The organism is Mycobacterium sp. NGS16 (assembly GCF_059813225.1).
In genome coordinates, this window is sequence record NZ_JCALEE010000002.1 from 796324 (window position 1) to 848390 (window position 52067).

A 52067-nucleotide genomic window follows, 5' to 3' on the forward strand; every position below is an offset into this window, starting at 1 on the left:
TCGCGCGGTGTAGAGCCGGCGGCTGATATCGGCCGAACTGAGCGCCCCGAGCTCGAAGGCGCCCCGGATCACCTGTTCGCAGGCGTCGAGCACCGCGGTGGCCAGCCCTCGTCCGCGGTGGTCCTCGGCGACGGCGACGGCTTCGACGTAGCCGCAGCGCAGGGACCGGCCGCGGTAGAGCAGGTGGCGGCGGATCACCGAACCATGGGCGATCAGGGCACCGCGGTGCCAGATCAGGGCGTGCATCCCGCCGAGCGCATGCTGCCAATCGGCCTCGGAGAACGCGTCCCCGTAGGCCTCGATGACCAGTTGGTGGGCGCCGCGACGGGTCTCGTCGTCCAGATCGGAGGTGTGGATCAGGCGGGCGGTGTGGACCTGGGCAGGCACCCGCAGACCTACCAGGTCGAGTGATCGGACGGGTGCTGACGCGGCCGCGACCAGTGCATCCGTACGGTCTGTCCGGGCCTGACCTGGCCCAGCGTGTCGAGATCGTCCTCGACGACCACGCCGACGACGGGATAGGCCCCGGTGACCGGGTGATCCGGGCCGAGGATGATCGGAAACCCGTTCGGCGGAACCTGGATGGCACCGCGGTCGGCGCCTTCGGCGGGCAGCAGCCGGTTCGGCCACCGGTATTCCAGCGGCATGCCGACCAGTCGCATCCCGACCCGGTCACTGTGGTTGGTGACCAGCCAGTTGGTGCGGACCATGATGTCGGGGTCGATGAACCAATCGTCGCGCGGTCCGGGCGTGACCCGCAGCTCGACGACGTCGTCGGGGATCGTGGCCACCGGCGCCTGGTCGATCTCGGGATAGTCGCCGGTCCGTTCGCCGATCTGCAGCACGTCGCCGTCGCGTAACGGCGCCGGGCCGATCGCGGCCATCACGTCGTAGCTGCGTGACCCCAGCACGGGTGTGACCTCGATACCCCCGCGCACCGCCAGATAGGTTCGCAGGCCTGACCGAGGCGTGCCCAGCGAGATCACCTGTCCATCGTGGACGCGCTGAATGCTGTTGGTGCCGAACGATACTCCGTTGACTTCTGGGTCGGTCTCGGCGCCGGTGACCGCGATGTCGACGTCGCCGCCGCAGACCCGCGCGGAGAATCCGCCGAACGCCACCTCGATGGTGGCCCGGTCGTCGGGATTGGCCACCAAACGGTTGGCCAGCTGATGCGACCGGCGGTCGGCGGCCCCGGACCGGGTGACGCCCAGATGCCCCAACCCGGCCCGACCAAGGTCCTCGACCAGGGCCAGCGGACCGGTGTGCAGTACCTCCAACGTGGTCATGTCAGCCTCCGTTACGCGGCCCGGAATTGCACGGTCAGGCCCGGGGTGAGCAGCGCCGGGTCGGGCCGTTCCAGATCCCACAACACGGCGTCGGTCCGGCCGATCAACTGCCAGCCGCCCGGCCACTGGCGCGGGTAAATACCGCTGAATTGCCCGGCGAGCGCCACCGAACCGGCCGGAACGGCATCCCGCAGTTCGGCCCGGCGCGGCACCTGCAGTCGCGGGTCGCCGCCGATCAGGTAGGCGAAACCGGGTGTGGAGCCACCGAATCCGACTCGCCAGGGTGTTGCGGTGTGCGCGTTGATCACCTGGGCGACGGTCAGGCCGGTGCGTTCGGCCACCTCGGCGAGGTCAGGGCCGTCGTAGACCACGTCGATCACCACGTCGACGGCAGCGTCGCGTGCCGTGGTCTCGATCTCGGCCGGTTCGACGGTCAGCTTGGCCAGCCGGCGCCGGACGCTGGGCTGGAAGTCGGGGGCGGCCAGCTTCACCAGCACGGTATGCGACGCCGGCACGATGTCGAGCACCCCCGGCAGTGCCGCCGCGGCCAGGGCCGAGGTCCATGCCAGCACCTCGGCGGTCCGGTCGAACTGCAACAGCAGCGCGCAGTCGCCGTAGTCGAGGATCGTGTCGGTTGCCCGGAAATCCAATGTCGCGCTCATGTCCCCGACCGTAGTCGCGCAAAGTGATCCAGGCCACAGTTCTGCGGGCTATGCCAGAGGGGCCTTACCAAACGTGCAGAGTTGGGCGGGGGTGGCAGCGGTCTTCGGCCGTCGCCGCTCAGCCGGTGATCTTGGCCAGCAGCGGCGGCAGTTGCTGGGCCACCACCGGGTAGCTCAGCGGGGAGGCGAAGGCGATCGCCCCGGCCTGCTCCGTGGTGGTGAAGACGCTGCGCGACTCACGCGCGGCGATGTCCGGATCGGCCAGCAGCGCCCGGCGTTCGTCGTCGCTCTCAGTGGTCCAGATCAGCACGTCGGCGCCGCCGAGCGTGGAACCGAGCCGGTCGTGCTCGATGAGCGCCGGCGAATCGGCGACGGTGAACCCCAGCTGGGACAGGAACTCGGTACGCCACCCGGTGGTGACAGCCACGCCACCGTTCTCCAGGCGGCCGGCCAGCAGCAGGACCTTCTTGCCCTTGAAGCCGGGGTGCGCGGCGGCGGCCTCGGCGAACTTCGCATCGACGCCGTCGATCAGCGACCGCATCTGGGCGCCCTGATGTACCGCGGTGCCGATGGCGGTGGCCTGGGCCTTCCACGGCTCGAAGAATGCGTCGCCGCCTGACTGCGGCACGGTCGGCGCGATCTGCGAGAGCTGCTGATAGGTGTCGGCGTCCACGCCGGCGTTGGTCGCGACGATCAGATCCGGCTTGAGGTCGGCGATCTGCTGGACGTCAATCCCGTTGTCCAAGTTCAACACCACGGGTTTGGCATCACCGAGGCGCTGCTGCGCCCACGGCCAGACCGCGAACGGCTGGTCGCCGAACCAGGCGGTGACCGCGATCGGGACCACGCCGAGCGCCAGCAGGTCATCCTGGCCGGTGTAGCCCGCACACAGCACCCGCTTGGGTGGTTCGGGCACGGTGGTTTCGCCGAAGAGGTGCGAGATGGTGACGGGCCCCGGTGCGCCGGCATCGTCGTCGTGCGGGGTCGAGGAACAAGCGGCCAGCCACGCGGCGGCGCCGGCCGTACCGCAGAGGCCGAAGAAGCCGCGCCGGCTCCATTGGTCGCGCATCGCGTGAGATTAACGCCGTTCAGGCAGGTTTGCCATATCCGCCGCCGCCCGGAGTCTCGATCACCAGGGTGTCGCCGGGCGCCACGTCGGTTGCATCGCAGCCGGCCAGTTCGGTCACGGAGCCGTCGGCGCGCTCCACCCGGTTGTGCCCGATGGCCCCCGGCGACCCGCCGGCCATGCCGTACGGGGCGACGGCCCGATGCCCGGACAGCACACTGACGGTCATCGGCTCGCGGAACTCGATGCGCCGCACGCCGCCGTCGCCGCCGCGCCAGCGGCCCGCCCCGCCGCTGCCGCGCCGGATCGCATACTCGCGCAACAGCACCGGGAACCGCATCTCGAGCACTTCGGGGTCGGTGAGCCGGGAGTTGGTCATATGGGTCTGCACGACGCAAGCGCCGTCGAACCCGTTACCGGCGCCGGACCCGGAACCGAGCGTCTCGTAATACTGGTGGCCGGCATTGCCGAACGTGACGTTGTTCATCGTTCCGGATCCCTCCGCCTGCACCCGCAGGGCGGCCAGCAGCGCCCCGGTGATCGCTTGGGAGGTTTCGACGTTGCCGGCCACCACTGCGGCCGGATATCGCGGGGCCAGCATCGTTGCCGCCGGGATCTTGATGTGCAGCGGTCGCAGGCACCCGTCGTTGATCGGGATGTCATCGAGCACGAGTGTGCGGAACACATAGAGCACCGCGGCGGTGGCCACCGACGACGGCGCGTTGAAGTTCGTCGCCAGTTGTGCCGACGTTCCGGCGAAGTCGATGGTGGCGCTGCGGGTGGCCTTGTCGACGGTCACCCGCACCGCGATCGTCGCCCCGGAATCCATCTCGTAGCGGTACTGGCCGTCGTCGAGGCAGTCGATGACCCGGCGCACCGCCTCCTCGGCATTGTCCTGGACGTGGCGCATGTAGGCCTGCACCACATCGAGTCCGAAATGGGCGATCATGGCGCGGATCTCATCGATGCCCTTCTGATTGGCGGCGATCTGGGCGCGCAGGTCGGCGAGGTTGGTGTCGGGGCTCCGGGAGGCGAAGCGTGCTCCGGTGAGCAGCGCTCGGGCCTGCTCTTCGCGGAACTGCCCGTCCTCGACCAGCAGAAAGTTGTCGAACAGGACTCCTTCCTCGTCGAGCGTCCGGCTGTCGGCCGGCATGGAACCCGGTGTAGTTCCGCCGATTTCGGCGTGGTGGCCGCGTGAGGCGACAAAGAACAGCACCCGCTGGCCGGCGTCGTCGAAAACCGGGGTGACGACGGTGATGTCCGGCAGGTGGGTCCCGCCGTGGTAGGGGTCGTTGATCGCGTAGACCTGACCGGGCCGCATCTGCCCGGTTCGCCGGGCGATCACCTCCTTGACGGTTGCGCCCATCGATCCCAGATGCACCGGGATGTGCGGAGCGTTGGCGACCAGGTTGCCGTCCGCATCGAACAGCGCGCAGGAGAAGTCCAGCCGCTCACGGATGTTCACCGATTGAGCAGTGGCCTCCAGCCGGGTGCCCATCTGTTCGGCGATCGCCATGAACAGATTGTTGAAGATCTCCAGCAGCACCGGATCGGCGGCGATGCCGGCAGCGGCCGGTGCGGCCGTGGTCAGCCGTTGCAGCACCAGTTGACCGTCGTCGGATAGCTGGGCCTGCCAGCCGTCGTCGACGACGGTAGTGGCGTTGTCCTCGGCGATGATGGCCGGACCGGTCAGGACCTCGGCCGGGGTGATCGCCTCGCGCCGGTGCAGCGGTGCGTCTCGCCAGCGGCCGCCGGTATAGAGCCGGACGACTTCCGGTGGCGCACAGTCGCTGTCGACGCCCGCTCGGGTGGTCAGCTCGGGTTGTTCGGTCAGGCCGGTGGCCTCCACCTCGACTGCCGCGGCGATAAGCGGGCGATCCATCAGGAAGGAGTACATGCCGCGGTGGGCGCTTTCGAACGCTGCCGTCATCTGCGCGACGGCGCCGAGTTCGACCGGGATCGAGGTGTCGGTGCCCTGGTAGCGCAGATGTGCCCGGCGGATCACCTGTATCCGGTTCGCCGGAACGTCCTGGTCGGCCAGTTCGGCGCGCGCCTGCCGTTCCAACTCGTCGGCGACGTCGTCCAGGACGGCGCCGTCCAGCGGGGTCTCTATCGCGCGCTCCCGGATCACGGTGGTGTCGGCCAACCCGATGCCCAGGGCGGACAACACACCGGCCATCGGCGGCACCAGCACGGTACGGATGCCGAGTTCGTCGGCCACCGCGCAGGCGTGTTGTCCACCGGCGCCGCCGAAGGTGGTGAGCGCATACCGGGTGATGTCGTGGCCCTTGGCCACCGAGATCTTCTTCACCGCGTTGGCCATGTTCGCCACCGCGATCCGCAGGAATCCTTCGGCGACTTGTTCGGGGCTGCGGCCATCGCCGCCGATCTCATCGGCCAGCGCGGCGAAGCCCCGCCGTACCGCCACGGTATCCAGCGGCTGGTCGCCGGCCGGCCCGAACACCGCCGGAAAATGCCCCGGCTGGATGCGTCCGAGCATCACGTTGGCGTCGGTGACGGTCAGCGGTCCGCCGCGCCGGTAGCAGGCCGGTCCCGGATCGGCGCCCGCCGAATCCGGTCCGACCCGGTACCGGCTGCCGTCGAAGTGCAGGATCGATCCGCCGCCGGCGGCGACGGTGTGGATGTGCAGCATCGGGGCCCGCAGCCGCACCCCGGCCACCTCGGTGGTCAACACCCGCTCGTATCCTTCGGCGGCGGTGTAATGCGAGACGTCGGTAGAGGTTCCGCCCATGTCGAATCCGATCACCGAGTCGAAACCGGCCAGCGCCGACATCCGCACCATGCCGACGATTCCGCCGGCCGGGCCGGACAGGATCGCATCCTTGCCGCGGAAGTGGTGGGCGGCGGCCAGGCCGCCGTTGGACTGCATGAACATCAGCCGCACCCCGCGCAGCTGGTCGGCCACCTGCGCGACGTAGCGGCGCAGCACCGGCGACAGGTAGGCGTCGACGACCGCGGTATCGCCGCGCGGAATCAGCTTCGGCAGCGGGCTGACATCGCTCGACAGCGAGATCTGGGTGAAGCCCAATTGCTCGGCGAGCGCGCCGATCGCACGTTCGTGCGCCGGGTTGCGGTAGCTGTGCAGGCATACCACGGCGAGCGCACGAATGCCGTCGGCATGAGCCGCGCGCAGGGCCGCGGCCAGGGTGTCCAGGTCCGGTGCGCGCAGGACGCTGCCGTCCGCGCAGATGCGTTCGTCGACTTCGACGGTGCGCTCATAGAGCTGCTCGGGCAGCACGATGTGCCGATCGAAGATGCGGGGCCGGTTCTGGTAGGCGATGGCAAGGGCGTTGCCGAAGCCGCGGGTGATGACCAGCAGGGTGCGTTCCCCGGCGCGCTCCAGCAAGGCATTGGTGGCCACCGTCGTGCCCATCCGCACCGCGTCGATGATTCCGGCCGGGATGGGCGTGTCGTCGGGAATCTGCAGCAGGGCACGGATTCCGGCCACTGCGGCGTCGCGGTAGTGGGCCGGGTTCTCCGAGAGAAGCTTGTGGGTGACCAGTTGCCCATCGGGCCGTCGGGCCACGATGTCGGTGAACGTGCCGCCCCGGTCGATCCAGAACTGCCACGTCGTCGACACGGTCTCTATTGTGCCCAACCACCGGGTGGCGGGGGCGCGGACGCCGACCTGGGCCGGCCGAGCAGGGCTATGGCGAACTCGGCATAGGCGCGGGCGGTGTGCTCCGGGGTAGCGGGTCCCTCGGCGTTGAACCACTGCGGCAGCGATGTGCACATGGTCGCGATGGCGCGGCCGGCTATCCGGCGGTCTTCGACGGTGCTACCGGCGATGCCCTCGATGTCGCCGTCGCGTGATGCGCGGTCGATGGCAGCGTCGAGTATGTGCTGCAACCGGTTTCGTGAGTCGGCAATGCGCTGCCGGTTCGCCGCGGTCAGGCTGCGCATCTCGCTGGCGCCGATGAAGGCCAGCTTCTGGCGATGCGTGTGGAACAGTGCCAGCGCCTCGACGATGCGGCGCAGTTCCTCGATGCCGGTTGACGCGCCGGTGCGGGCGGCTTCGACGCGCCAGTGCAGCTCGGTCATCGTCAGGTCCAGGATCGCGACCAGCAGTGCCTGCTTGTCCGGGTAGTGGTGGTAGATACCCGGAACGCTCATGCCCGCCCGTGCCGCCAGGTCTCGCATCGTGCTGCCGTGATAGCCGGTGTCGACGAACGCATCGATGGCCGCGCGCAGCACGCTGTCCAGCGTCAGCGGCGGGAATGTTCGCCAGTCGCCGGGCGAGAACCCGGCAGTATCAACGCCTCTGGCGGTGTCCGGTGGTGGGACGGTGCCCACCAGGAGCTGGGCCGGGGTCACCCCCAGCGCCTGGGCGCACGCCTGCAGGCGTGTCACCGAGATTCCGGTCTTGCCGTTCTCGAGCGCGCTCACCGTTGCCGCGCTCACCCCCAGGCGTTGCGCCAGCTCCCGCACGGTCAGACCCCGAGCACGCCGGGCTGCCCGGATCGCACCGCCGCACTCGACTGCCCCTGCCACCCCACCTCCACGTTCAGGAATTCTGAACTATTGTTGCCAGAAACCGGGCTTCCGGGGCAAGTTTTGACTGGAAAGGCGCCGTATGTCACAGTCCGTACTGTTTGGGCCGAGTGATCGGTCGGTCAGTTGACGGTGGTGACGGAGTGACATGGCAATCGAGCTGAACTACTCGCCGGATGTGACGACACTGGTCGAACGCACCCGGGCGTTCATCGACGACGTCGTGCTCCCGGTCGAGGACCGCTTCGGCGGGGATATCACGGCCGCGGGCGGCGACACGACGATCAGGGAACTGCAGGCCGCGGCGCGGGACGCGGGCGTCTTCGCGCCGCACGCTCCCGTCGAGTACGGCGGTCTGGGATTGAACATGTCCGACCGGGCGCCGGTGTTCGAGGCCGCCGGGTATTCACTGTTCGGTCCGGCCGCGGTGAACATCGCCGCGCCCGACGAGGGCAACGTCCACCTGCTGGCCGAGGTGGCCAGCCCCGAGCAGAAGGCGCAATACCTCGCCCCGCTGGCGGCCGGTGACGTGCGATCTGCGTTCGCGATGACCGAGCCGGGACCGGGTGCGGGCTCGGACCCGTCCGCGCTGACGACCAAGGCCGAACGCCGTTCGGGCGACTGGTACATCACCGGCCGCAAGTGGTACATCACCGGTGCCGACGGCGCCGGATTCTTCATCGTCATGGCCCGCACCTCCGGGGAAGCCGGCCAGCGCGGCGGCGCCACCATGTTCCTGGTCCCCGCCGACACCCCGGGCTTGACCGTCGGCCGACACATTCCGACCCTCGACCGGTCCATGGTGGGCGGGCACTGTGAAGTGCTCTTCGACGATGTTCGGGTTCCCGATGAAGCCGTGCTCGGCGAGGTGGATCGCGGCTTCGAATACGCCCAGGTACGCCTCGGGCCTGCACGCATGACCCACGTCATGCGCTGGCTCGGCGCCGCACGTCGCGGTCACGACACCGCACTGTCGCACGTCGTGGAGCGCCAGGCCTTCGGATCGGCGCTCGGCGACCTGGGCATGATCCAGAACATGGTGGCCGACAACGAAATCGACATCGCGGCCACTCGAGCGCTGCTGGTGCGCGCATGTTGGGAGCTGGACCAGGGCGGCAACGCCGGCGATGCTACGTCGATCGCCAAGACTTTCGCCGCCGAGGCGATCTTCCGGATCGTCGACCGCAGCGTGCAGATGTGCGGTGCGCTCGGCGTCACCGAGGACCTGCCCCCTGCGCGGCTTTCCCGCGAGGTACGGCCGTTCCGGGTTTACGACGGCCCCTCCGAGGTGCACCGCTGGGCCATCGCCAAGCGGCGGGTCGGGGCGGCCCGGCGGGCACGTAAGGACGCCGCGCAGTGACGAGCCAAGCGCTGGATCCGGTCGCCCTGCGTAAGTACCTCGCCGCCAACGATGTTCCGGTTCACGGTGAACTCACCGTCGAACTGATCGCCGGGGGCCGGTCTAACCTCACCTTCAAAGTCAGCGACGAGTCGTCGGCGTGGGTCGTTCGTCGCCCACCGCTCGGCGGCCTGACCCCGTCGGCCCATGACGTGGGCCGTGAATTCGCGGTCACCGAAAAGCTCTACGGCACCGGCGTTCCGATCGCCCGGCCCATCGCGTTCGACGCCGACGGCACGGTCTGCGGAGCACCCTTGACGGTCACGGAGTTCGTGACCGGACGGGTCTATCGCCACAAGGACGATCTGGACACCCTGTCTGACGCGGACCTGGTGGCCAATGCCGCGGCGCTGGTGCGGGTGCTCGTGGATCTACATGCCGTGGACTACCGTGCCGTCGGGCTCGAATCCTTCGGCAGGCCCGACGGATTCCTGGAACGCCAGGTGCGGCTGTGGGCCCGGCAATGGGACCTGGTCAAGACGCCCCGGAACGATGTCGCGCTGAGCGACGACGTCACGAAGCTGACCGCGGCCCTCACCGACGCCCTCCCGCAGACATCCCAGCCGTCGGTGGTCCACGGCGACTTTCGCATCGACAACACCATCTGCGATCCCGAGCAGGCGGAGGTGATCAGGGCAGTCGTGGACTGGGAGCTGTCCACCCTCGGCGACCCCCTCACCGATATCGCGCTGATGTGTGTCTACCGGTCATCGGCATTCGACCTGGTATTCGGCCACCCCGCCGCCTGGACCAGTTCACGCCTGCCGTCGGCCGACGTCCTCGCCGAGGAATACGCCCGGCGGTCCGGCCGCGATCTGGCCGATTGGAACTTCTACCTGGCGCTGGCGAACTTCAAGATCGGCGTGATCGCCGAAGGAATCGCCCACCGAGCCCGACACGGCGCGAAAGATGTGCAGAACGCCGCTGCCGCGGCACAGGCCGCGCCGGAATTCCTCGCCGCAGCACGAAAAGCGTTGAAGTGACCCCAAAAGTCCGAGAAAGGTGAGTCGGGTGAGCGTACTGGACAAGTTCCGCATGGACGGCAAGGTCGCCGTGGTGACCGGGGCGTCGTCGGGTCTCGGCGTGTATTTCGCCAAGGCATTTGCCGAGGCCGGCGCGGACGTCGTGCTGGCAGCGCGGCGAGTGGACAAGCTCGCGCAGGCGGCCGAACTGGTAGCCGCCACCGGACGCGCGGCCCTGCCGGTGGCGACCGATATCGCTGACCCGGATGCCGCGACCGCCATGGTGGAGGCAGCGATCGAGCGGTTCGGGCGGGTCGATGTGTTGATCAACAACGCCGGCATCGGAACGGCGCGCCCCGCCACCCGGGAGACCCCGGAGCAGTTCCGGGAGGTGATCGACATCAACCTCAATGGGGCCTACTGGGCTGCCCAGGCATGCGGGCGGGTGATGCAGCCCGGCTCGTCGATCGTCAACATCTCCAGCGTTCTGGGATTGACCACCGCGGGGCTGCCGCAAGCGGCGTACGCCGCGAGCAAGGCCGGACTCATCGGCCTGACCCGCGATCTCGCCCAGCAGTGGGGGAGCCGGAAAGGCATCCGGGTCAACGCGATCGCACCGGGCTTCTTCGAATCCGAGATGACCGAGCAGTACCGTCCGGGCTACCTGGACAGCGTCGCGCACCGAATTGTGCTGGGCCGGATGGGCGACCCCGAAGACCTCGCCGCGTCGGTACTGTGGCTTGCCTCGGATGCCGGTGGCTACGTCACGGGACAGACCATCGCGGTCGACGGGGGCTTCACGATCAACTGAGGCTGGGCCGCGACGGTCAGTCCGGATAGCCGCCCGCCCGCAGGTCGTCGAGCAAGCTGGGATGGCTCGGCTGCCAGTCGAACCGTGCACGGGTGAGCGCACTGGAGGAGGGCTGGTCGAGAGCGAAGATCGCGCCGAGCACGCCGTAGGACTCCGCCGCGACGGGTTGGACCGGGAGCTGAAGCTGGTCGCCGATCACTTCGGCGATCGCACGCATCGGATCGCCCTGGTCGGCCACCGCATGCAAGACCGAACCGGCGGGGGCGTCTTCCAGGGCGATCCGGAAAAGCCGTGCCGCGTCGAGGCGATGCACCGCTGGCCAGCGCTGGGTGCCATCGCCGACATAGCCCGAAATGCCGGTACGGCGTGCGGCCGCGATCAGCATGCTGGCAAAGCCGAACCGCCCGCCGGCCTCGTGCACCGACCGCGGCAGTCGCACGAGCGCCGAGCGCACACCGTGTTCGGCCAGCTTCAGGACGGCTTGGGCGGTGCGACCGCGTCCGCCCATCGGGCCCTCCGTGACTGGCGGGTCGTCCTCGGTGCTGGCCCGGCCCGGCACCGCGGGGGTGCCCGCCGCTAGCACCAGGGGCTTGCCGGTGCCGACCAGAGCATCACCCAGGGCCGCGACGGCGCCGGCCTCGGCCTCGATGCTGGCCTCGAGGTTGGTGAAGTCGTTGGAGAAAGCCAGATGAATGACGCCGTCGGCGGCGTCGGCGGCCTTCCGCAGGATCTCGAGGTCGGCCAGGCCGCCAAAGACCGCCTCGGCGCCCAGGCGCCTGAGGAGGGCGGCGGACGCGTCGGATCTGGCGAGTCCGACAGGCTGGTGGCCTGCGGCGACGAGTTCGGTGACGACGGCCGAGCCGATTCCTCCGCTGGCTCCGGTGACGAAAACCCGCATGGGCAGCTCCGATCGGTGATGGGATAGGTGTCCCATCACCCTACAGCGTGATGGGACCAAAGTCGCATCACTACTATGAGGGTCATGGCCCGCTGGCAACCGGACGCCCGCGAACGGTTGGTCGCCGCGGCACTGGACCTCTTCAACGAGCAGGGGTTTGACGACACCACCGTCGCGCAGATCTCTGAACGCGCCGGGCTGACCAAGAGCACATTCTTCCGGCATTTCCCCGATAAGCGCGACGTGCTGGTGGCCGGCCAGGAAGCGATCGGCCGGCTCCTCGCCGAGGGCATCGCGGCTGCGCCCGCGGACGCCGCGCCGCTGAGCGCCGTCTGCTCCGGGCTGCGGTCTGCCGGCTCGGCGTTCACACCGCAGAAGCGCGAGCGCGCTCCCAAGCTCAAGGCTGCTATCGCTACCAGCGCGGAACTTCAGGAACGTAATGCGCTCAAGCAGATCGGGCTGGCCGCCGCCATGGCCGAGGCCCTTCGGGAGCGCGGGGTCTCCGAGCAGACTGCGGTCGTGGCCGCCGAACTCGGAGCGCTGGCGCTCAAGACGGCGTACGCGCAGTGGGCCGAGCCGGGCGAAACGCGGGACCTCGGGGACCTCGCGTGCGAAGCGCTGCATGAGTTGCGCGCGGCGATAACAGCTCTCGGGTAGCTTGCGGTAGATGGGCCCTGATCCGCTCCGGCTGTCCGAGCTGGGTTCCGGTGCCGAGGCGGTCCTGCAGATCGTTGCGCATTTCGATGCACTGGTCGAGGCGGGCGCCGACGCCGACGTGGTGCTCCAGGCGGCCGAGTCAATCGCGGAATGCCCGGTGGGTGCGCGGTGGAAATCGGCAACCCAGCCCGAGGTCTGGCTGGAGCGTGCCGGCAGCACAGCGCACCCGCTCGAGGCGGTCCTGCTCGATCGGGTGCGGCACGCGCTGCGCCTGGCGGCGTCTAGGTCGGGATCGACCGTCCGGCTGGGTGATCCCGCACTGTTGGAATTGGTGTTGTCCGACAACGAATTACCCGCCGAGAGGGCACGCGCCATCCGACTGCTGGGCCTCGACGAGACCCGGGAGGTCCGCGTGCTGGCGGTGTCGGCCGGATCGCCGGCCGAGGCGCTACGCGTGGTGATGCGCGAACTGGGTGACCAACCGGTGCGCTCGGTCGCGATCGGTGCCGACACCGCGTTGCTGTGCTACAGCTCCGAGGATGCCCGGACCTTGTCGGATCGCCTGGATGCGGCGATCATTGCGGCTTTCCCGCCGCCGCTGCCCGCGCAGGTCGGGCGCGGACCATGGGTCGGGATCGGCGCCAAGACCACGGTGTTCGGGGCGCCGGCGTCATGGCGACAGGCGCAACGGGGCCTGCGCTTCGCGTCGTCCACCCACTACGGGCGGCGGGCGGTCGCCTACGAACGTCTGAGCGTCCTGGAGCTGCTGGCCGACTTGCCGTCCGAGCAGGTCCTGCGGCACCACGATGTGGCACGGATCAACGCGATCGCCTCGAAACCGTCCGGTGCGCACGACGTCGACACCACCGAGGCGTTCTGCGTGCTCGGCTCGCTGCGCCGCACCGCCGCCCAGCTGCACCTGCACCACAGCACGGTGGCAGCGCGCATCGCTCGCGTCGAGTCGGCGATGGGCTGGGATCTGGCCGACCCCATCGATCGGTTTACGGCCACCCTGGTGCTCATCGTGCGGCGCATCGCGCTCTCGTCGGCCGAGCTCGCCACCACGGAACCGACAGGCGTCGGGCAATATCGGTCATTCACCAGACGTATGGCGGATGACCGGGGTCGGTGGATGCAGTGATGATGATCACCACCTAACAGAAGGAGTTGTGAACCGTGGCCGTCATCGACCCCAGCCGGACCTGGGCCCCCCTGGAGAAGCGGTTGGCCGAAACCACCAACGCGCGCCACCGGGCCGCCCTGGAAGTGGTGATCGAACACATGAAGGGCGAGGCTGCGCCAGACCTCGACCAGGTGATGGGCACGCTGAGCGCCGAGCCGGACTACCACTTCTGGATGGGCGGTCAGGATGTCGGTCCGAAGACCACCGACGGCGTGCGCACTTACTACACGAACTTCATGGCGACCCGCACCAACGTGCTGGAGTTCGCCATCGACCGGCTGGTCGTCGACGACGACTGCGTGGTGACCGAGGGCGACATGAAGCAGCTGTACCCGGGCGCCCTGGCCACCGCCATTCTCGGGGTGGAGGTCGAGGATCCCGACGCCGACTACCTGGTGGTGTACCGGCAGGTGCTGCTGTGGCCGCTCGACGCCGACGGGAAGATCGTCGGTGAGGACTCCTACTTCGCCGGCGTGCGCAGCGTGACCCCGGTGGCCCGGGAGGATCTTCCCCAGCAATACATCGACCTCGTTCACGCGCCCGCGGCGAATGCCTAACGACATCGCGGGCATGCTGCTCGACAGACTCGGCGACCCCCACCTGGGGCTGCGCACCCGGGAGCGCGACTGGACCTGGGACGACGTGGTGCGCGAATCGGCTGCGCGCGCCGCACTGGCAGCGGCGCTGCGCCGGGACGGGCCGTTTCACATCGGCATCCTGCTGGACAACCTGCCAGATTTCGTCTTCTGGCTCGGCGCCGGCGCCTTGGCCGGCGGGGTCATCGTGGGCGTCAACCCCACCCGCGGCGACGCCGACATGGCGGCGGAGATCCGCCACGCGGACTGTCAGTTGATCGTCACCGACACCGCCGGATCCGAGCGGCTGCGCGGCCTGGACCACGGCCTGGACTGCGAGCGCATCCTCGTCGTCGACGAGCCCGGCTACGCCGCGTTGGTCGAGCAACACCGGGGGGAGCCGTCCGCCGCACCAGGGGTGGGGCCGGAGTCGCTGATGTTGCTGTTGTTCACCTCGGGCACGACCGGCGCTTCCAAGGCGGTCAAATGCAGCCAGGGCCGACTGGCCCGGATCGCCGAGATGGCCACCACCAAATTCGGCCACGTGCGCACCGATGTCGACTACTGCTGCATGCCGCTGTTCCACGGCAACGCCATCATGGCGCTGTGGGCGCCGGCGCTGGCCAACGGGGCCACGGTCTGCCTGACGCCGAAGTTCTCGGCGTCGCGGTTCCTGCCCGACGTGCGCTACTTCGGTGCGACGTTCTTCACCTATGTCGGCAAGGCACTGGGTTATCTGCTGGCCACCGAGGAGCGTCCCGACGACGCCGACAACACCCTGGTCCGTGGCTTCGGCACCGAGGCATCACCGCAGGATCAGGCGGAGTTCCTGCGCCGGTTCGGCGCCGTGCTGCATGAGGGCTACGGCTCCAGCGAGGGCGGCAACGCCGCGATGCCCGACCCGGCGGCACCGCCCGGAGCGTTGGGCCGTCCGGCGCACGCGGGCATCGCCGTCGTCGATCCGCAGACCCGCGCCGAGTGCGCCCGGGCCGTCCTGGACGAGCACGGCCGGGTGGCCAACGCCGACGACGCGGTCGGCGAGATCGTCGACAAGACCGGAGCCCGTGACTTCGAGGGCTACTACAAGAACGACGACGCGGACGCCGAAAAGATTCGCGACGGCTGGTACTGGACCGGCGATCTGGGCTACCGCGATGAGGCCGGTTTCTTGTACTTCGCCGGCCGGCGCGGCGACTGGATCCGAGTCGACGGGGAGAACACCTCGGCGCTGACCATCGAACGCGTGCTGCGACGGCATCCCCTGGTGATCAGCGCCGGCGTGTACGCGGTCCCCGACCCGCGATCCGGTGACCAGGTCATGGGAGCGGTCGAGGTCGCCGACCCCGGCAGCTTCGACGTGGCGGAGTTCGCCGCCTACCTGGCTGACCAGCCCGACCTGGGCAGCAAAGGCACCCCGCGGTTCCTGCGGATCTCGGCCGGCCTGCCCGTGACGGGGTCGAACAAAGTGCTCAAACGCGAACTGCAGCAACAATGTTGGCACACCGACGACCCGGTATACCGCTGGGTCGGCCGGGGTGCGCCGGTCTACGCCCGGATGACCGACGACGACAAGCGGTCCCTGGACACCGAATTCGTGTCCTATGGGCGGCAAAGTTATCTGCGAGGCGAGGGGTGAAGCGATGACTGACTGTGCGATCCGCGAGCTGGACTACGGTACGCCGAGGACCCGCTATGCCCGGGGATGGCACTGCCTGGGGTTAGCCGAGACCTTCCGGGACGGTGAACCGCACGGCATCAACGCTTTTGGTACCCGGCTGGTGGTGTTCGCCGACACCGGCGGTGACATTCATGCGCTCGACGCCTACTGCCGGCATATGGGCGCCGACTTGTCCCGGGGCACCGTCAAAGGTGACACCCTGGCGTGTCCATTCCACGACTGGCGTTGGCAGGGCTCGACCGGCCGATGTGTCGAGGTGCCCTACGCCAAGCGACCGCCGCGGATGGCGCGCACCAGGCGCTGGCCCACCTGCGAGGTCAACGGCCAGCTGCTGGTCTGGCACGACCCGGAGGGCTCGACACCCCCGCCGGAGCTGACCCCACCGCAGATCGAGGGGATGGACGCCGGACTCTGGTCGCCGTGGCAGTGGGACTCGGTGCTGATCGAGGGCGCCAACTGCCGCGAGATCATCGACAACGTCGTCGACATGGCGCACTTCTTCTATATCCACCACTCCTATCCGACCTACTTCAAGAACGTGATTGACGGCCCCTGCGCCAGTCAGTTCATGGAGAGCAAGGTCCGGCCGGACTCGCCGGGCGCCGACAAGCTGTGGGTGGGCACCTACCTGCGCTCCGAGGCGACGTACTTCGGGCCGGCGTACATGATCAATTGGCTGCACAACGACCTCGCCCCGGACTTCACCGCCGAGATCGTGCTGATCAACAGTCATTATCCGGTCACGCAGGACTCGTTCGTGCTGCAGTGGGGCGTCGCGGTGCAGCAGATGCCGAACCTGCCGCCGGAGCGGGCCACCAAACTCGCCGCGGCGATGGGCCGCTCCTTCGGTACCGGCTTCCTCGAAGACGTCGAGATCTGGAAGCACAAGGCGCCCGTGGAGAACCCGCTGCTCACCGACGACGACGGCCCGGTGTATCAGCTGCGCCGCTGGTACCAGCAGTTCTACGTCGATACCGCCGACGTCACCGCCGACATGACCGACCGGTTCGAGGTGGAGGTCGACACCACCCACGCGTTCAGTCACTGGGAGAAAGAGGTCGCCGCGAATCTGGCGGCCCGCTAACGTTGCCGCCCCTCCCAGGGGCTGTAGTCGGCGATCAACTCCTCCTGCGGCGGGCGTTGCCCGGCCGGGACGTGCTGCAGGTTGATCCGGATCCGGTACCAGATCGAACTCGGTCCGCGCATGCCGTCGACCAGTACGTCCTCCGGCGCCAACCGTTTGGCCGCCGCGGCGTGCTTTTCTCGCCATATGTCCAAGGCGGCCAGCGCCTCGTCTTTGGTTTTGGTGCGGGCGATCTCGATCAACGGCAGCGGTGAGGTGCGGCGCCCGCCAGCGTTCTTGCGGGTCCCCTTGGGCGCTTTCTCCGCTGGACCCTGCTTGTCGGCCAGCTCCAGCAGCGGCCCCAACTCCCCGACGGCGTCGTCCATACCCGCCCAGGGATCGCCGATCTGCGTGAACCGGTGCGGCACTGTGGCGATGGTGAAGGCCGCCGGATCGGCGTCGGCAACCTCGTCCCAAAACAGCGGTGTGGACACCCGGGCATCGGCGGTGGCGCGCACCGAGTAGGCCGAGGCGACCGTGCGGTCCTTGGCGTTCTGGTTGAAGTCGACGAACACGCCGTGCCGCTCCTCTTTCCACCATCGGCTGGTGGCCAACTGCGGTGCCCGCCGCTCGATCTCCCGGGCCACCGCCTGTGCGGCCAGCCGCACCTGCGGAAACTCCCAGCGGGGTGCGATCCGGGCGTAGATGTGCATGCCCCGGGACCCGGAGGTCTTCGGCCAGGCGGTCAAGCCGTGATCGGCCAGCACCTCGCGGGCCAACAGGGCCACTTCGACGATCTGGGGCCAGTCGACGCCGGGCATCGGATCGAGATCGACCCGCAGCTCGTCGGGGTGGTCCAGGTCGCCGGCGAGCACCGGGTGCGGGTTGAGATCCACGCAACCCAGGTTGACCACCCAGGCCAGCCCGGCCGCATCGTCGATGACGACCTCCTGCGCTGACCGGCCCGAGGCGTAGCGCAGTTCGGCGACCGACACCCAATCGGGACGCTTGGCCGGTGCCCGCTTCTGAAAGATGGCTTCGGCGTCGATGCCGTCGACGAAGCGTTTGAGGATCATCGGCCGCCCGGCCACTCCGCGCAGCGCGCCGTCGGCCACCGCCAGGTAGTAGTGGATCAGGTCCAGTTTGGTGCGCGCGGCGGTGCCGTCACGGCCGGGGAACACCACCTTGTCCGGGTGGGTAACCGCCACCCGGTGTCCCGCCGCCTCCAGCGACAACCCGCCGGCCATGGAAGCCATGCTAACGATCAGGCCGAATCCGCTGCCCGGCAGCGACCTGAGTCACATAAGGTTGCTCCATGGCAAAGCTCACCGACCTGCCCGGTCAGGCCGTCAACGTGCTCGGCCGCTACCTGGAACGCGGTAGCGCCGAGCTGCACTATCTGCGCAAGGTCATCGAATCCGGTGCCTTGAAAATCGAGTCGCCGCGAATCATTGCCAACGCGATCGCCGACGGTGCCCGATGGGGCGAGTTGGGGATGATTCCGGCCCTCAATGCCCGCCGTAACCCCGATGGTCTTGCGGTCATCGACGACGACGGCAGTATCACCTTCAAAGAGCTCGACGACGCTGCCAACGCGGTGGCCAACGGCCTGGTCGCGATGGGTGTGCGCGGCGGCGATGGGGTGGCGATCCTGGCCCGCAACCACCGCTGGTTTCTGATCGCCAACTACGGCTGCGCCCGAGTCGGTGCCCGGCTGATCCTGCTCAACAGCGAGTTCTCCGGCCCGCAGATCAAGGACGTCTCCGAACGCGAAGGCGCCAAACTGATCATCTACGACGACGAGTACACCGCCGCGGTCGCGCAAGCCGACCCGCCCCTGGGCAAACTGCGGGCGCTCGGGGTCAATCCCGACTCCAGCGAACCGTCCGGCAGCACCGATGAGACGCTGGCCCAGCTGATCGCCCGTAGCAGCAAAGCGCCGGCACCGAAGGTCAGCAAGCACGCCTCGATCATCATCTTGACCTCCGGTACCACCGGCACCCCCAAGGGCGCCAATCGCAGCACCCCGCCCACGCTGGCCCCGATCGGCGGGATCCTGTCGCACGTCCCGTTCCGAGCCGGGGAGGTGACGTCGCTGCCGTCGCCGATGTTCCACGCGCTGGGCTACCTGCATGGCACCCTGGCGATGTTCTTCGGCTCGACGTTGGTGTTGCGGCGCCGCTTCAAGCCGGCCACCGTGCTCGAGGACCTGGAGAAGCACAAGGTGACCGGGATGGTCGTCGTCCCGGTCATGTTGTCGCGGATCCTCGACCAGCTGGAGAAGACCAGCCCCAAACCGGACCTGTCACATCTGCGGATCGTGTTCGTCTCCGGTTCACAGCTCGGAGCCGAGTTGGCGACCCGCGCGATGAAGGACCTGGGGCCGGTGATCTACAACATGTACGGCTCCACCGAGGTGGCGTTTGCCACCATCGCCGACCCGGCCGACCTGCAGTACAACCCGGCGACGGTGGGACAGGTGGTCAAGGGCGTCAAGGTCAGAATCCTCGACGACAACGGCCACGAGCTGCCGCGGGGCGAGGTCGGGCGGATCTTCGTCGGCAACTTCTTCCCGTTCGAGGGCTACACCGGCGGCGGCGGCAAACAGATCATCGACGGGCTGTTGTCCTCGGGCGACGTCGGCTACTTCGACGAGCGGGGCCTGCTTTATGTCAGCGGCCGTGACGACGAGATGATCGTCTCCGGCGGCGAGAACGTCTTCCCAGCCGAAGTCGAAGACTTGATCAGTGGGCATCCCGATGTCATCGAGGCCACGGCTTTGGGAGTCGAAGACAAGGAATGGGGTGCGCGGTTGCGTGCCTTCGTGGTCAAGAAGGAAGGCTCCAGCGTCGACGAGGACGCCATCAAGGTGTACGTCAAGGAACACCTGGCCCGCTACAAGGTGCCGCGCGAGGTGGTGTTCCTCGACGAGTTGCCGCGCAACCCGACCGGGAAAATTCTGAAGCGCGAACTCCGCGACATGTAGCCGCTTCGCTGGCGCGAGCGCGCGTGTTTGTCCACCGCCACGCCGGTGTTTGCGCACAACCGCGCCCGCTCGCGGCACTCTCACGCGCCGAGGCTGACTGCCTGTTCCCAAGTGGCGCCGCTGATATCGGTGAGTACGAGGGTGTACCGGTGGGTGGCATCCCACCGGGTTTTCTCGGTGGGAATCGTCAGTTGCGCTTTCGCGCCCAACGGGATCACCAGGCTGTGCGCGCCCGGCTTTACCTTGGCGATGTAGCGGTTGGCTATCGCCGCCTCGGGCAGCCGACTCAGCTGAGTGCCGTCCAGCTGCACGACGGTATCGCCGGTGCTGTCGTCGCGGACGCTGACGCCGATCAGGAAGGAGCCGTACACGTCGACGCCTTCGGTGCGGAACACCTGGAATTGCAGGCTGTTTCCGACAACGTGGGCATCGGTGATCTCGATGAGTGGCGCGACGGACTTGTTGTGCAGCGGGCCGTACAGCCCGCCGTGGAAATGCTGGTTGGTGAACAACGCCAACGCCAGGACGGCCCCCGAGCCGGCAAGGACCGCCGGCTTGCGGACGCTGATCTCGCCGGACGCCAACCAGCACAGCCATTTTCGCTGCGCCAGTGTCGGAAGCCGGTCGGCAAGAACACCATCTAGGGAGTAACGTCCGCCGCCGCTCAAAAACAGCATGAGCCCGCACGCCACCCCGAGGATGCCGATCTGCCACTCATCGACGCAGGTGGTGCCCAGCCACCCGGCGCCGAGCAGGATGCCGAACGCCAATCCCAAGACGGCCAAGCTCATGATCCTGGTGAAAAGGCCGAGGATCACGCAGAACCCGACGATGCCTTCCACGATGGTGAAGGCCGTCATCGCCACGGCCAGCAGGCCGGGGTGGGTCAGCAGGTATTCGATAATCGGGCCGATGCCCAGTGCGTTCGGTAGAAAGTGGTTGAACTTCTCGCCGACGTATCCGGGTAGGTCTGGATTCAATTTGTCGGCGAGACCGACGCGACGCCAAAACGCGGAGAAATAGGTCCATCCGATGACGAGCCGGACCGGCAATGCAAAGAGGGCGGCGGTAGTGAAATGGCGGTCGGTGATCCTGGCTTCGTCGACGGTGTCAGCAGTCACGTGGCAGTCCTGAGGCTATGGCTTCTTGGGATCCCGCCCGCCATGCTAGCAGCGCGATCCTCTTGCGCCGAGCAGTCCCCAGCGGGGTATCGCCAGCGAAAGCCGCCAAATCTGCTGGAATTTGGGGGCTTTCGCGACTGCTCGCGGAACTTACGGGTCGCGGGGCAGCCCCAGCAGCCGCTCGGCGATGATGTTGAGCTGAACCTCCGATGTGCCGCCGTAAATCGTTGTGGCACGGCTCATCAGCAGGTATTCGGCCCACTTGCCCGGCAACTGCTCGCGGTCGCCGATCGCGGCGTCGCCGCCGAATGTCCCCACCGCGAACTCGGCGTACCCCTGGGTGGTGCGCATCGACAGCAACTTCGACACCGCCGCCGCCGGCATCGGATCGCGTCCGGCCAGCGTCAGTAGGGTCGAGCGCAGATTGAGCAGCTTGGCGGCGTGACCCTCGGCGATCAGCTCGCCGGCTCGACGGTGCTCGCCCTGGTCGAACTGGCCGTCGCGCATGAACTCCACGAACCCGTCGAGGCTCGCCAAAAACGGCATCTCAGAGCCGCCGATCGAGACCCGTTCGGCCGTCAGCGTGTTGCGGCTGACCTCCCAGCCCCGGTTCACCTCGCCGAGCACCAACTCGTCCGGGACGAACACGTCGTCGATGAACACCGTGTTGAACATCGCCCCGCCGGTGAGTTCGCGCAGCGGACTGACCGTCACGCCTTCGCTTTTCATGTCCAGCAGGAAGTAGGTGATGCCATCGTGTTTGGGAACCGAGGAGTCGGTCCGTGCCAGCAGCGCTCCCCAGGCAGAGAACTGCGCGGCCGACGTCCAGATCTTCTGGCCGCTGATCCGCCACCCCCCGTCGACCTTGGTGGCCTTGGTGGTGAGACTGGCCAGGTCCGAACCCGCGCCGGGCTCGGAAAACAGTTGGCACCACACCATTTCGCCGCGGAACGTCGGTGGCAGGAAGCGCTGCTTCTGTTCGTCGGTGCCGAACGCCACGATCGACGGGATCAGCCATGCCGCGATACCCATGCCCTGGCGGCGCACTCGACCGGTGGAGAATTCCTGCTCGATGATGATCTGCTCGATCGGTTCGGCGGCCCGTCCCCACGGCTTCGGGAGGTAGGGCAGCACCCAGCCGCCCTCGGCGATCGCCACCGTGCGCTGCTCGCGCGGCATGGCTTTGAGGGCGGCCACCTCGGCGCGGATCTCGGCGCGCAGCTTCTCGGTTTCGGGGTCCAGGTCGATGTCGATCTTGCGCATACCACCGGCGGTGGCGGTGTCGAGGACCTGCTGCGGGTAGTCGGCGCGGCGGCCGAAGGAGGCGGCAAGGATCAGCGCCCGCCGGTAGTAGACGCCGGCGTCGTGCTCCCAGGTGAAGCCGATCCCGCCGTGCACCTGGATGCAGTCCTGGGTGCAGTGTTGCGCTGCCTCCGGGGCCAGGGTGGCCGCGACCGCCGTGGCGAATGCCACCGTGGAACCGGCGGCGTCCCAACCGCTTTTGTCGGCCTCGTCGATCGCCCGGGCGGCATCCCACACCGCGGCGGTGGCCCGCTCGGTGGTGGCGATCATCTCGGCGCACTTGTGCTTGATGGCCTGGAACTGACCGATCGGCCGGCCGAACTGTTCGCGGATCTTGGCGTACTCGGCAGCGGTGTCGGTCGCCCACCGGGCCACCCCGACCGCTTCCGCGGACAGTAGGGTGGCGATCAGCGCGTGTGCCCGCGCCTGGCTGAGGTTGCTCAGGACGGCCGCCCGGGCGACCTCGACGCCGTTGGCCCGCACGTGGGCGATCGGGCGCAGCGGGTCCACGCTGGTCACCGGTTCGATCTCGAGTTGGTCGGCGCCCAGCACCACCCACGCTTCGCCGCTGTCGATCGCCACGGGCAGCACCAGCAACGAGGCCTGGGCTGCCGCTGCGACGGCGCGGGCCTCACCGCGGATCACCAATCCGTCGCCGTGCGCGGTGGCCGTCAATCCCGGGCTGAGCGAGTAGCTGGCGATGACCTCGCCGGTGGCCAGGCCGGCCAGCTCGGCGGCGGCCGGGTCGTGGGCGGCGATCAGGGCGCTGGCGATCGCCGACGGCACGAACGGGCCCGGCACGGCGCCGTAGCCGAACTCCGCCAGTACCACCGCCAGCTCCAGGATGCCGAAACCCTGCCCGCCGGCCTGCTCGGACAGGTGCACCCCGGCCAGGCCCTGCTCGGCGGCGGCCCGCCAGTACGGCGGCGGATTCTCGATCGGCGTGTCCATCGCCGCGTGCAGCATCTCGGAGGGCGCCGCCCGGGTCAGCAGGGACCGTACGGAATCGGCCAGGTCCTGGTGTTCAGAAGTGATCGCTATGGGCATGATGCGCCTTTCGGTGGGTACGTTGTGACCAATCTACGAACCGGTCGGTTGGTTGACGACGTGGGTCAGGGGTTGGCCCTCTCGCAGCCGGCGGCAGTTGTCGACCGCCGCGCTCAGATAGCGCTGCATGGTGTCGGCGGTGTACCAGCTGACATGCGGGGTGAGCACCACGTTGTCCAGGCCGAGCAGGGGGTTGTCGGTGCCGACCGGTTCGACGGCGAACACGTCGAGGCCCGCGCCCGCCAGCCGTCCGCTGGCCAGCGCCTCGGCCAGGGCCGGTTCGTCGACGACGCCGCCGCGGGAGGTGTTGATCAGCACCGCCTCCGGCTTCATCCGCGCCAGCCCGGCGCGGTCGATCAAGCCCTGAGTCCCCGCCGTCAGCGGCACGTGCAGCGACACGACGTCGGCTTCGGCCAGCAGATCCGGCAGCGGCCGCCAGCCGGGCCGACCGTCGTCGCCGGTGCTGGTGTGCACGACGTCCGCGCCCATGGCGGTCACGATTCCGGCCACCCGCTGGGCGATGCTGCCGTAACCAACCAGGCCGACGGTGCAGCCGCCGATGTCGCGGCAGCGCTCAAGGTCGGGATCGGTGGGCCAGCCGCGGCCCTGGCGGGTCGCGCGATCCAACGGCAGCAACCGGCGCAGCACCGCTAGCATCAGCAACACGGTGCCTTCGGCCACCGCGGCCGCGTTGGCGCCGGGCATGTTGGCCACCGCGATGCCGCAGGCGGTGGCGGTGTCGACGTCGATGGTGTTGATCCCGACGCCGAATTTGTGCACCAGCCGCAGTTTCGGCGCGCTGCGTAGCTCCTCCCCGGACAGCGGCCGCAGCACATGCCAGATCACCTCCGCCTCAGGAAGTTCGCGCCGGAAGGTGAGGGAGTCGTCGGCGGCGCACCACCGGATGTCCAGCCAATCAGACTCGGGCGCAACGTAGTCGCGAACCATCGGGCCGGGGGCGAAATGCGCCAGCACTCTCAGCGCCACCGTCGGCTTATCCTTCCTCGGCGTAGATGGCCCGATAGAACACGTTGGCCAGGGTGCGGATACAGGCGGCGTCGTCCACGTCGTCAGGCTCGGAACCCGCCGGACGTGACGCGGCCAATTTGACGTAGCAGAACTGGTTGAGCATCGACACGATCGCCACCGCGAGCAGTTCCGGGTCGTCATCGGCACAGTAGCCCTCGGCTTGGGCGCGTTTCACCATTTCGGTAATGAAACCCGCTGGTACCGCGCAGATCTCCGCCCAATAGCGGGCGAAGTCGTCGTTGATCATCGCCAGCTGCGAGACCCCGACCATCTCGGCCAGTCGGTGGCGGTAGGTATGCCAGTGCGCGGCGGCGGCCTGCTCGATCCGCTCCCGGTTGGAGAGGCCGTGGCGCACGGCGCTGGATGCCCGCTCACCGGCCTCGTCGCGAAACCGCAGTGCCCACTCCCGGACCATCGCCTCTTTGGAGTCGTAGTAGTTGTAGAACGACGCAGCCGACCGGCCGGCCTCGGCCGTGATATCGGCGATGGTGGTGGCCAGCACCCCTTTGCGCGCGATCACCGTGCGCGCGGCCGCATCGATAGCAGCCTGGGTGCGCCGGCCCCGTTGGGTGGGTAACGGCTCGCGGGGAGTCGCCTGCTCGGAAAGGGCCGACACCGAATCACCGATTCCTATCGCTGCTGGGTCTGGAACATAACTAAATCTGATGTTAGATTCAGATCCGGGTGCTGACCAGAGGGAGTCGCGATGATCAAACCGCACGGTGTCAACACCGAGTTCGAGATCAGCGGGATCAACCACGTCGCGCTGGTCTGCGCCGACATGGCGCGCACCGTCGACTTCTATAGCAATGTGCTCGGCATGCCACTGATCAAGTCACTTGACCTGCCCGGCGGGATGGGCCAGCACTTCTTCTTCGATGCCGGCAACGGCGACTGTGTCGCGTTCTTCTGGTTCGCCGACGCGCCCGACCGCGTACCGGGGATCTCGTCGCCGGCCGCTATCCCGGGCGTCGGTGAGATCACCAGCGCGGTGAGCACCATGAACCACCTGGCGTTCCACGTGCCCGCCGATAAGTTCGACGCCTATCGCCAGCGCCTCAAAGACAAGGGAGTCCGTGTCGGCCCCGTCCTCAACCACGACATGTCCGACTTCCAGGTCAGTGCCACCCTGCACCCAGGCGTCTACGTGCGGTCGTTCTACTTTCACGACCCGGACGGGATCACATTGGAATTCGCCTGCTGGACAAAGGAGTTCACCGACGACGTGGAGCACGTCACGCCGAAGACACAAGCCGACCGGCGGATTCCGGCGGCCACCTAGTCTCGATACAGCGCCGGATCACCCAGTTTGTCGAGCAGTGCGGCCAACTGCTCGATCAACCGTTCCGGCTTGAAGCGCACTTCCCCGGCCAGCCAGGCGCTGATCGTTTGGGCCACCCCACCGACCACGAAGTGCCCGGCTGCCTTGATCCGGTCGTTCTCCGGCAGCCGCAGCGCAGTGCCGGCGTGCTGACCGGACAACATCGCCAGTAGCGCACTGGATTCCACCCGCTTACGCACCACGACCGCGTTGCTCAGATGCACTCCGAACAACAGCCGGCCGATCCGCGCGTCGCCGGCGATGGTTCGCACGATGTTCGCGACGCCGGCCCGGGTCTGCTGGTCCGGTGGCGCCGACTTGACGATCGCCTGCGTCTTGGCGGCCAGGTCGGTGATCACGGAGTCGAAGACAGCGCTGACGAACTCATCCTTGTCGGCGAAGCTTTCGTAGAAGTAGCGGGCGGTGAGGCCGGCCTGCCGGCAGATACCGCGCACGGTCAGCTCAGCGATCTGCGGGACGTCGGCGCCGAGTAGGTCGAGCCCGGCCTCGAGGAGCCGGGCGCGGCGCGACGCACGCCGGTCAGCAGCGTCGACCCCGCCGTACGGGCGCGCCCCCGAGACGTTGGCGGAGACCATGCCGAACATCTTGACATCGAGGCCGAACGCGGAGCAATATCAGGAAACGCGCGTTCTCAGAATTGGATGGGTGGGCGATGGCAACAAGCGCAGTACTTCAGCAGGTGGAGCGCCCGGTGAGCGCGCCGCCGGACCCGAACCGCCGCCGCGCTCCCAAGCAGCAACACGGCGGGAACGTCTCCGACGGCATGTTCGGCCTGTCGTTGTTGGCCGGCTCGGCCAACGTGATCATGCAGTTGGCCCGCCCCGGCGTGGGCTACGGGGTGCTGGAGAGCGCGGTCGACAGCGGTCGCGCGGATCTGCACCCGTTCAAGCGGGCCCGCACCACGATCGGCTACCTGGCGGTGGTGGCGCTGGGCAGTGAGGCCGAACGGCAGGCGTTCACCAAAGCGGTCGACGGCTCCCATCGTCAGGTCCGCTCCACCAAGGACAGCCCGGTCAAGTACAACGCCTTCGACCCGCAACTGCAGTTGTGGGTGGCGGCGTGTTTGTACAAGGGCTCGGTCGACCTGTACCGGATGTTCTATGGCGAGATGGACGACGAGCTGGCCGAACGGAACTATCAGGAGGCCAAGGTCTTCGGCACCGCGTTGCAGATGAACGAGGAGTTGTGGCCGGCGGACCGGGCGGCATTCGACAAGTACTGGCAGGACCAGTTGGACACCAATATCCACATCGACGGCCCGGTTCGCGACTACCTGTATCGCATCGCCGCGGTGCGGATGCGCGGGGTGACGCTACCCGGCCCGCTGCACAAACTGGTCGAGGGGCCGATGCTGTTCGTCACCACCGGCTTTCTGCCGCAACGATTCCGGGACGAAATGCGACTGCCGTGGGACGCCAACAAGCAGCGCCAGTTCGACGCGCTGATCGCACTGCTGCGGATGATCAACAATGTGACGCCGGGGCCGCTGCGGCGCTTCCCGTTCAACGCTTTGATGGCCGACATGCGGTGGCGGATGCGGACGGGCCGGCCGCTGGTGTGAGGCGCGTTCACTCGTCGGCGCTTCGTCCCTTGGCTAATGCTGTCAGGTAGTAGGACGTCAGGTACAGCAGGGCGAACAGGCCGGCCGAGGAGATCGTTGCGATGACGAATTGGAGACGTTGGCCTCGCGCGATGGGATAGCTGAACTTCGCTTCGCCGTAGCCGAACCCGACGCTGAACAACACGCAGAAGCCGAGCATATACAGGATCAGCTCTCGATCGTCGTGAAAATTGAATCTTTCGCGACCGGGAAGAAACGAACTGCACACTGCGGCGTCGAAGGCGAGGGCGAGTCCTGCGACAATCCACCACATCTTCGCCGGGGTGGCGATCAGTTCGTGACGTTGAAGATTGGCGCTTGCATCCTTGGACTCGGCATTGATGTGAACTGGTTGGAAGGCGTAGATTCTGCCGCGAATCCGAAGGTACGGCGTGAACGCGTATGCTGAGCCCACCGTCGTCAGCATTACGATAAGAAGTAGCGCGAGGAGCATTTGCAAGTCGTTGTAAGAGCCAAGGATTACGAATATCGCGGCGAGGGCTGAAAGATACCAGTAAATACGACGCCGCGATTCCAGAGGCATTTTCAATCGGTCCACGCTGATTCCAGCCACGATGCACACACAAGCCGCAACTATGAATCCATTGCTCATCTAGTATCCCAAAATCCTATCGACTATTTCTTGTCCCGCTTTTGAGCCCCCGATTATTCCGCCGATCACTACGACGGGCACGACGATCTCGGGGGCGCCCACCAAGGACATCGCCAGTCCAGCGCCCCACGCACCGGCTTCACCGCCCACAAAGCGGCCGCCGAATTCCGCGATCCCTTGTTGAGCCGAGATCTCGCCGGCCTTTATGTCCATGAGAGTCAGTGCTCCGTCGAGTCCTGTTGCCGCGTGGCCCAAGTCATTGCCGACTTTCGTCAGCGCCTCGGCATCCGCTTTCGAGAACACGTGACCATCGAGCGTGTGACGTCCGGTAGGCAAAGTCGCGCCGCGCGCCTCCAAGCCTCCACCCACAGCGGAAGTTGCATTCGAAAGCTGGTTGAAGAACTCCCGGGGCGGCATCCCGTTCTTGATGGCGGTGATGGCCTGTTGGACACCTCCGGCGGAGACGCCGCCCCGGCGGAGGCGGTCGGCGAAGCTGTTGATCGCAAATGAGCGGGCAGCCGATTCGGCGTCGTCGAGGACCCGGGTGGCCTGGTCCGGGGTCATGGGTGAAAGGTAGGGGGCCAGTGATCCGGATTCCAGGCGGCGTTGCAGATCCAGCCGGTTGGCGGCGTTGCTCCGTGCATCGCCACCCAGCACCGGGTCCATCGGCAGCGGCCCGATGAAGTTGGCCATCCGGTAGTCCTCGAGGCGCTCGCCGGCCAGGCGCCGGGCCTGCGGATCGGCGGCCGGGTCGGTAGCGGTGGCGTAGTCCCGCAGCCGCGCGGCCGCTGCAGCCTTCTCGGGCGTCATCTCGCCCGCACTGTCCACCAATTGCTGGTCGCGATCACGCTCGGTAGTGCCGTAGGCATCGGCAGCGCGACCGGCTTGTTGGTCTTGGGTGGGTTGCCCGTCGCCGTCGTAGCCGTGCAGCGGTGCCGGCTCGTAGCCATTGGAGAGCAGTTTGCTGGTGGCGTCTTGTAGGACTGCGGCGTAGTCGTCGCGGAGCTTTTCGAGTTGATGCAGGATGCCAGCGGTGTCGTCGATCGCCACCTGCTCCAGTTCGGAGGTGTCGAGCTGCGCCTGCTGGTACATGCCGATGCGATTGTCGATGTCTTGGAGCTGGATCTGCAGCGCGTTGATCTTCGCAGCCGCCGCCTTCTGGGCCTCGGCCAGCGCGGCGGCGATGGTTTCCAGGTCGGTGCCGATCGCGGCCAGCTGGGTCTGCTGCAGATGCAAGGTATTGGTGGCGCGCTGGACTTCGGCGGAGTCGTTGATCGGGTGGTCGCCGTTCTCTCGATTCCAGGCGGCTTGGAACCGTTGGCGGGCTTGGGCGAATGCGGCACTGGCCTCGGCGGTGCAGGACCCGGCGTCGTGGAACGCTTGCGCCAGTTCGTCGATGACGGCCGGGTTACCGCTTTGCAGGGTGTTGTTGACCTGCCACGGGTCACCGCCGGCCGCTTCGGTCAGCAGCGCCGGGTTTATGTGCTGGAGTTGCACCGCACCGCGCGAAGTTCGGCTGCGTTGCCCTGTTCCATGCCGGTGAACTCGCGCGCGGCAAGGTGCGCCTTGTCGCCGACCTCGGCCAGGGTGCGGCGGTGATCGTTGAGGCAGGTGATGTGCTCGGCATGGGTCGCAGATAGCGCGCCGTGGAAGACGTCGGCGGCGCTGAAGCCGCCGAAAATGCCCGTCGCGACAAAGGTCTGGTTCAACCGGGCCGCTCCGGCCTGGGCGTGTGCGCTGGCGCCATGGGTATCCGTCGCCCCCGAACGCAGCATCGCCGGATCGACAAACACCAGAACCCCTCTCAGGTCAGTCATCGGCAACTCTGGCAGCCGGCCCCGCCAGCGTCAATTCACCCGGCGATGATCCCGCGGATACCGGGTTGTCCGCCGGTAGGCTCAACGCCATGTCATCGGCCACGACGCCCGCGGTGAGCGGCTATGAGGCGCGATGGCAGCAGCACAACGCGGAGCGCCGCAACCAGATCCTGCGTGCGGCGGTGCAGGTGATCGAGGACAGTCCTGCGGGCGCGGACATCTCGGTGCAGGCCATCGCCAAACGCGCCGGTGTCGCCAAGTCGGTGATCTACCGGCAGTTCAGCGGCAAGGACGAGTTGGAGCGCCGGATCCGCTCCTATCTGGTCGACGACTTCGCCGCAGTGCTCGACGCCAAGCTCGACGTCTCCAGCGGTTCGCTGCGGCAGATCCTCACCCGTTCCGTGCTGGCGGTGGCCGACTGGATGGTCGACCATCAGCGGCTCAACGAATTCGCCCGCCGCGGACCGACTTTGGAGGGCTCACAAGACGCCACCGAAGAACTCAAGCGGCGCATCGCCGTGCGCGGCGCCGACATCATCTCCTCGGTTGCCGAAGCAATCGGGGTGGGCGGCGAGGTCTTCGAGTCCGTGCCGTTCGTGGTCGTCACCATGGTGGATGCCACGCTGGCGAGTTGGTTGACGGAGTCCCCGCCGACCCGGTCCCGCGCCCAGATGGCCGAAACGCTGGCCGATATCATCTGGTACATCCTTGACGGCGCCGCCCGCTCGATCGGGCTGGTGTTGGACCCGGACGAAGAGCTGACCGCGGTGGTCGAGGCCCTCAAACGGCCCTGAAAACTGCCATCAGGCCGCGGCGTGGGCCCGATCGGGCTCACCGCGGTACCGGGCGCGCGGGCCGTCGATGCGAAGCAGCCGCCAGGCCAGCCGGCTGGCCCGGTTGTTCAGGCCCAGTTCGTCGGAGAGGGCCCGCATTTCGCCGAAGTAGCCGGCCAGAATGCGACGGGATGCCGGTCCGCGCCAGAACGCTTCGCGCATCACCTCCGGCGGGATCCCGAACTGCTCGGCGAACGATTTCGGCGGCGCCATGATCTCCCCGGCGAGCCAGCGCATCGCCATCGGGAACAGCACGCTGATGACCCGTTGCCGACGGCGTGTCAGCTTCGGTAGATGGACCTTGAGGAACTCGTTGGCGAACGAGATGTGGCGTGCCTCTTCGGCAATGTGGATCTGCATGGTGCGCAGCACGGCCGGCGGCAGGCTGGCGCCCTCCCGGATCAACGCCTTCTGGAAGTGGTCGATCGGTTCCTCACCGGCCAGGATGCCGATGACGAAGATGATCGGGTAGCGCCCGCCCACCAGCCCGATGTAGGGCGAGAACCGGCGGAATCGGCGCTTCATGCCGGGCACGTCGACGCCGATCCGGTTCACCAGCTCCTGGAACATCTGGATGTGGTTGCACTCCTCGGTCATCTCGTGCAAGCAGTAGCGAAACTCCGGTGACCCGTTGGGCAGCGTCATGATGTAGGCCATGAGCCCGCGGATCAGAATGCTCTCGAAAGCCGCGCCCACCTTGATCGAGTTGGCCATGCGCCACTTGCCGATCTCGATTTGCCGCTCCAGGGGCTGGGCCTGATACCACCGGGTGGCGCCGAGTGAGTCGGATGTCGGCGAAAGCACCCAACGGGGATCCTGCGGATCGATCGCCATCTGTGGGTCGTCCCACGGCACGTCGGTGAACGGGTCGAAGTTGCGGCGAACCGAGCCTTCGGAGAGCACCTGCAGGGCTTGGGTGTAGTCGGTAGTGGTCATCGTTTACTCCCGGGGGACAGTGCGTTTCACAGGGCGCGGGCGATGATTTCCTTCATGATCTCGTTGGTGCCGGCGTAGATCTTCTGGACCCGCTGGTCGGTCCACATCCGCGAGATCGGGTATTCGGTCATGTAGCCGTAGCCACCGAACAGCTGCAGGCATTCGTCGGCGACGTGCATGGCGCGGTCGGTGGTCCACCACTTGGCCATCGCCACCGTGGGGATGTCGAGCTCACCGCGGATGTGCTGTTCGATGCAGTCGTCGATGAACACCCGGGCGATCTTGGCCTCGGTGGCGACCTCGGCCAGCTTGAACTTGGTGTTCTGGAATCCGAAGATCGGTCGGCCGAAAGCCTGACGCTCCTTGGTGTAGCGCAGGGTGTGCTCGAGCGCGGTCTCCATCCCGGCCACCGAACCGACGGCGATGATCAGCCGTTCCTGCGGCAGCTGCTGCATCAGCTGGATGAATCCCTGGCCTTCGACAGTGCCCAGCAGGTTCGACACCGGGATGCGCACGTCGTCGAAGAACAGTTCGGAGGTGTCCTGGCCGCGTTGGCCGATCTTGTCCAAGGACCGGCCGCGCCGGAAGCCCGGGCGGTCGGCCTCGACCAGCACCAGCGAGATGCCGGCGGCGCCTTCTGCTGCGTCGGTCTTGACCACGGTGATGATCAGATCGGCCTGCTGGCCGTTGGTGATGAACGTCTTGGAGCCATTGACCACGTACTCGTCGCCGTCTCGGATGGCGCGGGCCTTGACGTTCTGCAAGTCCGATCCGGTGCCCGGCTCGGTCATCGCGATAGCGCCCACGACCTCGCCGCTGGCCATCTTCGGCAGCCAGGTCCGTTTCTGGTCTTCGGTGCCGTAGGTCAGCAGGTAGTGCGCGACGATCGTGCTGTGCACGCTGACACCCCATGAGGTGTCGCAGACGCGTGCCTGCTCCTCGATCAGCACCGCTTCATGGGCGAAGGTGCCGCCGCCCCCGCCGTACTCCTCGGGGATGGACAAGCACAACAACCCCAGTTCACCCGCCTTGTTCCACAGGTCGCGGTCGACCTGGTGCTGGCCGATGAACTTGTCGATGTTGGGTGCGATTTCCTTCTCGCAGAAGGCGCGGGCCAGCTCACGCAGCGCGTCGAGGTCGTCGTTCATCCAGGGCGAGCGGCGGTTGGACAAGGCGGTTCCCCATCGACAGGTCTCGGAGATTTACCGAGACGTACGGTCCCATCAAATTCGACAAGGTACTCGACGGCAGCGGCGCGAGCAAGGTAATCGGCCCTTTCCCAAAAAGAACCTGAGATTCTGCTTGACATCGGGTCGGGACTTCCCTACGGTTGCGCTACCGTCAAAAGAAAAAGCATGACGGTTTCGAACAAGGAGGGTTGTTATGAAGTTCCGTGCACTGGGTGTGGCGGTGGGTGGCGCTGCGGCAGCGGCGTTCCTGGCGGCCGGGACTGCCAACGCCGATACGGCCGAAACGCCGGCGCCGACGTGGACGCCGGTCTACCAGACGGACACCGCGGAGGTCCTCCAGCAGGCGAACTCGTTCATCAACACCTGGGCCGTCGGGTCCACCTTCGTCAACGGCGACACCACGCTGGTAGGAACCACGTACCTCACGCCGTCGACCGGGGGGCTCAACACCCTGTTCATCGACGAGGCCACCAACGACGTCTACAACCAGAATCAGTTGGGTCTGGGCTTCACCAACCTGTATTACGACGCCGACGGTGACGGCAAGGACGTCGTCGACATCCTGAAGACGCCGTTCGGAAACATCAACATGTCCTCGATGGCGTGGCTGTTCACCCCGGAAGACATCTCGAAGCTGCACGAGGCCTCGCCGGACAAGGCGCTGGAGAACGCCGGCCTGTACAGCGCGCTGAACCTGGCATACGGCAAGGACGTTCCGGAGAACCTGACCTGGACGCCGGTGTACGGCACCGATGACGCGCAGTTGCTCGTCGACAAGGATCCGTTCTCGCAGACCTGGAAGCTGGATGCCACCTTCGTTCCCAGTGAGGGCGACACGCTGGTAGGCACCAACTACCTCACGGAGTCGCTGTTCGGCGCCGGGATCAACAACGTGTTCGTCACCGACGATGGAGACGTCTACGCCCAGAACCAGCTGGGCTTCGGCTTCACCAACCTTTACTACGACGCCGATGGCGACGGCAAGGATGTCATCGACTTCCTGAAGACGCCGTTCGGCAACATCGACATGTCGTGGGCGGCGTCGTGGTTCGCGCCGGCCGACTACTCCGACGTCGACGTGATCACGCCCGACGCCGACCTGGCAGCCGCCGGTCTGTACAGCGCGCTCGACCTCGGCTTGCCGACGCCGGACGCGTAACCGACCACACCAGCACGCACGAATGCCCCGGTTCGCCGGGGCATTTCGTGTTTGCGGGACGGGTTAGCGCACCACTTCTCGCTGCACCGCATCGATCCGCCGGGTCCAGCCGCGCGCGTCGAGGTATTCCAGCAGCGGGATCATCACCCGGCGGGTGGTGACCAGCGCCTGGCGGGCCTGGCTGGCCGTGAACGGTTGATCGAGTCGGGCCAGCTCGCGCATCGCCAGCGCCGGCGCGCTCGGCAACAGCACCAGCCCGTCGCGCAGGCGTAACAGCCGTCCGGCTCGTTCCGCGGCAGCCAGCTCTCGGGTCCCCAGGTGCAGGGCGGCCAGATCGTCGGCTTCCGGGGCATGAAACGGATGGGCGGCCAGGCGCGATTCCAACTCGGCGATCGCGGCTTCGGCCGGGCCGAGATCGTCGCCAAGGCCCGGCAGCTGAATCAGCCCGTTACGCTGCGCTAGTCCGGTGCTGCGCACCACCTCGTCGAGCAGCACCGGATCGGGAAGTCCCAACAGGTCGACGGCCGCACCTCGGGATAGCCCGGCAGCCAACGGGTCCCGCTGCCGAAGCTCGCGCACCGCGGCCTGCAGCCGCTCCCGCCAGGCATCGTGGGTCCGGGCGTGCACCCACCATTCGCCGATCACCCGGACATCGGCGGGTACCGCGGCGCAATCGCAGCCCAGGACCCGCAGGCGCTTGCGCGTCACCGCGCCACGGCGGGCTACCTCGGCGCTAGCCCGGGCGATGTGGTCGTCGGGATCAAGATCGGCCAGTGCGGCCGACCGCCGGGCCGCATCGCCGCGCCGGTGCAGCGCGGGCGGGTCGGCGTCGAGCACCAGCACCCCGCCCAGCACCCGGCGGCTGCCGGGGTCGCGCAGCAGCAGCCGGTCACCGGCGACCAGCGGCAGCGGGCGCTCCAGCGCGAGCCGGGCATGCTCATCGTCGAAACGCCGCAACCTGGCCGGCATCGCCGCCGTTCCGACGTGCACCATGAGCTGCTCCGGCACCGTGCCCAGTGCTGCCCCGGTGCTGCGCCGCACGTCGAGGATCCCAGCGCTGCACCACGTATCCGGCGTGGTCAGGGTGGCGCCGCGGTGCACATCGTCGACGGCGACGCCGCGCAGGTTGACCGCGACCCGGGCGGCCGGCGCAACGCTGGCTGCCGGTTCACCGCAGCACTGCAGACCTCGGACCACGACAGGCGTCGACCGTTCCCCGGTGCGCAGCTCCAGATGGTCGCCGCGCGTCAGCGTGCCGGACGTCAACGTGCCGGTCACCACCGTCCCGGCGCCGCTGACCGGGAACGCCCGGTCCACCCACAGCCGCACCCGCCCGTCTGCTCGGGGCGGCGGCACTGCGGCCAGTACGTCGTCGAGCGCGCTTCGCAGCTCGGGTAGGCCGGTACCGTCGACCGCCGATACGGCGACGACCGGGGCATCCTGCAGGCCGGTCTGGGACAGTTCGGTGCGGGTTTGCGCCGATACCTCGCCGATCCGGTGCTCGCCGACCCGGTCGATGCGGGTCAGTACCACCAGACCGTGCGAAATCCCCAGGGCGGCAACGGCGTCGCGATGGTCGTCGGACTGGGAACGCCAGCCCTCGTCGGCGGCGACGACGAAGCACACCACCGGCGCCGGACCGAGCCCGGCCAGGGTGTTGGGCAGGAACCGTTCGTGGCCCGGCACGTCGACGAAGGCCACTTGCCGGCCCGAGGCCAGCGTGGTCCAGGCGAACCCCAGATCGATGGTGAGCCCGCGCCGCCGCTCCTCGGCCCACCGGTCCGGTTCCATACCGGTGAGTGCGCGCACCAGGGTGGACTTGCCGTGATCGACGTGGCCGGCGGTGGCGACGACAAACATGGGCGGCGCCTGCTCAGCGGATCCGGTCGAGAGCGGCGCGCACCGCGGCCAGCAGCCGCGCGTCGTCATCCGGCGGGATACAGCGCAGGTCGAGCAGGCAGGCGCCGTCGTGCACCCGGGGCAGCACCGCCGGATCCCCGGTGCGCAGCACGGCCGCAGCCGCTTCGGGCAACCGGACAGCCCAGCCCGGCAGCGGCACACCCGGGGCGCCGCCGCCCCCGACCCGGCCGTCGTGGGGGATGACGGTGGCGCCGGCGCCGGCGGCCAGCCGCTCGGCGCGGGCACGCAACTGGTCGGGGTCGGCGTGCAGCGCCCGGGTGACCGGGGGAGCCGCGCCGGCAACCGTGGCCTCCAGTGCCGCAAGCGTGAGTTTGTCGGCGCGGACGGCGCGGGCCAAGGGGTGTCGGGCCAGCCGGGTGATGGCCTCGGCGCGGCCCAGCGCCAGACCGGCTTGCGGGCCGCCGAGCAGTTTGTCGCCGCTAGCGGTGATGACATCGGCGCCGTCGTGCAGCGTGGTGGCCGCGTCCGGCTCGTCGGGCAGCAGCGGGTCGGGGGTCAGCAGACCGCTGCCCAGATCGGCCACCAGTGGCACACCGTGTTCTGTTGCCAGAGCACGCAATTCGCGCACGTCGACGGCGGCGGTGAAGCCGTGGACGGCGAAGTTGCTCGGGTGGACTTTGAGAATGCAGCCGGTCTGCGGCCCGAGGGCTTCGGCGTAGTCGCGCAGGTGGGTGCGGTTGGTGGTGCCCACTTCACGCAGTCTCGCACCGGTGGAGGCGATCAGGTCCGGCAGCCGGAATCCGGCCCCGATCTCGATCAGCTCGCCGCGGCTGACCACCACCTCCCGACCGGCGGCCAGCGCGGTGGTCGCCAGGACCAGTGCGGCGGCACCGTTGTTCACCACCAGGGCGTCTTCGGCGGCCGGGCAGGCGGCCAGCAGTGCGGCACGCGCGGCGACACCGCGCTTGGACCGGGCGCCGGTGGCCAGATCCAGCTCGACGTCGACGTAGCCGCTGGCCGCCGCCAGCGCCTCGACCGCCGCCGCCGAGAGCGGTGCGCGGCCGAGGTTGGTGTGCACCACTACCCCGGTGGCGTTGAGCACGGGCCGCAACCTGGTTCCCGAGCGTTTCGAAAGGTGTTCCAGCAGTGAGAATTCCACTTGGCCCGGGTCCAGCTCGCCGCGCCTCGCCCGCTCCTGAGCGTCATGCACCAGGCCGCGCACGACGTGGTCGCCGAGCCGGGTGCGCGCCTCGAGCACGGCGGGCAGCGTCAGCAGGGCGTCGGTGCGCGGAATGCCGCGACGCGGATCGATCTGACTCACTGCGCCTCCTATGGCGGAGGCGGACGGGAATCGAACCCGCCAGACCGAGCTGCTCGGCCTCACCGGTTTTGAAGACCGGGGAGCCCACCAGGACCCAAACGCCTCCGGGGATCAACCTAGTCGGGCGACGATGCGGGCGAGGGACGAGCCGGCGGAGGAGTCGTCCCGGGGCTGGACCAGGTGGGTCTTTTCAAAATGGGTCGCGCGTGCGGTATCGCTTTCCGACGCGGCCGCCCGCCTGCTGGTGCGGCAGGAGACACTGAACGGATGAGCCCAGACCCCGTCCGGCTGACCGGCTACGCGCATGGCGGCGGCTGCGCCTGCAAGATCCCGCCCGGCGAGCTGGAGGACGCGGTCCGGGGGCTCACCGGCCAGGTTCACGACCGGGTGCTGGTGGGGCTCGACGACGGCGATGACGCGGCCGCCGTGCTGGTCCGCGACGACCTCGCGGTGCTGTCCACCGCGGACTTCTTCACCCCCGTCGTCGACGACGCCTACGACTGGGGCCGCATCGCCGCGGCCAACGCGCTCTCGGACATCTACGCGATGGGCGGAACCCCGGTAGTCGCGATCAACCTGGTCGGCTGGCCACGCGAGACGTTGCCGCTGGAGCTGATGACCGAGGTGCTGCGCGGCGGACTGGTGGTGGCGCAGCAGGCGGGCTGCCCGGTGATCGGCGGACACTCGATCGACGACCCGGAGCCGAAGTACGGCATGGCGGTCACCGGAGTGGCCGACCCGAACCGGTTGCTGCGCAACGACGCTGCGGCGCCCGGACTGCCGCTGACCTTGACCAAACCGATCGGGGTAGGCCTGCTCAACAACCGGCACAAGCGCACCGGCGAGGTGTTCGACGAGGCGATCGCGACCATGACCGAGTTGAACCGCGACGCCGCGCACGCCGCGTCATCGCACGGTGTGCGGGCGGCCACTGACGTCACCGGGTTCGGGCTGCTGGGCCACCTCTACAAGATGTGCCGCGCGTCCGGGGTGGGCGCGGTGATCGACCAGGCGGCGGTGCCGGTGATCGCGGACGCGCACGCGGCGTTACGCGACGGCTTCGTCTCGGGGGGCAGCCGGCGCAATCTGGACTGGGTGCGACCGCACCTGCGGCTCGGTCCCCGGATCAGCGAAGACCAGCTGCTGCTGCTCGCCGACGCCCAAACCTCCGGCGGCCTGCTGGTTGTCGGCGAGCTTCCCGGGTACCCGGTTATCGGGCATACCGTGACGGGAAGCGGAATCGAGGTGCGATGAGCGAGTTCAAAGTCGGCGACCATGTGCGGTGGAACTCCGAGGCCGGGCATGTGACCGGCAAGGTCACCAAGGTGCACACCAAAGACACCGAATACAAGGGGCATACCCGGCGCGCGAGCCCCGATGAGCCGCAGTACGAGATCAAAAGCGACAAGACCGATCACGTCGCCATGCACAAGGGATCGGCGTTGCACAGAATCGACGACTGAGGCACCGGCACGGGCGCGCGTGCTGCCGGTCCGCCATGAATACGGCTTCGCCCGACCGGCGAACTACCCCGGTACGTCCCCATGTTCAGCACGAGTAGCACCGCAACCGCGGCGAACACCAAAACGAGCAGACCGATGGCGACGAGGCTTATCGTCACGGTGGGGGTGAGTCTGCGCGTGACGCGCGGATCCGACGCCGAAAGGCCGGAGGTCTGCGCGGACTCGGGTGGCGTCGAGCCAGGAGCGACACCGCCGCCGGACTCGAGGTCGGGGGTGCTGGCCGGGTCTGGGTCCGGGGGCGGCGCGGTCATAGCTGGATTCCATTCACGTCTGGCTAGGCGGAAAATTCGGTGATCGCATACCCCCTGGCGCCGTTCTTACACATCGCTTTCGGCGCGCTCTCGGCAGGTCGGCCGCAACTGAGCGGTCCGCTGTCCGGACGGCGGCGGCTCACCCCGCCGTGGTGATCGAATCCCCGGTGATGCCCGCCGCCCGGCGGGCCGCCAATCGGCGTTTCTGCGGCTCGATGGTGTAGCGCGGGTCCTTCGCCGATTCGATGCCGGCCTCGAACACCCCGAACCGGGTCAGCGCCGACGCCGCCAGCAGTGCCAGCCCCGACACGGCCGCCACCGCTCGGTGCCGCCCGCCCAGCAGCGTCCCGATGCCCCCGGCGACCGCCAACCGCTCACTGGCGCGCAGCATCGCCCCGGCCCGGCCCTGATGCAGCGGCTCGGCGGCGATCGGATCCATCCGGTGCTCCATGGCGCGGGTCGCGATCACATCGCCGAGCACCCCGAGCACCGCCAGGCGTCGCGCCGGCCCCGCCTCGCCTACCGGTGTGGTCAGCATTGCCAGCCCGCCGGACGCCAGGCTCGCCGAGCTGGCGAACACGAACGGCAGGTCGCGGTGGGCACCATGCCAGGTTGGGGTGGCGGTGTCGCCCAGCAGCACCGCGGTGTAGACCGCCAGCGGCGCCGCGAACACCGCGGCCTCCAGACCGGCCGGGCCCTCGACCGCGCGCAGCAGGCCGCGCACCGGCCCCAGCGGCAGGCGCTCGCCGGTCAGCCGGTCCACCTCCGCCGCGGCGGCTACCGCGGTGCCCGCACCGAATCCCGACAGGATCCAGGAGCCCAGGCTCATCGGTGAGGTGAGCTTGATGGTGCGCAGCATGTTGACGAAGCGTTCCGGGCGACCCAGGTCGCTGATCAGGGCCGCCGCGCTCAACACGATCGCCACCAGCGCCGCCAGCCTTGAGTTGCGTCGCAACGTTTTCCGGCCGGTGAGTTGGGCGCCGGCGGCCAGCAGCCCGGAGCCGCCCGCCAGGCCACCGAGGAACAGGTAGGCGGCGATCTCGTGTGACCACGGTGCGGGCTTGACCACCGGGCGCCCGTAGTAGGAGCTGAACTGCACGTCGGGCACCATCGGCATCTCGCGGCCGCCGTCACCACCACCGCCCCGGCGCCGGCGCCGTCGAGGCTCCTGCTGAGTGCTCACCGTCGTCCCCCTAAAAACGCGACCGCCGCGGCGGCCAGCATCCCGGCCGCGGCCAGTGCCGAGCGCTTGAACATCGCCGGCAGGTCCGCGGTGGCCACCCGCGGGTCCGGCGGCAGGCCGTACACCTCCGGCTCGTCGAGCAGCAGGAAAACCGACCCGGTGCCACCGACCCCGTCGTGTTCGTTGGCGCCGTAGAGCCGGGCTTCGGTGCGGCCCTGCGCGTGCAGCCGGGCCACCCGCCGGCGGGCGTCGTCGATGAGATCAGCGTGGTCGCCGAACTTGATCGACTCGGTCGGGCAGGTCTTGGCGCACGCCGGGATCTCGCCGTCGACTAGCCGGTCGTAGCACATGGTGCACTTCTGGGCTATTCCGGCGTTGCGCACCGCGGGGGCGTCGCCGCGGGCGGTCTTGGGGGCCGCCGTGCCGTCGGTGCGGCGTTCGATCACCCCGAACGGGCACGCCGGCACGCAGTTGCCGCAGCCGTTGCAGACGTCGTCTTGCACCACCACCGTGCCGAATTCAGTGCGGAACAGCGCGCCCGTCGGGCAGACATCCAGACACCCGGCGTGGGTGCAGTGCTTGCACACGTCCGAGGCCATCAGCCAGCGGAACTGATCGGTATCGGGAGGGGCGGTAACCGCTTCTGTGCCCGGCATTTTCGGCATGCCCAGGCTGACCAGCTGCCGACCCGATTCGCGCGCCTGCGCGATGGCGTCGCGGCCCTGTTCGATGAACGCGACGTGCCGCCAGGTGTTGGCGCCCAGTGCTCCGGTGTTGTCATACGACGACCCGAGCAACTCCAGCTCGCCGTCGGCCGGGTTGTGGTTCCACTCCTTGCAGGCCACTTCGCAGGCTTTGCATCCGATGCAGATCGAGGTGTCGGTGAGAAACCCCTTGCGCGGAGGTTGCGGCGACCACCGGGCGTCGGCGGCGGGATCGGTCGGTCCGGACAGTTGACCCATCAGTCCCGCCTCTCCGGGTCGATGGCGCTATTACCGGTCTGTGGTGTTGCGCCGGAACGGCTTTGGTACTCGGCGATCAGGCGCAGCAAATCCTCGCCATGCGGTCGCCGGCCCGGCCGGATATCGCAGGAACCGGCCTTGGATTCCTGGATCTGCACATTGGGGTCCAGAGTCACCCCGAGCAGATCGTTGGCGGCATCGCCGCTGACCACCGCGTCGCCGCCGACTCCCCAGTGATACGGCAAGCCGATCTGGTGCACGGTATGTCCACCCACGATCAGCGGTGTCATCCGGTCGGTCACCAGCACGCGCGCCTCGATCGCCGCGCGTGGCGAAATGATGGTGGCCCAGCCGTAGTTCTGCAGGCCCCGCTCGGCGGCCAGCGCGGGCGAGACCTCACAGAACATCTCCGGCTGCAGCTCGGCCAGATACGGCAGCCAGCGACTCATTCCGCCGGCGGTGTGGTGCTCGGTGAGCCGGTAGGTGGTGAACACGTACGGGTAGACGTCCGCACCCGGCTCACCGGCGCTGGGCGCCGACAAATTGTCCTTGCGGGGGAACGTGATTCGGGCGGGGTTGCGCTGCTGGTGATAGACCGCGTTGGCGATCGGCGACTCCTGCGGCTCGTAGTGGGTCGGCAGCGGCCCATCCACCACACCCTTGGGGGCGAACAGCCAGCCCTTGCCGTCGGGCTGCATCACGAACGGGTCGTCGCCGGCCAGCGCGTCCGGGCCGCCCACCGCTGGACCCGGCCGGGTGCCCGGCGCGCGGTCGATGACGAAGTCGGGCACGTCATCCCCGGTCCAGCGGCCCGACTCGGCGTCCCACCACACGTACCGCTTGCGTTCGCTCCACGGCACCCCGTCCGGGTCGGCCGAGGCCCGGTTGTACAGGATCCGGCGGTCGGCCGGCCAGGCCCAGCCCCACTGGGATTGGCTGCGTCCGGGCCCGCCTCGGGGTACCCGGCGGGCGGCCTGGTTGACGCCGCCGGCGTACACCCCGGTATAGATCCAGCAGCCGCCGGAGGTGGACCCGTCGGCGCGCATCTGGGTATAGGACGTCAGCGGCGTGCCCGCGTCGTCGCCGGTGAGCTGGTGGCCGTTGATCTCGGCGAGCACGAACTCCGGATCGGGATCCCCGTGGGCATCGACCGGGTAATCCCAGACCAGATCCAGCAGCGGCCGATCCCGCGGATCGGTCGACCCGGCGAGCTTGGCCCGGATCCGGTTGCCGAGCGTGATGAAGAACTGCAGCTCACTGATGCAATCTCCCGGCGGGGCGACGGCCTGATGCCGCCATTGCAGCAGCCGCTGGGTCTGGGTGAACGTCCCGGCCTTCTCGACGTGGCTGGCCGCCGGTAGGAAGAACACCTCGGTCTCGATGTCTTCGGTGCGCAGCTCACCGGAGGCGATCTCGGGGCCGTCCTTCCACCAGGTGGCCGACTCGATCAGGTTCAGGTCCCGCACCACCAGCCACTTCAGATGCGACATGCCCAACCGTTGTTGGCGGCCGTTGGCCGACCCGACCGCCGGGTTCTGGCCGAGCAGGAAGTAGCCCTGCACCTCGTCGGCCAGCATTCCGGTCACGGCCTGATAGGTGCCATGTGGTCCGGTCAGCCGGGGCAGGTAGTCATAAGCCCAGTCGTTATCGGCGGTCGCGGCATCCCCCCACCACGCTTTGAGCAGACTGACCAGATACGCGTCGGCGTTGGCCCAAAATCCCTTCTGGCTCTTGGATCCCACCCGGTCCAAGTACTGCTGCAGAGTGTCATCGCGCCCGGCCTTGGGCATCGGCAGATAACCGGGCAGCATGTCGTAGAGCGTCGGGATATCGGTGGAACCCTGGATGCTGGCATGGCCGCGCAGCGCCATGATGCCACCGCCCGGCCGGCCCACGTTGCCCAGCAACAGCTGCAGGATCGCCGCGGTGCGGATGTATTGGGCGCCCAGGGTGTGCTGCGTCCAGCCCACCGCATAGGCGAAACAGGTGGTGCGTTCGCGTCCCGAGTTTTCCGTCACCGCGCGCGCCAGGTAGTCGAACGCCTCGGGGTCGATGCCGCAGACGTCGCGAACCATCTCCGGCGTGTAGCGCGCATAGTGCCGCTTGAGGATCTGGAAAACCGTGTGCGGGTGTTGCAGGGTTTCGTCGCGCCGCACCCGGGCGTGTTCGAGGGCCGGGCCGCCGCTGCCGAACGTCTCGCCGACCGAGCGTGCCGAGGCGCTGCTGCCGTGCTCGTGGCCGCCGCCGGGGGAGCCGATGTCGCCGTCGCCGGCTTCGGCACTTTGATACGCCCAACTCGACGGGTCGTAGTGCCCGGTTGCCGGATCGAACCCGGAGAACAGCCCGCCCAGGTCCTCGGTGTCACGGAAGTCCTCGCTCACCAGCGTCGCGGCGTTGGTGTAGGCCAGCACATATTCACGGAACCACAGGTCGTGGCTGAGCACGTGGTTGATCAGCGCCCCCAGCAGCACCACATCCGAGCCGGCCCGGATCGGAATGTGCTTGTCGCACACCGCCGAAGTGCGGGTGAACCGCGGGTCGACGTGGATCACGGTCGCGCCCCGGGCCCGGGCTTCTTCGACCCACTGGAAGCCGACCGGATGGCACTCGGCCATGTTGGAGCCCTGGATGACGATGCAGTCGGCATTCGCCATGTCTTGCAGGGTTTGCGTCGCGCCACCGCGACCGAAGGAGGCTCCCAGACCGGGAACCGTGGCGGAGTGTCAAATACGAGCTTGGTTGTCGATCTGTACCGCGCCGGCGGCGGTGAAGAGCTTCTTGATGACGTAGTTCTCTTCGTTGTCCAGTGTCGCGCCGCCCAGCGAGGCGATCCCCATGGTGCGGCGCAGCGGCCGGCCGTCGGCGTCGTGGTCCTGCCAGGTGTTGCGCCGCGAGGCGATGAACCGGTCGGCCACCATGTCGATCGCGGTGTCCAGCTCCAGCGGCTGCCAGTCCGTAGCGTGGGGCGCCCGATAGAGCACCGTGATCTGCCGGCCGCGGGAGTTGACCAGTTGCTCGCTCGCCGCGCCCTTGGGACACAGCCGCCCGCGCGAGATCGGCGAGTCCGGATCGCCTTCGATCTGCACGACCTTCTCGTCCTTGACGTAGACGCGCTGGCCGCAGCCGACCGCGCAGTACGGGCAGACGCTTTGCACCACCCGATCGGCGGTCGCGGTGCGCGGTGCGATGGCGCGGGTGGCCTCGGAGGTCACAGCCGGACCGCGGCCGAACACGTCACCGGTGCGCAGTTGCCGGATTACCGGCCACTCCAGGAATTTTCGCTGAACCATCCCTGCAGCGTAGTCCCGATGTGAGCGACCCGGGATGATGGAGCGATGAGTCGGATAACGCAGCGTCGGCGGGTCAGCCACCTTGCCGCCGGCGACGCGACGCAGCGGGCCGAGACGCTCGCGGTCGAAGAACCGCTGGAGATCCGGCTGGGCGGTGTTCCGCTCACCGTCACGATGCGCACGCCCGGATCCGATATCGAGCTGGCGCAGGGCTTTTTGCTCACCGAGGGAATCATCGCCGGGCGTGATGACGTGCTGACCGCGCGTTACTGCGCCCACCCGGACGGGACCAACACCTACAACGTGCTCGACGTGACGCTGGCCCCAGACGTTGCGCCGCCCGCTGTGGACATCACCCGCAACTTCTACACCACCTCGTCCTGCGGCATCTGCGGTAAGGCCTCGCTGGAGGCGGTGCGGCTTGCCAGCCGGTACAGCCCGGGCGAGGACGGGCTCCGAGTCTCCGCGGCGGCGGTGACGGCGATGCCCGATCAGCTGCGGGCCGCGCAGGACGTCTTCGCCACCACCGGCGGTCTGCATGCCGCGGCGCTGTTCGACTTCCGGGACGGCGACGGCACCATGCGGGTGGTTCGCGAAGACGTCGGCCGGCACAACGCGGTCGACAAGGTGATCGGGTGGGCGCTCGAACACGGCCGGGTGCCGCTGGCCGGGGCCGTGCTGCTGGTCAGTGGACGGGCGTCGTTCGAACTGACCCAGAAGGCGGTGATGGCGGGGATTCCGGTCCTGGCCGCGCTCTCCGCGCCGTCGTCACTGGCCGTGGACCTGGCCGCCGAATGCGGGCTGACGCTGGTGGCCTTCCTGCGGGGCGCTTCGATGAACGTGTACAGCCGGCCAGACCGCATCATCGGCTGTGAGCCTGATTGATCCCCGCAATAGCGGCGATTAGGCCGGACAATTCGCGCGTTTTCGGAATTTCGTATTAGTGTGACGAGTCTGAGCAAACCCCTCCTCTCCAAGGAGCGTGCACCATGGCCAGTCACCGGCAGGATCGCCGTCGTCGGCGCAGCATGAGCAGCATCGGCGCCACAGCTGCAGCATTGCTGGTCGCCGGTACGGCGCCGATCGCCGCCGCCCCGGCCGCGCACGCCGATCTGGGGGAGCTGCTCTTCGACCCGGTGGTCGATATTGCCGATGGCGGTCAGCCGGCCGACGCCTTCGGTGACTTCGGCGCGTTCCTGGGCAGTGCCGAGGCGGGCCCGCTCGATTTCGCGCAGTCGATCAACGACGCGCTGCAGGCGTGGCTTGCCAGTGGCTCCGGCATGCAGATGGCCGAGATGATCAACGCGCCGTTCGTCTACCTGTTCGGCCGCGATCTGATCGGCAACGGCATCGACGACTTCACCGACGCCAACACCTCGCTACTGGGCAGCAGCGGCATCTTCGGCGACCTCGGCGACGGCGGTTTCCTGTTCGGCAACGGCGGGGCGGGCGCCGCGGGTGAGGTCGGGGTGAACGGCGGCGCCGGCTGGGCGGGCGGTTCGGCCGGCATGTTTGGTGATGGCGGCGACGGTGGTGCCGGTGCGGCCGGCGCGGCGGGCGGAGCCGGTGGCAACGGCGGCAGCCTGTTCGGCAACGGTGGTAATGGCGGCGACGGCGGAGCCGGCGGCGGTGACGGCGGCGCGGGTGGCAATGCCGGGTTCTGGTACGGCAACGGCGGCAACGGGGGCGACGGCGGCGCGGGTCTCGTGGGGACGCAGGGAGTCTCCGGCGGCGCGGGCGGTGCCGGTGGCAATGGCGGGCAAGGCGGCAACGGTGCCTCCCTGGGCTCCGGCAACGGCGGCAACGGCGGTGCCGGCGGGAAGGGCGGCGACGGCGCCCCAGCCAGCGGTGGCGGCGCCAACACCTCCGGCGGCAACGGTGGACACGGTGGTGCCGGCGGCAGCGCCGCGCTGGTTTCGGGCAACGGCGGCAACGGCGGTGACGGCGGCAACGGTGGGTTCGCCGGGATCCGAGGCCCTAACAGCCCGGGCGGTCAGGGTGGCGTCGGCGGCCAGGGTGGTGCCGGCAGCATGAGCGGGAACAACGGCGAGGCGGGCACCACCGGTAACACTCCGGGAAGTCATGGCGGTGGAGGCGGCGGGGGGTGCGTCCCCAATCCCGGTGGTGGCGGCTCCGGCGGGCCCGGCAGCGGCACCGGCTGCAACGGCGGCTAGTGCCGGTTGCTGCTAAGTGGGTGACTTTGCCGCAGCCTCCCGCCTTAGGCGCACGTGGTCACCCAGCTTCCATCCAAGCGTCGTCGGCGAGGCAATGTCGGTTGGCGAGTTCCTCGGGATCTATTGCCTCGTAGCTGCGTTGGAGCTCCTCGAGGGCGGCGTCGTAGTCGGCTTCGTCGAATACCGAGTCGTCGGGCCACGGGCACTGATCGTCGTCGTCGGCGGGCGGTGGGGGTTGCGGATCGGGTGGCTCGTCGGCGTCGTCATCAGATCGGGCGGGCCGGTGGTAGTCGATGACGGCTTCGATGAAGTGGAACGGGTTGATTCGGGGTTGGCCGTGGTCGAGTTTGGGTGGGGGGATCCATTCGACGCGGCCGGACTCGCCGAGTCGGGTGGTCCAGCCCTGCTCGCTGGCCATCCGGTTATCCGGTGCGCATGCCAGGGCGAGGGAATCAATGTCGGTGTGGCCATTGTCGGCCCAGTCCCGGTCCAGATGGTGTGCCTGGGTCAAATATCCCGGCACCGTGCACCCGGGTCGGGTGCAGCCGCGATCGCGCGCGTGCAACACGATGCGCTGATCGGCTGAGGCGATCCGCTTGGTGCGGCCCAGCCACAACGCTCGGCCCTGGCCATCGAAGAGCGTCAGATAGTGGTACGCGTGCGATGCCATCCGCAGCAGATCACCCATCGGCAACAAGGAGCCCCCGGCGGTGTGGGCCTTGCCGGCGCCGGTCTGCAACTGCTCGAGGGTGGTCGAGACGATCACCGTGACCGGCAGCCCGTTGAGCTGCCCGAGATCCCCGCACGACAGTGTCGCCCGTAAAGCCGCCAACAGCGCATCGTGCTGGCGTTGATCGCGGGTGCGGTGATCACCCTGGATCTGCTCCTGGCTCGGCGTGCCACTGACACAGGGGTTTTCATCGGCGGAATTGCACATCCCGGGTGCTCCCAGTTTGGCCAGCACCGGTTCCAGGGTGGCCCGCAACTCCGGGGTGATCGTGCCGGACAGGGTGCTCATCCCATCGGGGCGTTGCGGCCCCAGCCGCAGCCCGCGGCGGGCCTGGCGTTGCCGGTCGTCGGGCTCGTCGCCGTCTTGATCCAGCACCGCGATCAGGTGCACAGCCAGGCGTTGAAAGGTTTCCGGGGCGAACAAGGTGGCCAACTCCACCAGGTCACGCTCGGCGCGCTCCCGATCGGCCACAGTGACTCCGGCCGGGATCTTGGCCATCGCCTTACGGGCGATCGCCACCTGCTCGGGGCCGACCTGCCCAGCGGCCTGGGCCGCGGCCAGCGCCGGCAACACCGGTTCCAGGGGTTCGCCGGTGATCGCGGTGCGCGGGCCCAACTCAGCGGCCTCATCGACGCGCCGCCGGGCTTCTTTCGTGCTGATCCGCAACCGCTCACTCAAGGCCTTGATCAGCGAACACCCCGCCAACACCTCCCCATGGCCCTCCGCCACCAACCGGGCCAAGATCTGATGATCGATCACCGGCGCCTGCCACGCCAACGCTTCGCGACGGGCCAGCACCTCCACCAACTCCTCGGGACTCAACGCATCAAACGAACACTGCGCCAACCGGGCAGCAATCGCCTCCTGCTCATCAAGACACCCCATGATGGTGTCCCGATCCGCGAACGCATCCCTACCCACAATTCGAACACTAGTGCGAACCACCGACAAAAAACGGGCTCCGACCCGGCCCCGATTATTAAGGAACCAGTGAGAAATCCGGGCCGCGACAGGACGCCCCGCTGTCCGCCGCCGGGGCGGCCCGGTCGATGACGGCGGCAATCGCCCAGCCCAGAACTCCGGCGACCAAGCCGAATCCCAGATGAAACAGCGCCTTTTCGCCGATCCCAGCCAGCGCGTGGCTGCCGATGAGCCACATCGCGAGCGGAACACCAAGTGCGACAAGGTGAATCGGTGCCGCGGCCATTGCAACGAGCCACCGGCGCGCGCGCACCGCAGGGCTCGTCGTCAGCAGGCACAGCAGTGCCGCGGCCCCCAGATAGCGAAGGCCCGCCCACAGCCCGGGGCCCGACTGCAACCACACGGTCGCCACCGTCGATGCCGCCCCCACCGCGAGCACGGTCTGGGGCCGGCGAGCGGTCAGGGCGACCGCAACCAGCAACGTCAGCCACACCAGGCCGCGGTGCCCGGGCAGCCCCAGCGGCATCCGGACATCAGCGGAGAGGGCGATGACGGCGGCGGCGGCCGGGAAGAGCACGTCACGGGCGAGCGTCAAGCCGGCTGCGTTACGGGCAGGCAGGGGCATCACGGTCATCGCCTCAAGGTAGGCGCGACGGCCGTACCGCACAACCTCACCTGCGGACCGGATCGACCGCATCCCGGCTTGAATGCGCCTCGGCGGCTTGCCTAGCGTCATGCACATGCGGCATCTGCTCCAACTGGCTCTGGCGGTCCTGCTGATCATGGTCGGCGGGTGTGCCGGCGATTCCGAGAACCAGCACCACCTGGTCGTGCAGCAGGACGGCCGCGTGCTGGGTGAGTTCGATCTCGCGCGGCTGGCCGAGCTGCCCCAGATCGAGATCAGCACGCCGCAGTCGCACGGGAACCCGGTGCAGCGCGGCCCGGCGGTGCGCTCGGTCCTCGAGGCTGCCGGGGCCACCGCGATCAGCAGCATCCGCGTCGAGGGGCGGGATCCGGCGCAGACGCTGACCGCTGCCGAACTCACCGACCGGGTCGTGTTGAGCTTCACCAAACGCGACACCGTCAAACTGGCCGGGGCCGACCTCGCCCGCGACCGCTGGGTCCGCGATGTCAGCACCGTGGTCGTCAACCCGTGACCGTCTTCGCGGGCGTCGACCTGCTGATCGGGATCGACGACACCGACGACCAATTCAGCCCCGGCACCGGCCGGCGCGCCCGCGCGCTGCTACGCGAACTGGCCGCCGCCGGACTGGGCAGCGAGGCCGGCGCCACCCGTCACCAACTGCTCGTCGACGACCGCGTCCCCTACACCTCGCACAACTCCAGCGCCTGCCTGGCCTGGCGGAGCCCGGACGGCGACCCGCACGCGGTGCGCGACAAGATCATCGAATTCGTCGCCCGGTTCCTCGAACGCGTCTGCCCCCCCGCGGCCGATCCCGGCCTGGCCGTGGCCGTCCCAGGCGATCTGACCGACGCCGGGCCGCTGGTGGACTTCGGCCGCCGAGCCAAATGCGAACTGCTGCAACGCGCCCAGGCGCGGCGGCTGGCCGACGAACTCGGTCTGCATCTGTCCGGGCACGGCGGCACCCACGACGGGGTACTGGGCGCGTTGGCGTCGGTGGGTCTGCAGCTGTCCGGAGACGACGGCCTGTTCATCACGCTGCCCGGCCTCGGTGACCTGCCCCTCGAGGCGACCGTCGAGGAACTGCTGGCCAGCGTGCCCATCGACGACGCCCGCGACGCCAGTAACCGTCGGCCGGCGCCCGGGGAGCTCATCGACTTGGGTGACTGGGTCCGCCCGGTGCTGCTGGACGGGCGTGCCGTGCTGCTGCTGGACCCGCCGCGCCGGCACCCCGACGGCCGTCGTAGCTGGCGGACGGCGCCGCGGGCGGTCGTCAAAAAGCACTGAGCTGCTTCCGCAGTTACGGGGCCATGAGTAAAGTCAAGTGGCATATCGTGACGGTCAGCTGTCGAATGTGCCGCAGGTAAGGTCAGCGGCGATGTTCGGCGCACCGCAGTCCGGAAGGGGTCTCGCCATGGTGCTGCACGTCGTCCCGGAAGGCTTGGCTGCGACCAGCGCGGCGATCGAGGCGATCACCGCCTCGCTGGCGGCAGCCCACGCGACCGCGGCCCCCCTGATCACGGCGGTGGCACCCCCGGCCGTCGACCCGGTGTCGCTGCAGGCCGCGGCCGAACTCAGCATGCAGGGCAGCCAGCACGAGGCGGTCACCGCGCACGGCACCGAGGTGCTGGGGCGGGCCGGAATCGGGGTGGCCCAGGCCGGCATGAGCTACCGGGCGGCGGACACGCTGGCCGCCGTGACCTTCCCGCAGTAGTGATCATGACGGCCCCCGGGTGGATGGCGGCCCCGCCGGAGGTGCATTCAGCCATGCTGAGCACCGGGCCGGGACCCGGGCCGCTGCTGGCAGCATCGGCGGCCTGGGCGGCGCTCAGCGCCGAATACGACAGCGCCGCAGCCCAGCTCGGCGCGGTACTGGCCGACTCCCAGGGGGTGTGGGCCGGCCCGACCGCCGAGGCCTATGCCGCCGCGCACCTGCCCTACCTGGCCTGGCTGCAGCTGGCCGGCACGCTCAGTGCCCGCACCGCCACGCAGCACGAGGTGATTGCGGCGGCCTACAGCAGCGCCCTGGCGGCGATGCCCACCCTTGCGGAGTTGGCCGCCAACCATGCCACCCACGCGGTCCTGCTCGCGACCAATTTCTTCGGGGTCAACACCGTGCCGATCGCCGCCAATGAGGTCGACTACGCCCGGATGTGGACCCAGGCGGCCACCGTCATGAGCACCTACCAAGCCACCACCGAGACCGCGCGCAGCCTGGGCCACTCCAGCGGCAGCGCCCAGGCCGGCTCGGCTACCACCGGAAACGGCGGCGGCGGTGGCGGAGGTGGCAACGGCGGCGGCGGGGGTGGTGGCAATGGCGGTGGTGGCTCCTTCGATCTGCCGACGCCGGCCGAGATCTGGCAGATGCTGTTCGGCTCGGACGGCCAGCAGGTGCCCGGGCAGGGCCAGCCCAACTGGAGCCCGGCGGAATTCCTGCAGAACCTGTCCAACTTCTTCAATGGCAATGAGAAGGCGCTGGCCTGGTTGCAGCAGAACTTGTTTCAAGGCCCGTTGACTCCCGCCCAGTGGTGGCAGCTGGCGACCTACTTCATTTCCTGGCAGACCTACCGCGTCGTCAATTGGACGCTGCGCAGCCTGCGTTTCCTGGTGCAGATTTCCCCGCTGTTGGCCGGGGTCGGGGTGAACCTGTCGATCGCCAACCTGGCGGCCCTGGCACCCCTCGGTGGTCTGTCCGGGCTCAGCGGGCTGTCCGGGCTGGCCGGCGTCGCGGCGCCGCCGGTGATGCCGGCGCCGCCCGCGGTGGCGCCGGTCCTGCCCGGCGCCGTGACACCGTCTGCGCCGGCCCCGGCCGCGGTGGCCGGGTCAGCGGCGCCATCCGCCTCGGCGGCGACGCTGCCTGCGCCGGCCGCCCCCGCGGGTGCCCCACCGCCGCCGGCGGCGCCTCCGGCTATCGGTACCGAGGGCACGTTCCACAGCTATCTGGTGGGGTGGCTTCCGTCGTCGCAGGGCGTCGCCGGCAGCGCTGGCGCCAAGGCGGCCCGGCCTGCGACTGCCGCGGCGGCGGCGACGGCTGCCGCCGAGCCGCGGCACGGGGCCGCACGGAACACCGGCCGGCGGCGCGGCACCTTGATCGACCCCGGCTACCGCTACGAATACCTCGACGGCCATGACCCGGGCGCGACGCCGCGGGTCCAACAGGGTACGGCCGGCTTCGCGGGCACCCTCGGCAAGGCCGGCGTCATGAGCGCCACCGGCCTTGCGGAGCTGACCCGCGACAAATTCGGCGGCGGCCCCACGGTCCCGATGCTGCCCGACTCCTGGGGAGATGCCCGGCCGGCCGAGCCGACCTAGATTCCGCAATCGCGGATGTCAAAGGCGATATTGGTGGGTAAATCCTGTTAAATCTCGGACAATCAGTCCTCAGTTATTGACCTGACCGGCTCCCGCGGGCGTACCGTCAGGGCGTGCCGAAGCGGCCGGGGAACCGGACCGGCGTGGTTCGCGACTAACCGGTAGTG

At 68.5% G+C, this 52067-nt stretch carries 46 protein-coding genes, 1 tRNA gene and 1 pseudogene (1 of these 48 running past the window's edge); 21 read left to right on the forward strand and 27 right to left on the reverse strand.

The window, feature by feature from the left end; all coding sequences use genetic code 11:
* The 6 genes from AC5Y4Q_RS09470 to AC5Y4Q_RS09495 all read right to left on the reverse strand — a co-directional run.
* On the reverse strand, window positions 1-387 hold the 5' portion of the coding sequence (locus tag AC5Y4Q_RS09470; protein ID WP_064920447.1) for a GNAT family N-acetyltransferase. Its footprint begins 159 nt before the window's first position; 387 of the gene's 546 nt are visible here — the first part of the coding sequence; its start codon is at window positions 385-387; its stop codon lies off the left edge, out of view.
* Between the two features lie 8 nt (window positions 388-395).
* Window positions 396-1289 (reverse strand): 5-oxoprolinase/urea amidolyase family protein, encoded by an 894-nt coding sequence (locus AC5Y4Q_RS09475; protein ID WP_064920446.1) that lies wholly within the window; start codon window positions 1287-1289, stop codon window positions 396-398.
* A gap of 11 nt (window positions 1290-1300) precedes the next feature.
* Window positions 1301-1951, reverse strand: coding sequence for a 5-oxoprolinase subunit B family protein (locus AC5Y4Q_RS09480; protein WP_064920445.1), 651 nt, complete (start codon window positions 1949-1951; stop codon window positions 1301-1303).
* A gap of 118 nt (window positions 1952-2069) precedes the next feature.
* Window positions 2070-3020, reverse strand: coding sequence for an ABC transporter substrate-binding protein (locus tag AC5Y4Q_RS09485; protein WP_064920444.1), 951 nt, complete (start codon window positions 3018-3020; stop codon window positions 2070-2072).
* Between the two features lie 19 nt (window positions 3021-3039).
* Window positions 3040-6618, reverse strand: a complete 3579-nt coding sequence (locus tag AC5Y4Q_RS09490) for a hydantoinase B/oxoprolinase family protein (RefSeq protein ID WP_109535578.1) — start codon at window positions 6616-6618, stop codon at window positions 3040-3042.
* Window positions 6619-6623: 5 nt separating this feature from the next.
* Window positions 6624-7529: a TetR-type transcription factor C-terminal domain-containing protein gene (locus AC5Y4Q_RS09495; protein ID WP_082952483.1), complete on the reverse strand. Its 906-nt coding sequence runs from the start codon at window positions 7527-7529 to the stop codon at window positions 6624-6626.
* A 148-nt stretch (window positions 7530-7677) separates the two neighbouring features.
* On the opposite strand from AC5Y4Q_RS09495, the gene AC5Y4Q_RS09500 reads away from it, so the two are divergent.
* Genes AC5Y4Q_RS09500 through AC5Y4Q_RS09510 form a run of 3 tightly spaced genes read left to right on the forward strand, consistent with a single transcriptional unit; the run spans window position 7678 to window position 10701 of the window.
* Window positions 7678-8889, forward strand: a complete 1212-nt coding sequence (locus tag AC5Y4Q_RS09500) for an acyl-CoA dehydrogenase family protein (RefSeq protein ID WP_064920443.1) — start codon at window positions 7678-7680, stop codon at window positions 8887-8889.
* Window positions 8886-9911 carry a phosphotransferase family protein gene (locus AC5Y4Q_RS09505; protein ID WP_065018821.1) on the forward strand — a complete coding sequence of 342 codons (1026 nt, stop codon included), beginning with the start codon at window positions 8886-8888 and terminating at the stop codon, window positions 9909-9911. The genes AC5Y4Q_RS09500 and AC5Y4Q_RS09505 overlap by 4 nt, the downstream gene beginning before the upstream one ends.
* Before the next feature lie 28 nt (window positions 9912-9939).
* The gene (locus AC5Y4Q_RS09510) at window positions 9940-10701 is read left to right on the forward strand and encodes an SDR family NAD(P)-dependent oxidoreductase (protein ID WP_064923227.1); all 762 of its coding nucleotides are present in this window, start codon (window positions 9940-9942) and stop codon (window positions 10699-10701) included.
* Window positions 10702-10717: 16 nt separating this feature from the next.
* On the opposite strand, the gene AC5Y4Q_RS09515 is transcribed toward AC5Y4Q_RS09510, so the two are convergent.
* A complete protein-coding gene (locus tag AC5Y4Q_RS09515; RefSeq protein WP_064923225.1) occupies window positions 10718-11599 on the reverse strand; it encodes an SDR family oxidoreductase in 882 nt (293 codons plus the stop codon).
* An 84-nt stretch (window positions 11600-11683) separates the two neighbouring features.
* Between AC5Y4Q_RS09515 and AC5Y4Q_RS09520 the strand changes: the two genes are divergently transcribed.
* From AC5Y4Q_RS09520 to AC5Y4Q_RS09540, 5 genes are read left to right on the forward strand one after another with little or no spacing between them, the layout of a single operon-like run.
* The gene (locus tag AC5Y4Q_RS09520) at window positions 11684-12256 is read left to right on the forward strand and encodes a TetR/AcrR family transcriptional regulator (RefSeq protein WP_064923224.1); all 573 of its coding nucleotides are present in this window, start codon (window positions 11684-11686) and stop codon (window positions 12254-12256) included.
* 10 nt (window positions 12257-12266) lie between these two features.
* Window positions 12267-13397: a PucR family transcriptional regulator gene (locus AC5Y4Q_RS09525; RefSeq protein ID WP_064923222.1), complete on the forward strand. Its 1131-nt coding sequence runs from the start codon at window positions 12267-12269 to the stop codon at window positions 13395-13397.
* A 35-nt stretch (window positions 13398-13432) separates the two neighbouring features.
* The gene (locus AC5Y4Q_RS09530; RefSeq protein ID WP_064923220.1) at window positions 13433-13996 is read left to right on the forward strand and encodes a nuclear transport factor 2 family protein; all 564 of its coding nucleotides are present in this window, start codon (window positions 13433-13435) and stop codon (window positions 13994-13996) included.
* On the forward strand, window positions 13989-15650 hold the full coding sequence (gene casI, locus AC5Y4Q_RS09535) for a steroid-22-oyl-CoA synthetase (RefSeq protein WP_065018820.1): 1662 nt from the start codon (window positions 13989-13991) through the stop codon (window positions 15648-15650). Before AC5Y4Q_RS09530 ends, casI begins: the two co-directional genes overlap by 8 nt.
* Before the next feature lie 4 nt (window positions 15651-15654).
* Window positions 15655-16776 (forward strand): 3-ketosteroid-9-alpha-monooxygenase, oxygenase component, encoded by a 1122-nt coding sequence (locus AC5Y4Q_RS09540; RefSeq protein ID WP_064923216.1) that lies wholly within the window; start codon window positions 15655-15657, stop codon window positions 16774-16776.
* Here the strand turns inward: AC5Y4Q_RS09540 and ligD are convergent.
* Window positions 16773-18011 (reverse strand): non-homologous end-joining DNA ligase, encoded by a 1239-nt coding sequence (ligD, locus tag AC5Y4Q_RS09545; RefSeq protein WP_064923214.1) that lies wholly within the window; start codon window positions 18009-18011, stop codon window positions 16773-16775. The genes AC5Y4Q_RS09540 and ligD overlap by 4 nt on opposite strands.
* Before the next feature lie 59 nt (window positions 18012-18070).
* Here ligD and fadD2 point away from each other — a divergent pair, with 59 nt between their 5' ends.
* The gene (gene fadD2, locus AC5Y4Q_RS09550) at window positions 18071-19741 is read left to right on the forward strand and encodes a long-chain-fatty-acid--CoA ligase FadD2 (protein WP_064923212.1); all 1671 of its coding nucleotides are present in this window, start codon (window positions 18071-18073) and stop codon (window positions 19739-19741) included.
* 80 nt (window positions 19742-19821) lie between these two features.
* Here the strand turns inward: fadD2 and AC5Y4Q_RS09555 are convergent, their stop codons facing one another.
* The 4 genes from AC5Y4Q_RS09555 to AC5Y4Q_RS09570 all read right to left on the reverse strand — a co-directional run bounded on the left by AC5Y4Q_RS09555 (window position 19822) and on the right by AC5Y4Q_RS09570 (window position 24856).
* Window positions 19822-20862, reverse strand: coding sequence for a TQO small subunit DoxD (locus AC5Y4Q_RS09555; RefSeq protein WP_082952716.1), 1041 nt, complete (start codon window positions 20860-20862; stop codon window positions 19822-19824).
* Between the two features lie 150 nt (window positions 20863-21012).
* Window positions 21013-23211 (reverse strand): acyl-CoA dehydrogenase family protein, encoded by a 2199-nt coding sequence (locus AC5Y4Q_RS09560; protein ID WP_064923210.1) that lies wholly within the window; start codon window positions 23209-23211, stop codon window positions 21013-21015.
* Between the two features lie 33 nt (window positions 23212-23244).
* On the reverse strand, window positions 23245-24159 hold the full coding sequence (locus AC5Y4Q_RS09565; RefSeq protein WP_185746688.1) for a 2-hydroxyacid dehydrogenase: 915 nt from the start codon (window positions 24157-24159) through the stop codon (window positions 23245-23247).
* A 46-nt stretch (window positions 24160-24205) separates the two neighbouring features.
* Complete coding sequence (locus tag AC5Y4Q_RS09570) at window positions 24206-24856, reverse strand: TetR/AcrR family transcriptional regulator (RefSeq protein WP_082952715.1); 651 nt, start codon at window positions 24854-24856, stop codon at window positions 24206-24208.
* Window positions 24857-24946: 90 nt separating this feature from the next.
* Here AC5Y4Q_RS09570 and AC5Y4Q_RS09575 point away from each other — a divergent pair, with 90 nt between their 5' ends.
* Window positions 24947-25522, forward strand: coding sequence for a VOC family protein (locus AC5Y4Q_RS09575; RefSeq protein WP_064923208.1), 576 nt, complete (start codon window positions 24947-24949; stop codon window positions 25520-25522).
* Here AC5Y4Q_RS09575 and AC5Y4Q_RS09580 read toward each other — a convergent pair.
* Complete coding sequence (locus AC5Y4Q_RS09580; protein WP_109535724.1) at window positions 25519-26166, reverse strand: TetR/AcrR family transcriptional regulator; 648 nt, start codon at window positions 26164-26166, stop codon at window positions 25519-25521. The genes AC5Y4Q_RS09575 and AC5Y4Q_RS09580 overlap by 4 nt on opposite strands.
* 68 nt (window positions 26167-26234) lie before the next feature.
* Between AC5Y4Q_RS09580 and AC5Y4Q_RS09585 the strand changes: the two genes are divergently transcribed.
* Complete coding sequence (locus AC5Y4Q_RS09585; protein ID WP_064923206.1) at window positions 26235-27143, forward strand: oxygenase MpaB family protein; 909 nt, start codon at window positions 26235-26237, stop codon at window positions 27141-27143.
* 7 nt (window positions 27144-27150) lie between these two features.
* On the opposite strand, the gene AC5Y4Q_RS09590 is transcribed toward AC5Y4Q_RS09585, so the two are convergent.
* From AC5Y4Q_RS09590 to AC5Y4Q_RS09600, 3 genes are read right to left on the reverse strand one after another with little or no spacing between them, the layout of a single operon-like run.
* Window positions 27151-27795 (reverse strand): hypothetical protein, encoded by a 645-nt coding sequence (locus tag AC5Y4Q_RS09590; RefSeq protein WP_125225617.1) that lies wholly within the window; start codon window positions 27793-27795, stop codon window positions 27151-27153.
* Window positions 27796-29292: a putative alpha/beta hydrolase gene (locus AC5Y4Q_RS09595; RefSeq protein WP_125225616.1), complete on the reverse strand. Its 1497-nt coding sequence runs from the start codon at window positions 29290-29292 to the stop codon at window positions 27796-27798. It lies immediately after the preceding gene.
* The gene (locus AC5Y4Q_RS09600) at window positions 29274-29612 is read right to left on the reverse strand and encodes a DUF2563 family protein (protein WP_234786401.1); all 339 of its coding nucleotides are present in this window, start codon (window positions 29610-29612) and stop codon (window positions 29274-29276) included. Before AC5Y4Q_RS09600 ends, AC5Y4Q_RS09595 begins: the two co-directional genes overlap by 19 nt.
* 89 nt (window positions 29613-29701) lie before the next feature.
* On the opposite strand from AC5Y4Q_RS09600, the gene AC5Y4Q_RS09605 reads away from it, so the two are divergent.
* Complete coding sequence (locus AC5Y4Q_RS09605; protein WP_064921589.1) at window positions 29702-30406, forward strand: TetR/AcrR family transcriptional regulator; 705 nt, start codon at window positions 29702-29704, stop codon at window positions 30404-30406.
* A 9-nt stretch (window positions 30407-30415) separates the two neighbouring features.
* Here AC5Y4Q_RS09605 and AC5Y4Q_RS09610 read toward each other — a convergent pair whose 3' ends face one another.
* On the reverse strand, window positions 30416-31381 hold the full coding sequence (locus AC5Y4Q_RS09610) for an AurF N-oxygenase family protein (RefSeq protein ID WP_064921590.1): 966 nt from the start codon (window positions 31379-31381) through the stop codon (window positions 30416-30418).
* 26 nt (window positions 31382-31407) lie between these two features.
* The gene (locus AC5Y4Q_RS09615) at window positions 31408-32529 is read right to left on the reverse strand and encodes an acyl-CoA dehydrogenase family protein (protein ID WP_064921591.1); all 1122 of its coding nucleotides are present in this window, start codon (window positions 32527-32529) and stop codon (window positions 31408-31410) included.
* A gap of 235 nt (window positions 32530-32764) precedes the next feature.
* On the opposite strand from AC5Y4Q_RS09615, the gene AC5Y4Q_RS09620 reads away from it, so the two are divergent.
* A complete protein-coding gene (locus tag AC5Y4Q_RS09620) occupies window positions 32765-33730 on the forward strand; it encodes a hypothetical protein (RefSeq protein ID WP_064921592.1) in 966 nt (321 codons plus the stop codon).
* A gap of 63 nt (window positions 33731-33793) precedes the next feature.
* Here the strand turns inward: AC5Y4Q_RS09620 and selB are convergent, their stop codons facing one another.
* The 3 genes from selB to AC5Y4Q_RS09635 all read right to left on the reverse strand — a co-directional run bounded on the left by selB (window position 33794) and on the right by AC5Y4Q_RS09635 (window position 37017).
* Complete coding sequence (selB, locus tag AC5Y4Q_RS09625) at window positions 33794-35590, reverse strand: selenocysteine-specific translation elongation factor (protein ID WP_125225615.1); 1797 nt, start codon at window positions 35588-35590, stop codon at window positions 33794-33796.
* Between the two features lie 13 nt (window positions 35591-35603).
* Window positions 35604-36911, reverse strand: a complete 1308-nt coding sequence (gene selA / locus AC5Y4Q_RS09630) for an L-seryl-tRNA(Sec) selenium transferase (RefSeq protein WP_064921593.1) — start codon at window positions 36909-36911, stop codon at window positions 35604-35606.
* Between the two features lie 11 nt (window positions 36912-36922).
* A tRNA-Sec gene (locus AC5Y4Q_RS09635) sits at window positions 36923-37017 on the reverse strand.
* 161 nt (window positions 37018-37178) lie between these two features.
* Between AC5Y4Q_RS09635 and selD the strand changes: the two genes are divergently transcribed.
* Both selD and AC5Y4Q_RS09645 read left to right on the forward strand, forming a co-directional pair.
* Window positions 37179-38165, forward strand: a complete 987-nt coding sequence (selD, locus tag AC5Y4Q_RS09640; protein ID WP_064921594.1) for a selenide, water dikinase SelD — start codon at window positions 37179-37181, stop codon at window positions 38163-38165.
* Entirely contained in the window at window positions 38162-38374 is a 213-nt protein-coding gene (locus tag AC5Y4Q_RS09645; RefSeq protein WP_064921595.1) for a hypervirulence associated TUDOR domain-containing protein, read from the forward strand. Before selD ends, AC5Y4Q_RS09645 begins: the two co-directional genes overlap by 4 nt.
* On the opposite strand, the gene AC5Y4Q_RS09650 is transcribed toward AC5Y4Q_RS09645, so the two are convergent.
* The 4 genes from AC5Y4Q_RS09650 to fdh form a co-directional block, all read right to left on the reverse strand.
* Window positions 38326-38685, reverse strand: coding sequence for a DUF6480 family protein (locus tag AC5Y4Q_RS09650; protein WP_221740354.1), 360 nt, complete (start codon window positions 38683-38685; stop codon window positions 38326-38328). The genes AC5Y4Q_RS09645 and AC5Y4Q_RS09650 overlap by 49 nt on opposite strands.
* Before the next feature lie 139 nt (window positions 38686-38824).
* Window positions 38825-39868 (reverse strand): NrfD/PsrC family molybdoenzyme membrane anchor subunit, encoded by a 1044-nt coding sequence (gene nrfD / locus AC5Y4Q_RS09655; RefSeq protein WP_064921596.1) that lies wholly within the window; start codon window positions 39866-39868, stop codon window positions 38825-38827.
* Window positions 39865-40830: a 4Fe-4S dicluster domain-containing protein gene (locus tag AC5Y4Q_RS09660; protein ID WP_064921597.1), complete on the reverse strand. Its 966-nt coding sequence runs from the start codon at window positions 40828-40830 to the stop codon at window positions 39865-39867. Before AC5Y4Q_RS09660 ends, nrfD begins: the two co-directional genes overlap by 4 nt.
* Complete coding sequence (gene fdh, locus AC5Y4Q_RS09665; RefSeq protein ID WP_235663964.1) at window positions 40830-44120, reverse strand: formate dehydrogenase; 3291 nt, start codon at window positions 44118-44120, stop codon at window positions 40830-40832. The genes AC5Y4Q_RS09660 and fdh overlap by 1 nt, the downstream gene beginning before the upstream one ends.
* A 45-nt stretch (window positions 44121-44165) precedes the next feature.
* Between fdh and fdhD the strand changes: the two genes are divergently transcribed.
* Both fdhD and AC5Y4Q_RS09675 read left to right on the forward strand, forming a co-directional pair.
* Window positions 44166-45005, forward strand: coding sequence for a formate dehydrogenase accessory sulfurtransferase FdhD (gene fdhD, locus AC5Y4Q_RS09670; RefSeq protein ID WP_125225612.1), 840 nt, complete (start codon window positions 44166-44168; stop codon window positions 45003-45005).
* Window positions 45006-45547: 542 nt separating this feature from the next.
* Window positions 45548-46030: pseudogene (locus tag AC5Y4Q_RS09675) on the forward strand (hypothetical protein); the annotation flags it as partial.
* Window positions 46031-46352: 322 nt separating this feature from the next.
* Here AC5Y4Q_RS09675 and AC5Y4Q_RS09680 read toward each other — a convergent pair.
* Entirely contained in the window at window positions 46353-47945 is a 1593-nt protein-coding gene (locus AC5Y4Q_RS09680) for an HNH endonuclease signature motif containing protein (protein WP_499958734.1), read from the reverse strand.
* Window positions 47946-48003: 58 nt separating this feature from the next.
* On the reverse strand, window positions 48004-48579 hold the full coding sequence (locus AC5Y4Q_RS09685) for a hypothetical protein (RefSeq protein WP_125226049.1): 576 nt from the start codon (window positions 48577-48579) through the stop codon (window positions 48004-48006).
* 106 nt (window positions 48580-48685) lie between these two features.
* Between AC5Y4Q_RS09685 and AC5Y4Q_RS09690 the strand changes: the two genes are divergently transcribed.
* The 4 genes from AC5Y4Q_RS09690 to AC5Y4Q_RS09705 all read left to right on the forward strand — a co-directional run bounded on the left by AC5Y4Q_RS09690 (window position 48686) and on the right by AC5Y4Q_RS09705 (window position 51900).
* A complete protein-coding gene (locus AC5Y4Q_RS09690; protein WP_235664020.1) occupies window positions 48686-49102 on the forward strand; it encodes a hypothetical protein in 417 nt (138 codons plus the stop codon).
* Window positions 49099-49875, forward strand: coding sequence for a hypothetical protein (locus AC5Y4Q_RS09695; RefSeq protein WP_125226048.1), 777 nt, complete (start codon window positions 49099-49101; stop codon window positions 49873-49875). The genes AC5Y4Q_RS09690 and AC5Y4Q_RS09695 overlap by 4 nt, the downstream gene beginning before the upstream one ends.
* A 127-nt stretch (window positions 49876-50002) precedes the next feature.
* Entirely contained in the window at window positions 50003-50302 is a 300-nt protein-coding gene (locus AC5Y4Q_RS09700) for a PE family protein (RefSeq protein WP_064922939.1), read from the forward strand.
* Window positions 50303-50307: 5 nt separating this feature from the next.
* Window positions 50308-51900, forward strand: coding sequence for a PPE family protein (locus tag AC5Y4Q_RS09705; RefSeq protein ID WP_499958736.1), 1593 nt, complete (start codon window positions 50308-50310; stop codon window positions 51898-51900).
* Window positions 51901-52067 lie beyond the last annotated feature (167 nt).

What these genes read in the sequence shown, in the direction of transcription:
- AC5Y4Q_RS09685 (WP_125226049.1), bottom strand. Translation starts at nt 48,579, where the DNA reads ATGACCGTGATGCCCCTGCCTGCCCGTAACGCAGCCGGCTTGACGCTC.
- AC5Y4Q_RS09650 (WP_221740354.1), bottom strand. Translation starts at nt 38,685, where the DNA reads ATGACCGCGCCGCCCCCGGACCCAGACCCGGCCAGCACCCCCGACCTC.
- AC5Y4Q_RS09580 (WP_109535724.1), bottom strand. Translation starts at nt 26,166, where the DNA reads ATGTTCGGCATGGTCTCCGCCAACGTCTCGGGGGCGCGCCCGTACGGC.
- AC5Y4Q_RS09615 (WP_064921591.1), bottom strand. Translation starts at nt 32,529, where the DNA reads ATGAACGACGACCTCGACGCGCTGCGTGAGCTGGCCCGCGCCTTCTGC.
- AC5Y4Q_RS09660 (WP_064921597.1), bottom strand. Translation starts at nt 40,830, where the DNA reads ATGGGTCAACTGTCCGGACCGACCGATCCCGCCGCCGACGCCCGGTGG.
- fdhD (WP_125225612.1), top strand. Translation starts at nt 44,166, where the DNA reads ATGAGTCGGATAACGCAGCGTCGGCGGGTCAGCCACCTTGCCGCCGGC.
- AC5Y4Q_RS09500 (WP_064920443.1), top strand. Translation starts at nt 7,678, where the DNA reads ATGGCAATCGAGCTGAACTACTCGCCGGATGTGACGACACTGGTCGAA.
- AC5Y4Q_RS09525 (WP_064923222.1), top strand. Translation starts at nt 12,267, where the DNA reads ATGGGCCCTGATCCGCTCCGGCTGTCCGAGCTGGGTTCCGGTGCCGAG.
- AC5Y4Q_RS09540 (WP_064923216.1), top strand. Translation starts at nt 15,655, where the DNA reads ATGACTGACTGTGCGATCCGCGAGCTGGACTACGGTACGCCGAGGACC.
- selB (WP_125225615.1), bottom strand. Translation starts at nt 35,590, where the DNA reads ATGTTTGTCGTCGCCACCGCCGGCCACGTCGATCACGGCAAGTCCACC.
- AC5Y4Q_RS09645 (WP_064921595.1), top strand. Translation starts at nt 38,162, where the DNA reads ATGAGCGAGTTCAAAGTCGGCGACCATGTGCGGTGGAACTCCGAGGCC.
- fadD2 (WP_064923212.1), top strand. Translation starts at nt 18,071, where the DNA reads ATGGCAAAGCTCACCGACCTGCCCGGTCAGGCCGTCAACGTGCTCGGC.
- AC5Y4Q_RS09520 (WP_064923224.1), top strand. Translation starts at nt 11,684, where the DNA reads ATGGCCCGCTGGCAACCGGACGCCCGCGAACGGTTGGTCGCCGCGGCA.
- AC5Y4Q_RS09565 (WP_185746688.1), bottom strand. Translation starts at nt 24,159, where the DNA reads ATGGTTCGCGACTACGTTGCGCCCGAGTCTGATTGGCTGGACATCCGG.
- AC5Y4Q_RS09705 (WP_499958736.1), top strand. Translation starts at nt 50,308, where the DNA reads ATGACGGCCCCCGGGTGGATGGCGGCCCCGCCGGAGGTGCATTCAGCC.
- AC5Y4Q_RS09585 (WP_064923206.1), top strand. Translation starts at nt 26,235, where the DNA reads ATGGCAACAAGCGCAGTACTTCAGCAGGTGGAGCGCCCGGTGAGCGCG.
- AC5Y4Q_RS09475 (WP_064920446.1), bottom strand. Translation starts at nt 1,289, where the DNA reads ATGACCACGTTGGAGGTACTGCACACCGGTCCGCTGGCCCTGGTCGAG.
- AC5Y4Q_RS09620 (WP_064921592.1), top strand. Translation starts at nt 32,765, where the DNA reads ATGAAGTTCCGTGCACTGGGTGTGGCGGTGGGTGGCGCTGCGGCAGCG.
- AC5Y4Q_RS09700 (WP_064922939.1), top strand. Translation starts at nt 50,003, where the DNA reads ATGGTGCTGCACGTCGTCCCGGAAGGCTTGGCTGCGACCAGCGCGGCG.
- AC5Y4Q_RS09610 (WP_064921590.1), bottom strand. Translation starts at nt 31,381, where the DNA reads ATGACCACTACCGACTACACCCAAGCCCTGCAGGTGCTCTCCGAAGGC.
- AC5Y4Q_RS09605 (WP_064921589.1), top strand. Translation starts at nt 29,702, where the DNA reads ATGTCATCGGCCACGACGCCCGCGGTGAGCGGCTATGAGGCGCGATGG.
- AC5Y4Q_RS09560 (WP_064923210.1), bottom strand. Translation starts at nt 23,211, where the DNA reads ATGCCCATAGCGATCACTTCTGAACACCAGGACCTGGCCGATTCCGTA.
- selD (WP_064921594.1), top strand. Translation starts at nt 37,179, where the DNA reads ATGAGCCCAGACCCCGTCCGGCTGACCGGCTACGCGCATGGCGGCGGC.
- AC5Y4Q_RS09485 (WP_064920444.1), bottom strand. Translation starts at nt 3,020, where the DNA reads ATGCGCGACCAATGGAGCCGGCGCGGCTTCTTCGGCCTCTGCGGTACG.
- AC5Y4Q_RS09480 (WP_064920445.1), bottom strand. Translation starts at nt 1,951, where the DNA reads ATGAGCGCGACATTGGATTTCCGGGCAACCGACACGATCCTCGACTAC.
- AC5Y4Q_RS09575 (WP_064923208.1), top strand. Translation starts at nt 24,947, where the DNA reads ATGATCAAACCGCACGGTGTCAACACCGAGTTCGAGATCAGCGGGATC.
- AC5Y4Q_RS09515 (WP_064923225.1), bottom strand. Translation starts at nt 11,599, where the DNA reads ATGCGGGTTTTCGTCACCGGAGCCAGCGGAGGAATCGGCTCGGCCGTC.
- casI (WP_065018820.1), top strand. Translation starts at nt 13,989, where the DNA reads ATGCCTAACGACATCGCGGGCATGCTGCTCGACAGACTCGGCGACCCC.
- AC5Y4Q_RS09600 (WP_234786401.1), bottom strand. Translation starts at nt 29,612, where the DNA reads ATGACTGACCTGAGAGGGGTTCTGGTGTTTGTCGATCCGGCGATGCTG.
- AC5Y4Q_RS09690 (WP_235664020.1), top strand. Translation starts at nt 48,686, where the DNA reads ATGCGGCATCTGCTCCAACTGGCTCTGGCGGTCCTGCTGATCATGGTC.
- AC5Y4Q_RS09590 (WP_125225617.1), bottom strand. Translation starts at nt 27,795, where the DNA reads ATGAGCAATGGATTCATAGTTGCGGCTTGTGTGTGCATCGTGGCTGGA.
- ligD (WP_064923214.1), bottom strand. Translation starts at nt 18,011, where the DNA reads ATGGCTTCCATGGCCGGCGGGTTGTCGCTGGAGGCGGCGGGACACCGG.